52 protein-coding genes (2 of these 52 cut by a window edge) are annotated in these 57,671 nt (G+C 48.1%); 25 read left to right on the forward strand and 27 right to left on the reverse strand.

The genetic code is table 11. The features are described from left to right. From M3P05_RS00475 to M3P05_RS00490, 4 genes are all read right to left on the reverse strand, one after another. On the reverse strand, window positions 1-525 hold the 5' portion of the coding sequence (locus M3P05_RS00475) for an alpha/beta hydrolase (RefSeq protein ID WP_249697260.1). It extends 447 nt beyond the left edge of the window; the window shows 525 of its 972 coding nt (coding positions 1-525); it begins with the start codon at window positions 523-525; its stop codon lies off the left edge, out of view. A gap of 157 nt (window positions 526-682) precedes the next feature. Then, the gene (fbaA, locus tag M3P05_RS00480) at window positions 683-1,759 is read right to left on the reverse strand and encodes a class II fructose-bisphosphate aldolase (RefSeq protein WP_249697261.1); all 1,077 of its coding nucleotides are present in this window, start codon (window positions 1,757-1,759) and stop codon (window positions 683-685) included. A gap of 117 nt (window positions 1,760-1,876) precedes the next feature. Further along, the gene (locus tag M3P05_RS00485) at window positions 1,877-3,040 is read right to left on the reverse strand and encodes a phosphoglycerate kinase (protein WP_249697262.1); all 1,164 of its coding nucleotides are present in this window, start codon (window positions 3,038-3,040) and stop codon (window positions 1,877-1,879) included. 470 nt (window positions 3,041-3,510) lie between these two features. Next, on the reverse strand, window positions 3,511-3,900 hold the full coding sequence (locus tag M3P05_RS00490) for a RimK/LysX family protein (RefSeq protein ID WP_249697263.1): 390 nt from the start codon (window positions 3,898-3,900) through the stop codon (window positions 3,511-3,513). A 95-nt stretch (window positions 3,901-3,995) separates the two neighbouring features. Here M3P05_RS00490 and M3P05_RS00495 point away from each other — a divergent pair, with 95 nt between their 5' ends. After that, window positions 3,996-4,589, forward strand: coding sequence for a DUF938 domain-containing protein (locus M3P05_RS00495; protein ID WP_249697264.1), 594 nt, complete (start codon window positions 3,996-3,998; stop codon window positions 4,587-4,589). A 3-nt stretch (window positions 4,590-4,592) separates the two neighbouring features. Here M3P05_RS00495 and M3P05_RS00500 read toward each other — a convergent pair whose 3' ends face one another. From M3P05_RS00500 to M3P05_RS00525, 6 genes are all read right to left on the reverse strand, one after another. Continuing rightward, entirely contained in the window at window positions 4,593-4,826 is a 234-nt protein-coding gene (locus tag M3P05_RS00500) for a hypothetical protein (protein ID WP_249697265.1), read from the reverse strand. Between the two features lie 119 nt (window positions 4,827-4,945). Beyond that, complete coding sequence (locus M3P05_RS00505; RefSeq protein WP_249697266.1) at window positions 4,946-6,322, reverse strand: DEAD/DEAH box helicase; 1,377 nt, start codon at window positions 6,320-6,322, stop codon at window positions 4,946-4,948. A gap of 118 nt (window positions 6,323-6,440) precedes the next feature. Next, window positions 6,441-7,466 carry a type I glyceraldehyde-3-phosphate dehydrogenase gene (locus M3P05_RS00510; RefSeq protein ID WP_249697267.1) on the reverse strand — a complete coding sequence of 342 codons (1,026 nt, stop codon included), beginning with the start codon at window positions 7,464-7,466 and terminating at the stop codon, window positions 6,441-6,443. Between the two features lie 144 nt (window positions 7,467-7,610). Then, complete coding sequence (locus M3P05_RS00515; protein ID WP_249697268.1) at window positions 7,611-9,407, reverse strand: hypothetical protein; 1,797 nt, start codon at window positions 9,405-9,407, stop codon at window positions 7,611-7,613. A 307-nt stretch (window positions 9,408-9,714) separates the two neighbouring features. Beyond that, window positions 9,715-11,721 carry a transketolase gene (tkt, locus tag M3P05_RS00520; protein ID WP_249697269.1) on the reverse strand — a complete coding sequence of 669 codons (2,007 nt, stop codon included), beginning with the start codon at window positions 11,719-11,721 and terminating at the stop codon, window positions 9,715-9,717. 376 nt (window positions 11,722-12,097) lie between these two features. Next, window positions 12,098-12,250, reverse strand: a complete 153-nt coding sequence (locus M3P05_RS00525) for a hypothetical protein (RefSeq protein WP_249697270.1) — start codon at window positions 12,248-12,250, stop codon at window positions 12,098-12,100. A 31-nt stretch (window positions 12,251-12,281) separates the two neighbouring features. On the opposite strand from M3P05_RS00525, the gene M3P05_RS00530 reads away from it, so the two are divergent. Beyond that, window positions 12,282-13,778, forward strand: a complete 1,497-nt coding sequence (locus tag M3P05_RS00530) for a hypothetical protein (protein WP_249697271.1) — start codon at window positions 12,282-12,284, stop codon at window positions 13,776-13,778. A gap of 194 nt (window positions 13,779-13,972) precedes the next feature. Here M3P05_RS00530 and pepT read toward each other — a convergent pair whose 3' ends face one another. Continuing rightward, window positions 13,973-15,205: a peptidase T gene (pepT, locus tag M3P05_RS00535; RefSeq protein ID WP_249697272.1), complete on the reverse strand. Its 1,233-nt coding sequence runs from the start codon at window positions 15,203-15,205 to the stop codon at window positions 13,973-13,975. A 459-nt stretch (window positions 15,206-15,664) separates the two neighbouring features. Here pepT and putP point away from each other — a divergent pair, with 459 nt between their 5' ends. The 3 genes from putP to metK all read left to right on the forward strand — a co-directional run bounded on the left by putP (window position 15,665) and on the right by metK (window position 19,576). Further along, window positions 15,665-17,155: a sodium/proline symporter PutP gene (putP, locus tag M3P05_RS00540; RefSeq protein WP_249697273.1), complete on the forward strand. Its 1,491-nt coding sequence runs from the start codon at window positions 15,665-15,667 to the stop codon at window positions 17,153-17,155. 230 nt (window positions 17,156-17,385) lie between these two features. After that, window positions 17,386-18,405 (forward strand): ArsR/SmtB family transcription factor, encoded by a 1,020-nt coding sequence (locus M3P05_RS00545; RefSeq protein ID WP_249697274.1) that lies wholly within the window; start codon window positions 17,386-17,388, stop codon window positions 18,403-18,405. Between the two features lie 7 nt (window positions 18,406-18,412). Further along, a complete protein-coding gene (gene metK / locus M3P05_RS00550) occupies window positions 18,413-19,576 on the forward strand; it encodes a methionine adenosyltransferase (protein ID WP_249697275.1) in 1,164 nt (387 codons plus the stop codon). 64 nt (window positions 19,577-19,640) lie between these two features. On the opposite strand, the gene M3P05_RS00555 is transcribed toward metK, so the two are convergent. Continuing rightward, on the reverse strand, window positions 19,641-20,981 hold the full coding sequence (locus tag M3P05_RS00555; RefSeq protein ID WP_249697276.1) for a GAS domain-containing protein: 1,341 nt from the start codon (window positions 20,979-20,981) through the stop codon (window positions 19,641-19,643). Window positions 20,982-21,290: 309 nt separating this feature from the next. Here M3P05_RS00555 and ahcY point away from each other — a divergent pair, with 309 nt between their 5' ends. From ahcY to M3P05_RS00575, 4 genes are all read left to right on the forward strand, one after another. Continuing rightward, window positions 21,291-22,679 carry an adenosylhomocysteinase gene (ahcY, locus tag M3P05_RS00560; protein ID WP_249697277.1) on the forward strand — a complete coding sequence of 463 codons (1,389 nt, stop codon included), beginning with the start codon at window positions 21,291-21,293 and terminating at the stop codon, window positions 22,677-22,679. Between the two features lie 109 nt (window positions 22,680-22,788). Beyond that, entirely contained in the window at window positions 22,789-23,625 is an 837-nt protein-coding gene (gene metF / locus M3P05_RS00565; protein WP_249697278.1) for a methylenetetrahydrofolate reductase [NAD(P)H], read from the forward strand. 151 nt (window positions 23,626-23,776) lie between these two features. Further along, a complete protein-coding gene (locus tag M3P05_RS00570; RefSeq protein WP_249697279.1) occupies window positions 23,777-24,505 on the forward strand; it encodes a 16S rRNA (uracil(1498)-N(3))-methyltransferase in 729 nt (242 codons plus the stop codon). 13 nt (window positions 24,506-24,518) lie between these two features. Continuing rightward, complete coding sequence (locus tag M3P05_RS00575; protein WP_249697280.1) at window positions 24,519-25,340, forward strand: hypothetical protein; 822 nt, start codon at window positions 24,519-24,521, stop codon at window positions 25,338-25,340. Here M3P05_RS00575 and M3P05_RS00580 read toward each other — a convergent pair. The 6 genes from M3P05_RS00580 to pilG all read right to left on the reverse strand — a co-directional run bounded on the left by M3P05_RS00580 (window position 25,312) and on the right by pilG (window position 34,547). After that, window positions 25,312-25,800: a chemotaxis protein CheW gene (locus M3P05_RS00580; protein WP_249697281.1), complete on the reverse strand. Its 489-nt coding sequence runs from the start codon at window positions 25,798-25,800 to the stop codon at window positions 25,312-25,314. The two genes, M3P05_RS00575 and M3P05_RS00580, sit on opposite strands and share 29 nt — an antisense overlap. Then, window positions 25,793-30,910, reverse strand: coding sequence for a hybrid sensor histidine kinase/response regulator (locus tag M3P05_RS00585; RefSeq protein WP_249697282.1), 5,118 nt, complete (start codon window positions 30,908-30,910; stop codon window positions 25,793-25,795). Before M3P05_RS00585 ends, M3P05_RS00580 begins: the two co-directional genes overlap by 8 nt. 45 nt (window positions 30,911-30,955) lie before the next feature. Then, complete coding sequence (locus tag M3P05_RS00590; protein WP_249697283.1) at window positions 30,956-33,004, reverse strand: methyl-accepting chemotaxis protein; 2,049 nt, start codon at window positions 33,002-33,004, stop codon at window positions 30,956-30,958. A 184-nt stretch (window positions 33,005-33,188) separates the two neighbouring features. Beyond that, window positions 33,189-33,746, reverse strand: a complete 558-nt coding sequence (locus tag M3P05_RS00595) for a chemotaxis protein CheW (protein WP_249697284.1) — start codon at window positions 33,744-33,746, stop codon at window positions 33,189-33,191. Further along, window positions 33,746-34,111: a twitching motility response regulator PilH gene (gene pilH, locus M3P05_RS00600; protein ID WP_249697285.1), complete on the reverse strand. Its 366-nt coding sequence runs from the start codon at window positions 34,109-34,111 to the stop codon at window positions 33,746-33,748. The genes M3P05_RS00595 and pilH overlap by 1 nt, the downstream gene beginning before the upstream one ends. Window positions 34,112-34,157: 46 nt before the next feature. After that, window positions 34,158-34,547, reverse strand: a complete 390-nt coding sequence (gene pilG / locus M3P05_RS00605) for a twitching motility response regulator PilG (RefSeq protein WP_249697286.1) — start codon at window positions 34,545-34,547, stop codon at window positions 34,158-34,160. A gap of 230 nt (window positions 34,548-34,777) precedes the next feature. On the opposite strand from pilG, the gene gshB reads away from it, so the two are divergent. The 4 genes from gshB (at window position 34,778) to ruvX (ending at window position 37,770) form a co-directional block, all read left to right on the forward strand. Further along, the gene (gene gshB / locus M3P05_RS00610) at window positions 34,778-35,728 is read left to right on the forward strand and encodes a glutathione synthase (protein ID WP_249697287.1); all 951 of its coding nucleotides are present in this window, start codon (window positions 34,778-34,780) and stop codon (window positions 35,726-35,728) included. 69 nt (window positions 35,729-35,797) lie between these two features. After that, a complete protein-coding gene (locus M3P05_RS00615) occupies window positions 35,798-36,703 on the forward strand; it encodes an energy transducer TonB (protein ID WP_249697288.1) in 906 nt (301 codons plus the stop codon). 14 nt (window positions 36,704-36,717) lie between these two features. Continuing rightward, window positions 36,718-37,299, forward strand: a complete 582-nt coding sequence (locus tag M3P05_RS00620; RefSeq protein ID WP_249697289.1) for a YqgE/AlgH family protein — start codon at window positions 36,718-36,720, stop codon at window positions 37,297-37,299. A gap of 18 nt (window positions 37,300-37,317) precedes the next feature. Next, the gene (ruvX, locus tag M3P05_RS00625) at window positions 37,318-37,770 is read left to right on the forward strand and encodes a Holliday junction resolvase RuvX (RefSeq protein WP_249697290.1); all 453 of its coding nucleotides are present in this window, start codon (window positions 37,318-37,320) and stop codon (window positions 37,768-37,770) included. Here ruvX and M3P05_RS00630 read toward each other — a convergent pair. Together M3P05_RS00630 and M3P05_RS00635 are read right to left on the reverse strand one after the other, a co-directional pair. Beyond that, window positions 37,767-38,888: a PilT/PilU family type 4a pilus ATPase gene (locus tag M3P05_RS00630; protein WP_249697291.1), complete on the reverse strand. Its 1,122-nt coding sequence runs from the start codon at window positions 38,886-38,888 to the stop codon at window positions 37,767-37,769. The genes ruvX and M3P05_RS00630 overlap by 4 nt on opposite strands. Window positions 38,889-38,910: 22 nt before the next feature. Continuing rightward, window positions 38,911-39,945 carry a type IV pilus twitching motility protein PilT gene (locus M3P05_RS00635; RefSeq protein ID WP_249697292.1) on the reverse strand — a complete coding sequence of 345 codons (1,035 nt, stop codon included), beginning with the start codon at window positions 39,943-39,945 and terminating at the stop codon, window positions 38,911-38,913. A 230-nt stretch (window positions 39,946-40,175) separates the two neighbouring features. Between M3P05_RS00635 and M3P05_RS00640 the strand changes: the two genes are divergently transcribed. The 3 genes from M3P05_RS00640 (at window position 40,176) to M3P05_RS00650 (ending at window position 42,385) form a co-directional block, all read left to right on the forward strand. Beyond that, window positions 40,176-40,883: a YggS family pyridoxal phosphate-dependent enzyme gene (locus tag M3P05_RS00640; protein ID WP_249697293.1), complete on the forward strand. Its 708-nt coding sequence runs from the start codon at window positions 40,176-40,178 to the stop codon at window positions 40,881-40,883. A gap of 62 nt (window positions 40,884-40,945) precedes the next feature. After that, window positions 40,946-41,776, forward strand: a complete 831-nt coding sequence (gene proC, locus M3P05_RS00645) for a pyrroline-5-carboxylate reductase (RefSeq protein ID WP_249697294.1) — start codon at window positions 40,946-40,948, stop codon at window positions 41,774-41,776. Window positions 41,777-41,839: 63 nt separating this feature from the next. Then, entirely contained in the window at window positions 41,840-42,385 is a 546-nt protein-coding gene (locus tag M3P05_RS00650) for a YggT family protein (protein ID WP_249697295.1), read from the forward strand. A gap of 91 nt (window positions 42,386-42,476) precedes the next feature. Here M3P05_RS00650 and M3P05_RS00655 read toward each other — a convergent pair whose 3' ends face one another. Next, window positions 42,477-43,004 (reverse strand): hypothetical protein, encoded by a 528-nt coding sequence (locus M3P05_RS00655; protein WP_249697296.1) that lies wholly within the window; start codon window positions 43,002-43,004, stop codon window positions 42,477-42,479. Between the two features lie 237 nt (window positions 43,005-43,241). Between M3P05_RS00655 and metX the strand changes: the two genes are divergently transcribed. From metX to hemW, 5 genes are all read left to right on the forward strand, one after another. Next, the gene (gene metX / locus M3P05_RS00660) at window positions 43,242-44,414 is read left to right on the forward strand and encodes a homoserine O-succinyltransferase MetX (protein ID WP_249697297.1); all 1,173 of its coding nucleotides are present in this window, start codon (window positions 43,242-43,244) and stop codon (window positions 44,412-44,414) included. Beyond that, a complete protein-coding gene (metW, locus tag M3P05_RS00665) occupies window positions 44,411-45,022 on the forward strand; it encodes a methionine biosynthesis protein MetW (RefSeq protein ID WP_249697298.1) in 612 nt (203 codons plus the stop codon). Before metX ends, metW begins: the two co-directional genes overlap by 4 nt. A gap of 5 nt (window positions 45,023-45,027) precedes the next feature. Then, window positions 45,028-45,492, forward strand: a complete 465-nt coding sequence (locus M3P05_RS00670) for a DUF4426 domain-containing protein (protein ID WP_249697299.1) — start codon at window positions 45,028-45,030, stop codon at window positions 45,490-45,492. Window positions 45,493-45,581: 89 nt separating this feature from the next. Next, complete coding sequence (locus M3P05_RS00675) at window positions 45,582-46,175, forward strand: XTP/dITP diphosphatase (RefSeq protein WP_249697460.1); 594 nt, start codon at window positions 45,582-45,584, stop codon at window positions 46,173-46,175. Further along, window positions 46,172-47,347, forward strand: a complete 1,176-nt coding sequence (gene hemW, locus M3P05_RS00680; protein ID WP_332841983.1) for a radical SAM family heme chaperone HemW — start codon at window positions 46,172-46,174, stop codon at window positions 47,345-47,347. Before M3P05_RS00675 ends, hemW begins: the two co-directional genes overlap by 4 nt. Here hemW and M3P05_RS00685 read toward each other — a convergent pair. From M3P05_RS00685 to M3P05_RS00700, 4 genes are all read right to left on the reverse strand, one after another. Beyond that, window positions 47,319-48,203: an endonuclease/exonuclease/phosphatase family protein gene (locus tag M3P05_RS00685; RefSeq protein WP_249697300.1), complete on the reverse strand. Its 885-nt coding sequence runs from the start codon at window positions 48,201-48,203 to the stop codon at window positions 47,319-47,321. The genes hemW and M3P05_RS00685 overlap by 29 nt on opposite strands. A 26-nt stretch (window positions 48,204-48,229) precedes the next feature. Beyond that, window positions 48,230-48,901: a thiol:disulfide interchange protein DsbA/DsbL gene (locus M3P05_RS00690; protein ID WP_249697301.1), complete on the reverse strand. Its 672-nt coding sequence runs from the start codon at window positions 48,899-48,901 to the stop codon at window positions 48,230-48,232. Window positions 48,902-49,006: 105 nt separating this feature from the next. Beyond that, window positions 49,007-49,612, reverse strand: coding sequence for a c-type cytochrome (locus M3P05_RS00695; RefSeq protein ID WP_249697302.1), 606 nt, complete (start codon window positions 49,610-49,612; stop codon window positions 49,007-49,009). A gap of 96 nt (window positions 49,613-49,708) precedes the next feature. Further along, complete coding sequence (locus M3P05_RS00700) at window positions 49,709-50,032, reverse strand: c-type cytochrome (protein WP_249697303.1); 324 nt, start codon at window positions 50,030-50,032, stop codon at window positions 49,709-49,711. A 390-nt stretch (window positions 50,033-50,422) separates the two neighbouring features. Here M3P05_RS00700 and yihA point away from each other — a divergent pair, with 390 nt between their 5' ends. Beyond that, window positions 50,423-51,088: a ribosome biogenesis GTP-binding protein YihA/YsxC gene (yihA, locus tag M3P05_RS00705; RefSeq protein ID WP_249697304.1), complete on the forward strand. Its 666-nt coding sequence runs from the start codon at window positions 50,423-50,425 to the stop codon at window positions 51,086-51,088. A gap of 252 nt (window positions 51,089-51,340) precedes the next feature. On the opposite strand, the gene M3P05_RS00710 is transcribed toward yihA, so the two are convergent. Both M3P05_RS00710 and polA read right to left on the reverse strand, forming a co-directional pair. Then, complete coding sequence (locus M3P05_RS00710; RefSeq protein ID WP_249697305.1) at window positions 51,341-53,053, reverse strand: hypothetical protein; 1,713 nt, start codon at window positions 53,051-53,053, stop codon at window positions 51,341-51,343. A 124-nt stretch (window positions 53,054-53,177) separates the two neighbouring features. Then, a complete protein-coding gene (gene polA / locus M3P05_RS00715) occupies window positions 53,178-55,949 on the reverse strand; it encodes a DNA polymerase I (RefSeq protein WP_249697306.1) in 2,772 nt (923 codons plus the stop codon). 139 nt (window positions 55,950-56,088) lie between these two features. Between polA and M3P05_RS00720 the strand changes: the two genes are divergently transcribed. The 3 genes from M3P05_RS00720 to M3P05_RS00730 form a co-directional block, all read left to right on the forward strand. Next, on the forward strand, window positions 56,089-56,487 hold the full coding sequence (locus tag M3P05_RS00720; RefSeq protein ID WP_249697307.1) for a DUF2782 domain-containing protein: 399 nt from the start codon (window positions 56,089-56,091) through the stop codon (window positions 56,485-56,487). Between the two features lie 53 nt (window positions 56,488-56,540). Then, entirely contained in the window at window positions 56,541-57,542 is a 1,002-nt protein-coding gene (locus tag M3P05_RS00725; protein WP_249697308.1) for a homoserine kinase, read from the forward strand. Between the two features lie 89 nt (window positions 57,543-57,631). Beyond that, window positions 57,632-57,671, forward strand: partial view of a hypothetical protein gene (locus M3P05_RS00730; protein WP_249697309.1) — the 5' end (the start) only. The gene runs 1,181 nt beyond the window's last position; 40 of the gene's 1,221 nt are visible here — the first part of the coding sequence; it begins with the start codon at window positions 57,632-57,634; its stop codon lies beyond the right edge, outside the window.

Here is a 57,671-nt window from a genome sequence, read left to right on the forward strand (position 1 = left end):
CCGCGTGCACCCTTCTCGCGCCAGCAGATCGGTGATAATTGCTCCACCAGTGCTCTGCCCGGAAAGGTGCCACGGCTCAGGCAGTCCATTCTCTTTTCCCCAATCGAAGCACTGTTTCAGCGAGTTGGTGTAAGAACTGAAGCAATCAATATTTGCCGGAGGCCCACTGGACAGACCATGCCCGGGAAGATCATAAGCAAAAACGCAGAAGCCCTGTTCCAGATAGAACTGAATCAAATGCCCAAACAGACCAACATGATCGAAATACCCATGCAACAGGAAGAAAGTGCCACGTGATTCATCCCTGCTCCAGTAATGACAGGAGAGTTGAATCCCACCGAAATCAAGATACCCCGCACTGTAACTCAATCCTGTGATATTTAACTGCCTAACAAAATCCAACTGATAGCCGGCCAGATAATATTTCCGTAAATCATCTGTTTCACCATTTTCGGAAATCGACAATGGTGGCATATGATTTTTCAGTTCCTGCAGACGTTCACCATCAGGGAGTGCACGAGTCACGTCAGTGATATCCAATTTATTGGGAAGAAGTTATAAAAATTATATCCCCAATATGACAGGGAACCTACAGGCAGGATTAGAAGAAATAAGAAGAGAAGGGATGGTGGCAGGGCTAAGCCCTGCCACCAAACAGCTATATGACTAGCGTGACACTGTCTTACAGTACGTCAATGCTGTTCAGGTCACGGTGAGCCTGTTCCAGACGCTCAACCATGGCGGTCTGTGCAGCACGCAGCCAGGAACGAGGATCGTAGAACTTCTTGTTAGGCTTGTCTGCACCTTCTGGGTTACCCAGCTGGCCCTGCAGGTAGCCTTCGTTCTTCTTGTAGTAACCCAGAACACCTTCCCAGTTTGCCCACTGAGTATCAGTGTCGATGTTCATCTTCACTACACCGTAGGAAACAGCTTCGCGGATCTCTTCCAGAGTGGAGCCGGAACCACCGTGGAATACAAAGCTCAGAGCTTTGGCAGGAATGCCGAACTTCTCGGAGCAGTACTTCTGGGAGTTATTCAGAATCTTAGGAGTCAGCTGAACATTACCGGGCTTGTAAACGCCGTGGACATTGCCGAAGGACGCCGCGATGGTAAAACGAGGGCTGATAGCGCTCAGCTTCTCGTAAGCGTAAGCAACATCTTCTGGCTGGGTGTACAGCATGGAGCTATCCATACCGGTGTTATCAACACCGTCTTCTTCACCACCGGTGCAACCCAGTTCGAATTCCAGAGTCATATCCATCTTGGCCATACGCTTCAGATACTCAGCGCAAGTCGCGATGTTGTCTTCCAGAGACTCTTCGGACAGATCGATCATGTGGGAGGAGAACAGAGGCTTGCCAGTCTTCTCGAAGTGCTCTTCACCAGCATCCAGCAGAGCGTCGATCCATGGCAGCAGCTTACGTGCGGCGTGGTCGGTATGCAGGATGACAGGAATACCATAGGCTTCAGCAACAGCGTGAACATACTTGGCACCAACGATAGCGCCAAGAGCGCCAGCAGGACCTTCAGTCTTCAGGCCTTTGCCGGTGAAGTAGGTAGCACCACCGTTGGAGAACTGAACGATAACTGGAGACTTAACCTTGGCGGCCGCTTCCAGAACACCATTGATGGAATCAGTACCAACAACGTTTACCGCAGGCAAGGCAAAGTTGTTCTCTTTGGCGATTTCAAAAATCTTCTGAACGTCGTCACCAGTGACAACGCCAGGCTTTACGACATCAAAAATTTTCTTGGACATGGGAGCAATAACCTCTTTTTACCGTAAGAAAACCATGCCCTTCAGGCATGATTTTCTAAGCTCACGGCTGTTATTAGCCATAAAAAAGGGACGCATAAAACGTCCCCTTAAAATAATTTACTTCGCACGCTCTTCCAGTATGGCAACTGCTGGCAGCTTCTTGCCTTCAACATATTCAAGGAAGGCACCGCCACCAGTGGAGATGTAGGAGACCTTCTCCTTGATGCCATACTTGTCGACGGCCGCAAGGGTATCACCACCGCCCGCAATAGAAAATGCTGGAGATTCAGCGATGGCCAGAGACATAGCCTTGGTACCTTCGCCGAACTGGTCGAATTCGAATACACCAACCGGGCCGTTCCAGACGATAGTACGGGCATCCTTCAGGACGTTGGCAAACAGTTCAGCCGTCTTGGGGCCAACGTCGAAGATCATTTCGTCGTCCTGAACATCTTCAGCCAATTTCACAACGGCAGGCTCGTTCTCGTCGAACTTCTTGCCAACTACCACATCGATAGGCAGAGGAATGTCGCACTTCTCCATCAGAGCCTTGGCCTGAGGAATCAGATCTGCTTCGTACAGGGACTTACCAACAGGCTTGCCCGCAGCAGCCAGGAAGGTGTTAGCGATACCGCCACCCACGATCAGCTGGTCGCAGACTTCAGACAGAGATTCCAGAACTGTCAGCTTGGTGGAAACCTTGGAGCCGCCAACGATAGCAGTCATGGGCTTCTCAGGAGCGTCCAGAGCCTTGGCCAGAGCATCCAGCTCTCCCTGCAGCAGAGGGCCAGCACAGGCAACAGGAGCAAACTGACAAACACCGTGAGTGGAAGCCTGGGCGCGGTGTGCAGTACCGAATGCGTCCATCACATAAACGTCGCACAGAGCAGCCATCTTCCTGGACAGCTCTTCATTGTTCTTCTTCTCACCAACGTTGAAACGAACGTTTTCCAGAATGACCAGCTCACCTTCAGCAACTTCAAAATCACCTTCCAGCCAGTCTTTGATCAGGCGAACGTTACGGCCCAGCTCTTTGGCGATGTAGTCAGCAACAGGCTTCAGGGAGAACTCTTCGTTGTACTCACCTTCTGTAGGACGGCCCAGGTGGGAAGTCGCCATCACCTTGGCACCAGCTTCCAGAGCCAGCTTGATGGTGGGCAGGGAAGCCTGGATACGGGCATCGCTGGTTACCTGTCCATTCTTCACGGGAACGTTCAGATCTTCACGGATAAGCACGCGCTTTCCGGACAGATCAAGATCAGTCATCTTCAACACGGACATGATGAAAATCCTTCTAGCTGTTTTGAATTCAGATGAAAACCGGTAGTTTCGGTAAGCGCCGGACATATGTAGCAGGGCAGGGGGTCAGTATGGCCCCTCTTAGACAGCCTTGAGCAAGAAATGTTTTTTTCATCGCGTCAAAGTGATGAAAAAAACATTTCCATGGCAAATAGTGTGTTTCTTTACAGAAGAAACGACCTGTCATTAATCAGTCCTGTCGACGCGCAGCGATGTGATGATGTGTACCGAAAGCGCAACATTACCACATCTGAAAACGGCTGAGTAAGGCATCAATTAAGGTTTTATGCGCCTCTGTAAGGTATTGTTCGTATGGCGTAAAAACAGCCTCAAAGATAAACACAGCCCAACACAAGCTCGCAGAAAACCAACACCGTCCTAAGCCCTTTTTACTTTTCTTTACAGATGAAATACTCATTTTTTCCGTCTTATGGGCACAGAACAGTGATTTGCTATTGCGGGCGATACTCTGGCAGGGAAACGTCCACAACAAAGTTACCATCTAACCAGTCCCGCCCCAGCAACATGGGGTAATCCATATGGCTGCGATCATTAAGGCTCACATTCACAACTTTTCTGTGCCTCTGGTAGACCAGTGCCAGCTGCTCGACCACCAGACCCCAGGCATTTAGAGAGACACTTTCTGAGCCTGTGTCAGTCCGGGCCAGATACATGGTTCCGGTTTCTTCCACTGTTACAAAGACAGTCGGCCCTACTACGGCCTTATCTCCGCAGGTTTGGGGAGTACCGTCAACTTTGAGCGAAGGTGCCTGGTGGAGTGGAGCATCAGCCCAGACAGATGCGACAAAAACAGCAATTACCAATCCAAGCCCAAAGCGCATAACATCAGCTCAGTTATGTTCAGATTGGGGCAAGTAAAGCACTTATTTGCCAAAACGCTGTTTCTTTGCTGTTTACCTGTTTTCTGGAGAACTTCATGTCATTGCCTTTTTCCCAGTCCTGCGAAAACAACAAGGACCCTATTCTGAATGTTCTCAAAAAGACCCTGGCTTCCAGCAGCAGGGTTCTGGAAATTGGCAGTGGCACTGGTCAGCATGCTGTTTACTTTGCCGAACACCTTCCACATTTGCACTGGCAGCCCTCGGATCAGGGAGAGTATCTATCAGATCTGAAGCAACGATTAGACCAATTCCCAGCCGACAATATTGGCAGCGTACTGAAGCTTGATGTTACCGGTAAGTGGCCACATCAAAAGTTTGATGCCGTTTTCACAGCAAATACCTGTCACATCATGTCATGGACGCAGGTTAAAAAAATGTTCCAAGGTCTGGTGAATACCCTGGATTCTGGAGGAACGCTTTGTATCTATGGCCCATTTAACAAAAACGGGCAATATATCAGTCAAAGCAATGCTGCCTTTGATCAGATGCTGAAGCAGCGTGACCCGCTAAGCGGAATCAGAAATCTGGAAGATATGGAAGCAGAGGGGAGAAAACAGGGTATGAAGCTGGTTCAAGTACACCAAATGCCAGCCAATAACCTTTTACTGGAATTTCACAAATTCCTGTAAGACCTAATCCAGAAGGTAATCGCTGGCTCCCTGAATAGGGCCAAGCGGATTCTTTTCGTTACTATATTCAAGAATATTGGGTGTTCCGCTCCAGATTTTAAAGACGACTCTGTTGTTTACTAAAACGACAATGGCTCGAAAATCCCAACCAGACACTTCCGTTTTCTTCTCAAAGTTCATCAGTACTGTTGCCAGTAAAGCTTGTATTAAAGGCCCGAAACGTCCGTGTTTAAGCATGACTTCCCCCTGTCACATGCCCAACCACTTCAGTCTAGACGGTTCCTGTTTTATATAACTTTCAGAAATAAAAAAGGGAGCGGTTAAACAACAGCTCCCTTTGCACTCATAACGATTGATTAGCTTTCTGCTGCCGGTGTTTTCTTACGACGAAGCGGCTCAAAACCAGTATCAACACCCACGCTTGGCTGACGGGTTGGAGCTTTACGCTTGCCAGTATTCTTGCTTGTTTTAGCCTTGGCTGCTGCCTTGTTCTTGGGACGTACACGACCAGTTGTCGCAGGTTTCTTTTTCTTCTTGCTGGAAGCTGCTTTACCTGAAGCCTTCACATTTTTAGGACCCTTGTAGCCACCTTCCAGTCCCTTAATAACCCGGCGTTCAAACTGAACCCGAAGGTAGCGCTGAATGCCTGCTGCCAGATTCCATTCGTTAGGGCCAATCAGACTGATAGCGACACCTTCCTGACCGGCACGTCCGGTGCGACCAATCCGGTGAATATAGTCATCACCATTACGAGCCATATCCAGGTTAATAACCAGATCAACACCCTGAATATCCAGGCCACGGGCTGCAACATCGGTAGCAACCAAAACGTTCACCTTGCCTTCACGAAGCAGCAGCATCACGCGGTTACGATCCGGCTGGATCATTTCACCGTGCAGGGCACTGACTCGCAGTTCCTGATCTTTACGCAGCGCAGCGTTCAGCTCATTGGTCTGTTCACGGGTATTGGTAAAGACAATCGCCTTCTGGAACTTCTCATTTTTCAGCAGCCACAGAATCTGCTTGTACTTGTGAGCAGGGTCATCAGAGAGGAACATCTGCTGCTTGATACTGGCATGCTGATCCTGTGCTGTACTCAGTCGCAACTCTTGGGGCTCATTAAGAACCTGCTTGATAACATGACGCATGCCTTTTTGCTTCAACGTGGCTGAGAACAAAAGGGTCTGACGTTCTTTCTTACACGCTTCTGCAATCTTCAGAACATCTTCGCTGAAACCCATATCCAGCATACGGTCAGCTTCATCAAGAACCAGAACTTCCAGATCAGAGAAATCCACTTCCCGCTTACCCATATGCTCAAGCAGACGACCAGGGGTCGCTATGATGATCTCAGGGTTCTTGCGCAGTAGTTTGATCTGGTACTTGTAGTCTTCACCACCAACGATCATGCCGGCGTTGATAAAGGTAAACTTGCCAAGCTGTTCACACTGTTGATGAACCTGACGCGCCAGTTCACGGGTAGGAACCAGAACCAGAGCACGGGTAGCTGAACGGGGAGCATTGACTGTCAGCATTCGCTCCAGAATCGGCAGCACAAAGGCAGCTGTTTTACCGCTGCCAGTTTCTGCACTTACCAGCAGGTCGGTACCGGCACAGGCCTGTGGAATTGTCTGAGCCTGTACTTCTGTGGGTTTCTCAAAACCCAGCTCATCAATACCTTTTTGCAGGCGCTCATGGAGTTCCAAATCGGAAAACTGGTTAATGCTAGTCAATGTCAATCTCTGAAAAAGCGTGAAATGGGGCGCACTGTAACAAACAGGCACCCGCGAAGAAATGCAGATTTCCTCTGCTATAACTCAAAAACGGCATTTTGACGGGCAAGCATAGCTGCTAAGGCAGTGCTTTGTTCAGCCAGACACGACTTACATCCAGCATCCGGTTGGCAAAACCCCACTCATTGTCAAACCAGCACATGATTTTCAGCATACTGCTCCCACTGACTCTGGTTTGAGTGCCGTCAACGACTCCGGAACGCCGGTCATGATTAAAGTCTACAGAAGCATGGGGCTCTTCCGTGTAACCGAGAATCCCCTTTAGGCGCCCCTCAGAAGCCGCCTGCTTCATCAGCTGGTTTACGGTTTCAACAGTCACTGAAGATTTGAGATTTACAGTCAAATCCATAGCTGAGACGTTAATGGTTGGCACACGCATGGCCAGAGCCTGAAAGCGCCCGGCAAGGTCAGGCAGCAACCGATCAATACCTTTTGAAAGGCCAGTATCAACAGGGATTATGGACTGCAGGGCACTGCGGGTCAGACGCAGGTCACTGTGATGATAGGCATCAATCACCGGCTGATCATTCATGGCTGAGTGAATTGTTGTAATTGTGCCCTCATCAATACCCCAGGCTTCGTGCAACAGTTTTAGAACAGGCACAATGCAGTTGGTGGTACAAGAAGCATTCGAAACTATTGTATGTTCTGCCTGAACCTGTTCTTCATTAACACCATACACAATTGTGGAATCAACTTCTGGCGTTACAGGCTGCGAAAACAGGAGACGTGGAGCCCCACCATTTAAGTGCTGCTGGGCAGTCTGCAGATCCTTGAAAGAGCCTGAGCACTCAAGTAACAGATTAATCTCCTGCCGATCCCAGGGCAAGCGTGCAGGATCACGCTGCGACAGAACTCTTATATGATCACCACCAACAATCAGATCATCACCGCTATGACTGACTTCAACAGGAAAGCGTCCATGCGTTGTGTCGTAGCGGGTCAGGTATGCAAGGGTGCGAATATCTGTCAGTTCATTTATCGCAACTACCTGAATATCGTCCCGGTAACCGTTTTCGTATAGGGCTCGCAAAACACATTGCCCAATTCGCCCATATCCGTTTATCGCAACCCTGTAAGCCATATTTCTTCGTTTCTGAGAGTCTACCCGTTCATATGGCTGGGCATGTTAGCCAAAAGACCCCTCCAGACTCAAACAGACGTACGACAACCGATGGATTTACAGAGATAAAAAGCTTGAAAAACGTGTCTGAGCCACCAGTTTTTTTTATTCAACGCTCAAATGGTTCCAGGCTGACTGCCAGAATTCAGGAAAGGGAGGAGGGTAGATGATATAACTCCTCTTATTTACCTTTTCGACTGTATATCCACGATCACGAAAAAAACCAATGGTTTCAGTTATAACCTCCTGATGAATGAGTGACGGGTCAAAATACCTTTCACTTCCATGATCTGCACCTGAAAGAGTGAGTTTTTTTTCATGCTTGAGAATACGTCGCCAGCTCATCAAATGTTCTGTCAGAATGGTATTCTCCAGCACTTCAATATCCTGTGCCACCTGCTTGAGATTATCTGAGGTTTTTAACCAGCTACTGCGAAAAAAACTCTGCTCTTCAAGGGAAGCCGTTTCTTCTATCGAGTATATTAGCCGTGAGAGTAGTTTGGTTGTCAGCATCCTGTGAAGGCTGGGCGGAACATTCATCCTTGGAAAATTATGGAACATATAGCACTTATCTTTTTGAGCCAGCGAATATTCGCCCCTTGTACCGACACAAACTCCAGAACCAAGAAACCAAGAGTCCATTGAAATATCGTCCAGCAACCGACTCCAGCAGATCTGATTGATGCTGTTCAGGTGTTCTTTTTCCATCCCCATTTCTTTGAATCGCAATATCTGAAGCATATGTACAACCGTTCCATGAGTAACATGCCCTCCAAGCAGGGCCAAATCATAAAACCCACTCTTTTGGGCAACACCTAAAGCCCTACTTTCAGGTACAAAGCCAAGAAAATAAGGTGCGGTTTCACTAACGACAGGCTCCAGCATTTTATGAATAATAAATGTGAGCAATTCAAATGCGGTTGTCCACTGTTCATTTTTTGCTACGAAATCGCTGAGTGGTTTTCCCTGTTCAATAACCGTCTTTGTATCTGAAGGATAAAGAACCCTCATTTCATCTGGTACAACCACAGATGTTGGAATGTAAATCACTTCATAAAACTGTTTGGGCAACTGTTTATCAGCTGGATGAACAAAAAAATGTAAAGGGTTATTGTCTCCCATTGTTTTTATGGTTTCCCTTTGGCTCTGGCTATCTGTTACATAAATGATCTTTCCTTTATTTGCATCGGTAGTGCTGACAAGATCCCACTCAGAATAGAGGCTCGCAGACAGCATGCGTAGCGCGCGCCCTAGTTTCACCAACAACGGAAATATTGATACAGCGTCGATAAAATCTCTCTTATCTTCAGCCTTTGACAGGAAGTCAGTGAAAGCAAGGTTATCATTACATCCACCTTCCACTGTGGAAATTTCTAACGGGTGCACATTTTGCTGTGATGTATCATATCCTTGGTGTTCAAGGGGCAGGCGGAACATTTGAAGGTAAGATTGGTAGCGCTCCATACCCATCAAGCTGACGGATAGTTCCAGATCATTGTCATCATCTGGTGTATAGCAGACGATATAGTTTTCATGAGGAAAAACCTTTGTTTTTTTCTTCTGGAAATATTTGCCATATTGTGCCGCAGGACGAAAATTGCGGCACTCATTTTTATTTAACTCATTAAAGTACACAGAAATGCGCGATATCAACTGCTGGTCATAAACATCTTCCTTTGCGCACATACGGCTTCCACATATAACACCATATCTCAATCTGATATTGGTATTGCCATTACTATCTTCTACAGCTGTTTGACTCTTCTCTGCATAACCGAAGTAAGAATATAATGTGCCAATAATCCCCTGACCTTCATCACCAATCGTCAGCCCTGTTATTGCCCATAAGAAAAGAATTGCTGACAAATAACGGCTGCCTGAATTAAACCAGCAGGTATTCATAATAAACCGAGCCTTTGTTACTTTACATTTTTATTACTGATAAAGAGTCGGACAACTCGTTAAATACAAAGATTCAGAAAAACTCAGAGAAAAACGGTTTTGTTAGAAATATTGACCAGAAAAACAAAAAGCCCACCTTTCAGGAGTAATACCGCTTGCTCAAGGTGTGGGTAGGATGAAATAACGTAAGACAATCGAATTTGAAGTATAGATTTCTTTCAGTTAAAAAAATGCCCGCACCTATATAAATATTTATATGCAGCGCGGGCATTTTCTATCTGGCAGGGCTTAGAAAAGCCTGTTCAGATCAGTCCAGATCGCTCAGCATATCTTCAGCAATAGTCACCACGTTTTCGTGAGTGAAGCCGAATTCACGGAACAGATCTGCAGCAGGAGCAGACTCACCAAAGGTAGTCATACCGATGATACGGCCGTCCAGACCAACATACTTGTACCAGAAGTCAGCGGCAGCAGCTTCAATAGCCAGACGAGCACCGACTTCTACTGGCAGAACGCTCTGACGGTATTCAGCATCCTGGGCATCAAATACTTCAGTAGAAGGCATGGAAACAACACGAACCTTGCGACCTTTCTCGGTCAGAGCTTCGAAAGCATTCACAGCCAGTTCTACTTCAGAACCGGTAGCAATCAGGATCAGCTCAGGCTCACCTTCACAGTCACGCAGGATGTAACCACCGCGCTCAACGTTAGCCAGCTGCTCGGCAGAACGAGCCATGCAAGGCAGACCCTGACGGGAGAATACCAGTGCAGAAGGACCATCCTTACGCTCAACGGAGTGCTTCCAGGACACTGCAGATTCTACAGTGTCACATGGGCGCCAGGTGTTCAGGTTAGGAGTGGCACGCATGCTGGCCAGCTGTTCGATAGGCTGGTGAGTTGGGCCGTCTTCACCCAGACCGATGGAGTCGTGGGTGTAAACCTGGATCTGACGAATCTTCATCAGAGCCGCCATACGCAGAGCGTTACAGGCGTACTCCATGAATACCAGGAAGGTGGCACCGTAAGGAATAAAGCCACCGTGCAGAGCCATACCATTCATCATGGCGGTCATACCGAACTCACGTACACCGTAGTGCATGTAGTTGCCGGAAGCGTCTTCACGGGTAACGGACTTGCAGCCTTTCCAGAAGGTCAGATTGGAACCGGCCAGGTCAGCAGAACCACCCAGGAACTCAGGCAGAGCTGGGCCGAAAGCGTTCAGAGTATTCTGGGAAGCTTTACGGCTGGCAACCTTCTCGCCCTGCTCCTGACATTCACGGATATATTGGGCAGCTTTATCAGAGAAGTCTGCTGGCAGTTCTCCTGCCATGCGGCGCTCGAACTCGGCAGCCAGTTCAGGATGCTCGGCCTTGTAGGCAGAGAACAGTGCATCCCATTCAGATTCGGCAGCGGCACCTTTTTCACGGCAGTCCCACTCCTTGTAAATCTCTTCAGGTACTTCGAACGGACCGTGGTTCCAGCCCAGTTCTTTGCGGGTCAGGGCGATTTCGTCATCACCCAGAGGGGCACCGTGGCACTCCTCCTTACCCTGCTTGTTAGGGGAACCAAAACCGATAACGGTCTTGCAGCAGATCAGGGTTGGCTTGTCGGTGTTGCTCTTGGCCTGCTTGATAGCAGCCAGCAGAGCTTCAGGATCGTGACCGTCAACAGCAGGAATCACTTCCCAGCCGTAGGATTCAAAGCGCTTGGGAGTGTCGTCAGTGAACCAGCCTTCAACTTCACCGTCGATGGAGATGCCATTGTCATCGTAGAAAGCAACCAGTTTGCCCAGACCCAGAGTACCCGCCAGAGCGCATACTTCGTGGGAGATACCTTCCATCATGCAGCCATCGCCCATGAATACGAAAGTGTTGTGATCAACGATTTCGTGGCCAGGCTTGTTGAACTGGGCAGCCAAAACCTTTTCGGAGACAGCCATACCAACCGCGTTGGCAATACCCTGACCCAGAGGACCGGTGGTGGTCTCAATACCTGGCGCATAGCCATATTCAGGGTGGCCGGCAGTTTTGGCGTGCAGCTGACGGAAATTCTTGATGTCATCGATAGACAGATCATAACCGGTCAGGTGCAGCAGGGAGTACAGCAGCATGGAACCATGGCCATTGGACAGTACGAAACGGTCACGGTTATGCCATTCAGGGTTCTGGGGGTTGTGCTTCAGTGTGTCGCGCCACAGCACTTCAGCAATGTCAGCCATACCCATAGGGGCACCGGGGTGACCGGATTTGGCTTTCTGGACAGCGTCCATGCTCAGGGCACGGATAGCGTTGGCGCATTCTCGGCGGGTAGTCATCGAACCACAGGCTCCAAGTTTATTGCGAGATTAAGGCAGAAAACTCGAGTATTCTAATAGCTGGCGAGGTAAACGTGAATAAGAACCCCTACGCCTGGCCGACATATTTTTATTCGCTCCCCTGTTCTATAGGTCACAGGTTTGTCCAGTAAATCCGATAACCTATATTTCCTTGCCATACAGTCAACATACTAATGAGTACTTCACATTAGGATTTCGATGCTTTATCCCAAATGAACATGACAATGTTCCATTTTAGAGTCTGTTCATGATCTTTCGCAGATAGCGAAAATGACGAGAAAAGCGCCTGTTTCTTTGGTTTTGTGAGGCGCATATTGGTTCTATGTAACGAGCCAAAGCGGATAAACAGGTGCTTTTACTCGGCATTGACAGCCTGCGACAAGATTATGAACAGGCCCTTAGTAACTTCAGCATCGTTTTCTTTTCTATCAGTAATGCCAACCGACTTGTCGGTATACACGGCAACAGCGTTTTTCATACGGAACCATGCAGTAAAAATACTGCCCATAAATACTCCCACGGTAAAGTTGAAACATGAAATGAAAAAAACAATCAGAACGGTGTTATACAACCTTCTCTGTTTAAGCTTTTTCAATACAGCTACAGCTCAAGACCCAGCAACTCTTTCTGAACTGAAGCTTCAGAATGATATGGATCTTGCAGTCTACTATGGCAAGCTGGTTCCCCAACTTGGCTATGATGTGGCAGGAGATTACTTCGACGAGAAGTATACCAAGGTAATCAGGACCTTTTCTAACGATCAGCAAAAAGCGATTCGGTCGCCGTTATCATACCTCAAAACACTGAATAAAGTGGGGGCTATAGTCAGGCAAAAAATTCTGGAAACTCATGGCATTGATTTAGCAAATCTGAACAAAGGGAAAATTTTTGTCATCCCCAACAAGGATAAAATCAACATAACAATTCCTTTTGCTGACTTAACTCTGCTTGAAGAGAGCTCTATTACCGACATGGTAAGGATCTATATTGACACGCTTTATTCAGAGTTACTTAAGCCAGCAAGTTTTGAAAAGCCGGTATTCTTCGCAGGCTTTGTTCCTAACCAAATTGCTAACCATTTCGCGGGAAATCATCTTTTTGTTGATGACGCTTTTTATAGTGGCTCTATTTATCACGGCAAATTTCCTCACCTCATTCAAGGAGCACTGTTAGTTGATCAATTTGGTTTTACTAAAAGCAATATGATTAAAATGATTGCTAATGGTGATTGGGAACCAATGTTCGACTCTGCCCATTACTACCCTGTAAAAATAATGGCATATGATTGTCTGGATAAAAATGCAGGTTTAACTGCAACTTGCTCTATTACTCCTAATGAAATCATTAACGGACATTCTGCCGCCATAGTTTCACAATGGTTTATGAAAAATTTATTTTCTGAAATCATCTCTATAGCTAGTCAAAGTGAAGCAGGAGCGAGCAGGTTTATTGATTTCAATCATCTGCACGATGTGAATGAATATACAGGAACAACACTACTGCTGAGCATGTACGACAACATTCGTGCACTGGAAAATCTGCATATAATCGATTTAAATAATGACATTCGATCACTTCAGGGCAGCCTTAATAATGAATCTAAGACTGACGCATCGTTTATGGGCAAAATTTATAACCTGCCAAACTGTTTTTGCCAAGTATCAGGAATATGCAAGCCATCTAACAGGTTCATTCTATTAAATACACCCCTGATTAGGGAGTTAATGGAGGTTGTCGCCAAAACCAGTAACATACTCCCTGAGAACTATCCTGTATTTTCAAAACAAACTCATAGGGTTTGTATGGCAAAAAGTACTCACCATCCATTACAGTCCTTAGCCACCAAAACCAAAGATTATTACTACAATGAATTCTTTCTAGAAAAAGTGATTTCACAGATAGACACTATCAGATTTTTTGAAAACCGTTTAAGGAATAGTTACATTCCTTTCAGAAAAAACTGGCTCAAAAGACAGGATGAAATAAAAGTTATAACGGAGTCAGATATATTTGTTATCTACCAGTTTTTGGATTGACCAAGATCTAGAAACCCCAGACTACCTGATTAAGACACACTTACTACTTAGTCTAAACCTGAATCGCCCGATAGCGCTTGAGTGATAGCTCTACATTTCTTTCATAAAAATCAATTAAAGATACTTAATATTAAAGCCAATCCAGAAATCACTTCCCTGTGCTTCCTGGATTGATTATTTATATTCTTTAATCACTATGCTTTTTTTGCAGTAAGAGCCGCTACTTCAACTATCACCTCAACGCTCTTCAGTGCTGATTCAACAACCAGGTACTCATGAATACCGTGGAAGTTATGGCCACCGGTAAAGATGTTTGGTGTGGGCAACCCCATAAATGACAGGCGTGAGCCATCGGTACCACCACGGATGGGCTTTTCGATAGGTTTTACATCGCAGTTATTCAGGGCTTCACGGGCGATATCCATCACGTGAGGCACTTTCACAACTTCTTCGTGCATATTTGCGTACTGATCCTTGATCTCCACAACCACACGCTCTTCACCGAACATCTTGTTCATGCTGTCAGCAACATTGGTCATCAGGACTTTGCGACTTTCAAAAGTTTCTCTGTCGAAATCGCGAATCAGGTATTCCAGCGTGGCAACTGTTTCGTCACCAGCCATGTTGTAGAGATGGAAGAAACCTTCGTAGCCTTCGGTTTTCTCTGGCACTTCGTCAGAGGGCATCTCGTTGGCAAACTGACGGGCAACATGGGCAGCGTTAATCATCACACCCTTGGCAGTACCAGGGTGAACATTACGACCACGAACGGTTACGGTTGCCTTGGCAGCATTAAAGCTTTCACATTCCAGTTCACCTTCCTCACCACCATCAACGGTGTAGGCCCATTTGGCACCGAAGTTAAGTACGTCAAAGTGATCTGCACCACGGCCGATCTCTTCGTCCGGAGTGAAACCGATACAGATATCGCCGTGAACAATGTCAGGGTTCTGCTGCAGGTGTTCAACTGCTGTCATGATGGCAGCAATACCGGCTTTATTATCCGCACCCAACAGAGTGGTGCCATCAGTAGTGATCAGAGTCTTGCCGACATAGTTCTTCAACTGTGAGAACTCAGCAGGAGACAGATGAATATCCAGCTCCTGGTTCAGAGTGATGCTTTCACCGTTGTAGTTTTCAACAATCTGCGGCTTCACATTCGCGCCGGACGCGTCAGGAGCAGTGTCCATGTGAGCGATAAAACCAATCGCCGGAACGTCTGCTTCAGTATTGGCAGGCAGGCGGGCAGAAATATAACCGTTATCATCCAGCAGGACTTTATCCAGTCCCATACTTTCCAGCTCTTTGCGAATTTCTTCAGCCAGAACTTTCTGGCCGACAGTGCTTGGCACTGTTTCACTGGACCCATCAGAACGGGTATCAAAAGAGATATAACGGAAGAAACGATTCAGGTAAGCCTGTTTCATAACTGTAAGCATTCCAGCAGGTAGGAAAATCGGCCGGTAAATTAACAGTGACTTACAAAGCCTGTATTGATTTAAATTAACTCCTCCACTGACAGTAAAAAAACATCATTTTTTCTTACTACAATCATGTATTGCAAAGGAAACATCTTTAATAAGACGACAACAAGCTTTTTTCTTTTGCTGATAACTTGTTTTAAAAACCGCTTGTTTCTGCACAGCAAGAAGGAAAAACAGAAATAGACAAAATGCTTTGTACGTACTTAAGGCGAAACAGCACCTATTTCGACAAATAACAACAAAAATGTAGCATTGCTTAGTGAAATGAGAACGTTAAAATCCCACCCGCGCAAATATTTGCTGCAAAGGGAATTTTTTCAGCACAGCTCTCTCTTATTGAGTTCTGGTTTACCTGAAGAGCAAGCATCGTTCCCAACAAAATATTTATAACAGGGATATCCTATGACAGAAAACAGTGGCGCCATTATTGGCACCTTTATCGTTTATCTCGCCATGATGTTATTCATTGGCTATTGGGCCTGGAAACGGACAGGCAACTCTGAAGATTATTTCCTGGGAGGCCGTTCTCTTGGCCCCTGGCCGGCTGCATTAAGTGCAGGAGCTTCTGATATGAGTGGCTGGCTGCTTCTTGGCCTTCCCGGCTATGCTTTTGCCGCTGGTTTCGAAGCATTCTGGCTTGCCGCTGGCCTGCTTATTGGAACATGGATGAACTGGCTTCTGATGGCTAAACGACTGCGGGTGTATTCAGAAGTGGCTGGAAACTCACTGACACTTCCTGAGTTTTTCACCAACAGATTCCGTGACAGCTCCAAGCTTCTGCAGATTGTGTCTGCATTCTTTATCCTGCTGTTTTTCCTGTTCTACACCAGCTCAGGTCTGGTTGCAGGCGGAAAGCTCTTTGAAACAGTCTTCGGTCTGGATTACAGCCTTGCTGTAACCATCGGTACTGTCTGCATTATCTCTTACACTCTTTTTGGTGGTTTCCTGGCCGTATCCTGGACAGACCTGGTTCTGGGTCTCCTTATGGCTGCTGCCCTGATATTTGTTCCCGTTATTGCCATGCAATCAAGTACCTCCGACCTGTCTCTGGTGCAAAGACTTGCAGAGATCAACCCTGAGTTTCTGAACATCTGGACAAACTCAGATGGTGAAGCCCTGTCCTGGATTACCATTGCCTCCCTGGCGGCATGGGGACTGGGTTATTTTGGTCAGCCTCATATCCTTGCCCGTTTCGCTGGTATCCGCTCCTTCAGGGACGTACCAACAGCCCGGCGTATCGCTGTTGCATGGACAGGCTTATCGATGTTCGGCGCTGTCCTGGTGGGCCTTGTTGGCTTGGTTTATCTCACTGATCAGGGTTCTTCCATTGCCGATGGAGAAACCATCTTTATGGTGCTGGTTAACGCTATGTTCCATCCGGTCGTAGCCGGTGTTCTGCTGGCAGCCATACTTGCGGCCATTATGAGCACAGCGGATTCTCAGCTGCTTGTTTCCTCTTCGGCTCTGGCAGAGGACTTCTATAAAGATATTCTTCGACCGGATGCTTCATCCAAAGAAGTTATGATGGTTGGGCGTCTGTCAGTCGTTGCCATTGCTGTTGTTGCCCTGTTGCTGGCAATGAATCCGGACAGTTCGGTACTTGGACTTGTTTCTTACGCATGGGCCGGCTTCGGTGCCGCATTTGGCCCTGCGCTTCTGATCAGCATGTTCTGGAAACGAATGAACCGTAACGGTGCACTGGCAGGAATTATCGTAGGTGGAATCACCGTCGTTCTCTGGAAGCAATTCAGCGGTGGAATCTTTGATCTCTACGAAATTGTTCCCGGCACAATTCTGGCTGCAATATCCATTGTTATCATCAGCCTTATTACTGAAGAGCCCTCAGAAGAAGTGACTTCTGAATTTGATAAGTTCGAGCTTACATTCAAATAACCCATGATTAAAACAGCGCTGAAAAATATGTTTGTTAATATATTTCTTCAGCGCTGTTATTCCTTCCTCCTTCCAGCATCCATTTCATTTTTCTTCTGAAATCAAATAACTGATCCTGCAGGGACTCTTTTTCCATTCAGTTGTAACTAGTGCTGTAACTTTAAACACCAACCTAAAGCTATATCAAAAATTTTTGATGCTCAGTTTTTAAACTGATAAACTTTCGCACTATGACCATCGCAATTGTCGAATCTCCTTCAACGGAGACCCACCACGAACTCACTCAGCTCGCAACCCTCGGTAAAGCCGCGGGGGATTCGTTGCGCCTGGAAGTTCTGAGACTGTTGCGCACGGAATCTCTCGGGGTACTGGAACTTACAAAAATTCTGGATACCCGTCAGTCCGGCATGAGCCACCATTTGAAGGTATTGGCCAAATCCGGGCTGGTAACGACCCGACGTGAAGGTAATGCCATTTTCTATCGCAGAGCTTTACCTCCGACGGATTCAGCCCAGAGCGCTCTTATTCACGCCTTGTTTGACGCTATTGACGAAGTTCCACTGAGCCCTGAGCGCAGAATGCGACTTCAGGAGATACGCTCAACACGTGCAGAACAGTCAAGGGTTTTCTTTTCACGCCATGCGGAAGCTTTTCGTGAACATCAGGAACTGATAGCTGACCATGATCTCTATGCTCGCTGTCTGTTGGAAATACTGAATCGTTCCGAGCTGCCATCCAGGCAGCTGGTTGTAGAGCTTGGCCCGGGGGAAGGTGCATTTCTGCCTGATCTGGCCAAGACATTTGAGCGGGTTATTGCCCTGGATAACTCCAGAGACATGCTGGAGCAGGCCCGCAGTTATGCACACAATACCGGTGTGCATAATATCGAGTACCGTCTCGGGGAATTGTCACTTCTGGCAGACGAAGGTCTGTCCGTCGACTGCATTATCGCCAACATGGTACTACACCATGTTCCGGCTCCTGCTGCTATCTTCCGGGAAGCAGCAACGCTGCTACGCCCTGGTGCAAGCTTGTTTATCAGTGAACTGAGCCGCCACGACCAAGAGTGGGTTCGCGAATCATGCGGAGATCTCTGGCTCGGTTTCAGCACTGAAGAGTTAACGGGCTGGGCTCGTGAAGCCGGCCTTATTGCCGGTGAAGCTCAATACCTGGGTTTACGCAACGGCTTTCAGATACAGGTAAGGCGGTTCTTCCGTCAGCATCGCCGCCAAGGATTTTTAGAGGAATAAAACCACAATGGCTGAATACACACTGTTTACTTCAGAATCTGTTTCTGAAGGCCACCCTGACAAGGTCGCTGACCAGATTTCCGACGCAATTCTGGATGCCATTCTCAAGGATGACCCCGAAGCCCGTGTTGCGGTAGAAACCATGGTCAAAACTGGCATGGTTATCGTCGCGGGTGAAGTCCGCACAGAAACCTACGTGGATATTGAGGAGCTGGTTCGTAGCGTTGTTACCAGCATCGGTTACAACCACGGTGACCTGGGCTTCGATGGTGAAAGCGTCGCTGTTCTGAATGCTATCGGTAAGCAATCTCCCGATATCGCCATGGGTGTTGATGAAACAGAAGAACACGAACAGGGTGCTGGTGACCAGGGCCTGATGTTTGGTTACGCAGCCAACGAAACCGACTCCCTGATGCCTGCTCCAATTTACTACTCTCACAAGCTGGTTCAGCGTCAGGCTGAACTGCGCAAGAACAAGACTCTGCCATGGCTGCGCCCTGATGCTAAAAGTCAGGTCACTATGCGTTATGGTGAAGATGGCAAGCCTGTTGCTATTGATGCAGTTGTACTTTCCACCCAGCACGATCCCAACATCAGTCTGGAGCAGCTGCGCAAGGAAGTTCTGGAAGAAGTTATCAAGCCAGTCCTGCCTGCTGAATGGCTACACGAAGGAACTCAGTTTCACATTAACCCAACCGGAAACTTTGTTATCGGTGGCCCCGTTGGTGACTGCGGCCTGACAGGTCGTAAGATTATCGTTGATACCTACGGCGGCATGGCTCGTCACGGTGGTGGTGCCTTCTCCGGCAAGGATCCTTCCAAGGTTGACCGCTCCGCAGCTTATGCTGGCCGTTACGTAGCCAAAAACGTTGTTGCAGCAGGTCTGGCTGATCGTTGCGAAATCCAGGTGTCCTACGCCATTGGTGTTGCTGAACCCACATCCATCAGCATTAACACTTTTGGTACTGGCAAGATCAGCGATGAGAAGATTGCCGAGCTGGTTCGTGAGCACTTTGACCTGCGTCCGAGAGGTCTGATTGCCATGCTGGACCTGAAGCGTCCAATCTACCAAGCAACAGCTGCTTACGGTCACTTTGGCCGCGACGAAGCAGAATTCACCTGGGAGCGTACTGATAAAGCCCAGGTGCTGCGTGAGCAGGCTGGCCTCTAATCTGTATTCCAGCACATAAAAAAACGGAGCACTAAGTGCTCCGTTTTTTTATGTGCTGGAATAATTATTTAAAGTCTTCAGCAGTTACAACTTTTCCACCATTCTTCAGAACTGTTGGCCCCTCAGGCTTAGCGGCCTTAAGAGAGTCCAGCAGGGCTTGTCGAGCTTGCTCACTGCCCGCAAGAACCAGCTTATAAGAATCTTCTTCTGGTCTCATAACTGTTACTTCGCCATGTCTGACAAGAAGAAGGATCGTTTCCATCTGCTGAATCGTCAGATTGCTTTCCAGATCCTCTTTTCTGGAAATACCCTTAACAAAAACGCTGTCGCTGGAGAACACAGTGTTAAATCCATACTCACCAACAATCGGCAGCATTTTCCACCAGGTTTCGTTAGAAGGGATTTTCTTCAAGCACACATCAACTAACTCCCGATTATCTTGGCTCAATACGTCTTTCAAGCTCAAGGTCGTTTTCCAGCGATTTGACTTTGTACTGTCTGAAACAGCCACATGGAAGTAACCATCAAAGTCATTCTCAGCACCACAAGTTACGGGATGACCCTCATCGTTGTAAGTTTCAACTTTGAAGCGAATACCCATAACTGGTGTTCTGTTTGGCTGCTGATCCAGCACACCAGCAAAAACAGGTGTGGAAGCAAACACTTCCTTTGTTAAGCGAGGCACTGCCAAATCACCACTATCTTCCTCACGGGACAAAGGAGCCGAGCGATAAGGAAGACGGTTATATAAATTTGCATATGCCTTCCTGACCTTCTCTTTGTAAAAATCGAACTGTACAAGCGCTTCGTTTTCATAGCCGTATTTAGTGGCATAATTGAGCACGCTATCCATCAGACTGTCATCAAAAATTGTGTCTCTTTCATTTAAAGAATCAGATTTCTGCTTAGCACGACGCATCTGATCCTCTTCGTCTTCTATCTCTTTATTGATAGCGTTTAACTCAGCAAGGATACTTTGATCTTCTGGGGCGGCATCCAGCTTGGTTTGAGCTTCAGCTTTCTGCTTTTTGAGGTCACTGAGTTTCTCTGATGACGAAGTAAGCTGTTGCTCGACTTCATTTAACTGTTTATCAACCTCACTCTGCTCTGCTGGATTTCGCTGATACGAAGGCCGGTGTTCTGAAGTTGAAGTATGAGTATTAGTGTTGGAGCTACGAGTAGTTACAGTCTGAGACGATGTCCCTCCTCCCTCTGTATTATCACGCCCGTGCAGGGTTCTGGCACCTTTATCCCTAACAGATAAATGGCTACTTCCATACCAAGCATCTTTGATAGTACTGGAAACTGCGGCATAACTTGCTTCACTGACTGTCATCGTTGCAGATATGGCAACCAGCATACCGATGACTTTCAGAGGCTGGTTCATAATATTGTTGCGTTTCATCCCGTTCCTCCTGTCAACACTAGCTTGGGACTAAGTTGCTTGCCTTAAGACCCGATGACACCCGTCATAACAACATGCCTCAAAATGGACCTGCTATTTGGTCTACCAACTATGACAGGGCTAAGAAGCGATCATTCCCAAAACCTACAAACAAACCTGTTAGCAGAGCTGACAGCCTCCGGAGGTACCATGAGTAATTCTTCGGTTTAACCAGTACGCAAAGCTATATCAAAATAAATTGATATACTTTTTTCCTATTGCTAGACTGCTTCCACTACTCCAATAAAAACTCATAAAAGAGATCACAGTATGAACGCAGCCAACCTTCCGGAACTCTGTGACTACAAAGTTGCCGATATCACTCAGGCCGACTGGGGTCGCAGAGAGATTGACATCGCCGAGTCAGAAATGCCGGCACTGATGGCTATTCAAAGTCAGTACCAGGTAGAACAGCCTCTGCAGGGTGCCCGGATTATGGGCTGCATTCATATGACTATTCAGACAGCTGTTCTTATCGAAACCCTGTGTGCCTTGGGAGCAGAAGTCCGGTGGTCATCCTGTAATATCTTTTCCACTCAGGATCATGCCGCTGCCGCCATCGCAGCCAAAGGCATCCCGGTCTTTGCCTGGAAAGGTGAAACAGAAGAGGAGTATGAGTGGTGTCTTGAGCAGACTGTTGGAGCAGATGTACCGGGCTGGCAGCCCAACCTTATCCTTGATGATGGTGGAGACCTGACTGCACTTCTTCACAAGAAGTATCCCCAGCTGCTGGAAAACTGCCATGGAATTTCTGAAGAAACCACAACAGGCGTCCACAGGCTTCTGGAAATGCTGGAAGAGGGTAGCCTGAAAGTCCCTGCCATTAATGTGAACGATGCCATCACCAAGAGTAAGAATGATAATAAATATGGCTGCCGTCACTCTCTGAATGATGCTATCAAACGGGCTACTGATCACCTGCTGGCTGGAAAGAAAGCTCTGGTGGTTGGTTATGGAGATGTAGGCAAGGGTTCTGCCGCCTCTCTGCGCCAGGAAGGGATGATCGTTAAAGTTACCGAGATTGATCCAATCTGTGCCATGCAGGCCTGTATGGATGGTTTTGAAGTTGTTTCGCCCTATGAGGAGGGTGTTAATACAGGTAGTGCTGACTGTGTTAACCAGGAGCTTCTGCAAAACACTGATCTACTGGTGACTACAACCGGCAATGTTCACGTCTGTGACAAGCTTATGCTGCAAAACCTGAAAACTGGCTGTGTGGTCTGCAACATCGGTCACTTTGATACAGAAATCGATACATCCTTTACCCGGGATAACTGGCGCTGGGAAGAGATCAAACCGCAGGTACATAAATTATTTCGGAGTTCAGACAGCAGTGATTACCTTCTTCTGCTTTCTGAAGGGCGGCTGGTCAATTTAGGAAATGCAACCGGCCATCCATCCCGGATTATGGATGGATCATTTGCCAACCAGGTTTTGGCCCAGATACACCTTTATAAAAATAACTTCGCCAATCTGCCCGCCGATCAAAAGTCAGTCGCAGTGACCGTAGATGTTTTACCCAAGCACCTTGATGAAGAAGTCGCACGTTATATGGTGCAAGGCTTTGGTGGAGTCATAACCAGGCTGACCAAGGAACAGGCGAAATATATCAATGTTCCAATGGATGGCCCTTATAAAACAGACGATTACAAATATTAGTTTTTGAGAATAATTCAGGGATATACAAAACAAAGCCCCTGACCAAAAACAACGAAAAATAGAATGAGGAGGAGGCCCGGTTATCAAGCTGTAAACCGGGTCACACAATATGACTGCACTGAGCTTTGAATTTTTCCCCACCAAGACAGATGAAGGGGCGCGTAAACTGCAGGTTCAGGCACGTCAGCTGGCGGACTGCAACCCTGAATTTTTATCTGTTACTTATGGTGCCGGTGGTTCTACCCGTAACAGAACCCGTGAAACACTGGTATCTGCCAGAGATGCCACAGGCATTCCCGTTATGCCTCACCTGGCCTGTATTGGTCATAGCAAAGACCAGATTCAGAGTATTCTGAAAGACTATAAAGACCTTGGCATTTCTCGAATTATTGCTTTGCGAGGTGACCGGCCGTCCGGTATCGGCACCGTCGAGTATGATGATTTCCAGTATGCATCCCAGCTGGTTGCCTTTATCCGTGAAGAAACGGGTGATCATTTCCATATAGAGATTGCGGCTTATCCGGAAGTTCATCCTCAGGCCAGATCCATGGAATCAGACCTGGACAACTTCAGAAGAAAAATTGAAGCGGGCGCCAGCTCGGCTATTACGCAATATTTCTTTAACCCGGATGGTTACTACTACTTTATGGATCGCATCGCATCCATGGGGATCAATGTACCCGTCGTTCCCGGGGTTATGCCAATTACCAATTACATGAAGCTGGCACGCTTCTCTGATGCGTGTGGTGCTGAAATGCCCCGTTGGTTACGTAAACAGCTGGAAGCTTATGGTGATGACAGTGCCAGCATCAGGCAGTTTGGTGAAGAAGTGATGACAGGTCTTTGTGAAAAGCTGGTGAGCTATGGAGTTCCTGCTCTGCATTTTTACACGCTGAACCAGGCAGGGCCTTCAATGGCAATTGTTAAGAATCTGAACCTGGCTTAGTCCAACAGGACATACTCAATAGTCGAAATCACTCCAGCATTCTATATATGGGGTGTTTCGACATCTATCTGTGTGCAGACCGAGTTTAGTCACTGCCCTCTATTCGCTACAATAACAGCCAGTCTATTCCTCTTACCTACCTGAATTACAAATGCGCAATCCTCGAATTTATGCCCCCGTTCAGCTGCAGGAGTATCAGCCAGTTGATCTGCCAGAAAGTGCCGCAAACCATGTTGGCAGAGTATTACGCATGAAACCCAGTGATCCTCTGATCCTATTCAATGGCGAAGGTGGATGCTGGCAAGCCAGGATAAATGCGGTCTCCAAAAAGCAGGTGCAGGTTGTCCCCCTTGAGTTTATGCCTATAGACAAGGAGTCTCCCCTCACAATATCCCTTGGTCAGACATTAAGCAGAGGCGAACGGATGGACTATGCCATCCAGAAAGCCGTTGAGGCAGGAGTGACAGAAATCACACCACTGTTCACAGAGCGATGCGAGGTTAAGTTAAATAGTGAGCGGGCAGATAAAAGACTACGTCACTGGCAGCAGATTATTATCAGTGCCTGTGAACAGTGCGGACGGAATATTGTTCCTGTAATTCACTCACCCGTGCCTGTTTCTGAGTGGGTTGCTAACCGAAATACTGATTTGAAATTTGTTCTGCACCACAGAACCAAACAGGCATTAACCGGCTATGATTCTCCCAAGACTGTGTCACTGTTAATTGGGCCAGAAGGTGGGCTGACAGCTGATGAGATTTCTACTGCAGAAGGGCAGGGGTTTAACCCTTTGGTTCTTGGTCCAAGAGTTTTACGAACCGAGACTGCACCTGTAGCGGCTATCAGTTTGATGCAGTACCTGTGGGGGGACTGGTCTTAGGATCTGTTAGCCTATGAAGCTCCTGACTGCCATAACTACCATTTTCCTGTGCTTGCCGGCTCTGGCTGCTGCTGTGGATATTCATCCTCTTTGTATTGAGGAAATGATCCCACTTCACTCACCAGCATCTGAAAAGTCAGCATCAGTTGACCTGAAAGCCTGCTCGGAAAAGTACAAGAGTTACCCTTTTTCAAAAGAAGGTCACTGGCAGGCAGTCTGGAGCAAAAGCCAGATGAAAGAGGAACCGGAAGATGAGTCCATTCCGGTTTATTCTTCATACAGTCTTATCGGTGGGATGGAGAACAATCAGGTTCTTTTGCAGCAGGTTGTTAATTATGGAGGGTCAGGAACCTTCACTTTTGCAATGCTTGTTGAGGGGATTTCTCTGAGTCAAAACCAGCAACATGCCAAAACCCTCAAAATGAGAAATAGTTTTCCTGGCGGGGACCGATGCCTTGGTGGCATTCATGATCTGACAATCACCAGTCCTAACTCGGTTACGGTCAGTCGGAATATCACAACAGCTGAGCTAATGCGTTACGGACAAAGCAAAAAGGCTGCACAATCTATATCCGCAGGATTACCGGACTGCGCAATCTGCTGCATTGGTACAGCACAGGAAAACTGGACACTGGATGGCAAAACCAAACTCGTGTCTGTCTCACTTGCTCCCAGAGAAAGAAGTAATGGTGAAAGTCGTAAGACCAAATGCCTCTATGATCTGTTAAGAGGTGAAGATGATGTACGCCTTGAGCTAACCAAAGAAGATCTGGCATCTCTGCAACAGGAGTATATTAACCAATGCCTTAAGCAGGGGAGCGCATATATTCAGTAAGCATGGACTCAAGTCCAATCAGGTTGGGAATTAATGCTTCCTGACCGTCAACTGTTACGACAGCTTCCCTTAGCGGCTGACCTTCCTTTACATTCTGATCCTTCTTCCAGTTCAGGTCATCTGCCACCAAACGAAGGTTACGGGGGACGCTTTTTACCGGTATTGCATAGAACGGGTAGGGATCACTTTCTGTCAAACGGTTAATTACCAGATACAGTGTTCCGGGAGCAGCGGCGCTCACGCCTTTACCCGACATCCCTTCAAAAGAAATCAGCGGAATTACATTATCCCGCCAGTTAATCTCCCCAAGAAACCAGTCGGGTGTATTTTCAACACCTACAGGCTCCTGAAAAGCTATTAACTCAGCAATAGCTGAACAGGGAACCAGTAAATGACTCCAGCCTAACGGCACAAACATAACTGACAGTTGTTTATTGTCCTGATCCACTTTTCTAGTCATGCCTCTTGACAAAACAGCCAATGGTTTCCAGCAGCATGGCTTCCTGGAAGGGTTTACCCAGATAATTATTCACACCAATTTCCTGGGCACGTTGACGATGTTTCTCGCCAGTACGGGAAGTCACCATAATGATGGGGATATCTTTCAGTTCCGGATCATTACGAACCGCCATGGCAACTTCGTAGCCATCCATCCGGGGCATCTCAATATCCAGCAAAATGGCTGCTGGACGAAAATCCTGCAGGAGTGCCATAGCTTCTACTCCATCACGGGCTGAAGCGGTTCGATAGCCATTTCGTTTCAATAACCGGGTTGTGACTTTTCGTACGGTGACAGAGTCATCAACAACCATAATCAGGTTATTTTCCTCTTCTTGTGCAGAGGTATTGGCAACACTGGCTCCGGTATGCTCTTTGGTGGCATAGTCAGAAATTAGCGCAGCCATATCCAGGATAACAACAACCCTGCCATCACCGAGAATCGTAGCACCACTCACTCCACGCAAACCGGAGAACTGTGGTCCCAGGCTCTTCACGACAATCTCCCGGCTGCCTTCCAGGCTATCAACCTGTATTGCCAGATTCTTTTCCCCAAAACGCATCAGAAGAACCGGCAGTTCATGGATAAGACTGTCAAGACGAGGTTTGTGTTCGTGAAGAAGTTCCCCCAGATACTGCAGGCGATACTTCCTACCGGCATACTCAATGCCTTCATCACCATCCTGGTAATGACCTTCAAGTTCAAACGGGCTTAGACGAACAACTCCATCAAGAGCATTAAGCGGGATGGCATAACGCTCGTCTGCCAGGTTCACCATCAGCGCCCGATTCACTGCCAAAGTGAATGGCAGCCGTATCTCAAATTCCGTTCCTTCGCCCAGGGTTGAGTGGATATCAATTCTTCCGCCCAGCTGTTTTAGTTCATTCTGAACAACATCCATTCCGACACCACGGCCGGAAATCTGGGTCACACTGCTGGCAGTGGTAAAGCCGGACTGCAGGATCATTCTTGAAATATCATGATCAGAAACCTTGCTCGTCTCAGCCAGCAGCCCTCGCTCAACAGCACGGCTGCGCACAGCATCAAGATCCAGTCCTTTGCCATCATCGGCAAGGCTGAGAACAATCTCACCACCATCCCGGGCAAGATTCAGACTGATTTCAGCAACTTCCTTTTTACCATGGGCAAGACGTTCCTCCGCAGAAGCTTCAATACCATGGTCGATAGCGTTGCGAAGCATATGCTCAAGGGGAGCAATCATCCGCTCCATCACCGAACGGTCCATCTCACCTTCAGCATTAACAACCTTTAACTCCACCTTCTTTCCAAGCTCATCCGAGACTTGCCGTACAACCCGGTGCAACCGTGGAACCATACGTTCAAATGGCAGCATTCGGGTACGAAGCAGACCCTCCTGAAGATCCGAGTTAATACGGGACTGCTGTAGAAGCAACGTTTCCGAATCACGGCTCTTCTCTTCCAGAACCTGCTTCAAATCCTGAAGGTCTGTGGCAGATTCCACCAGAGAGCGGGACAACTGAGTCAACTCGGAGTAGCGATCCATTTCCAGCGGATCAAAATTTCTTATAGTGAAACCATCACCTTCATGGCGGGAGATAATCTGGGCATGGGTTTCGGTATCAAGTCGGCGTAATTGCTCCTGCAAGCGGTCAATCGTCGTATGCATCTCTTTCAGCGTGTAGCTGAAATCATTGATCTGCTGTTCTATGCGTGAGCGGGAGATACTGGTTTCAGCAGATAAATTCACCAGATTGTCCAGCAGTTCAGCGGAAACACGAACCTGCTCATCACTGACACTATCATTGGCCGCTTCGATATCTTTTCGGAGGTAAACTTTGGCTGGAGCTGGTATCCGGCTTTCGCCATCAGCCCCAAAAACCTCAGGCTTTGAAATGAAGTCAGGCTGATCCTTCTCAACCTTAACAGTTTCTACCTTAAACTCTTCCGCCAGCTCTTCTGGTATCGCTTCAGAAGCAGCATGCGGCTCCTCAATATTCTTCATCACCTTGCGGATGGACTTACACAGCTTCTTGGCTGGTTTGCATTCATTATTCGAGCGAATGGTGCTGAGCATGCCTTCCAGAGTGTCATGACTGCTCATCAGAAGGTTGATCAGATCCTGAGTGACCTTTAGCCGCCTGAGTTTCAGCGCTTCATACACACCTTCCAGCTCATGCCCCAAATCACCGATAGCCTTGATGCCAGCCATTCTGGCACCACCTTTAATGGTATGCAGATAGCGCTGAAGCTCAGAAAGGGCTGTTGCATCAGAACTGTCTTCCAGCCAGCGGTAAAGGGCGGCAGAGGCAGCATCCAGATTATCCATAGCCTCATCAAGGAAAACGGCCAAAAGCTCTGATGAGTTTTCATCATCCAGCCCGGCCATCTGGACGTTCTGGTCCGGCTCAAAGTCAACATTCTCAATCAGGCTTTGCAGATTCATCAAAATATCTTCACTGGCAGCAGGTGTTTCCTGACCTGCTAGCTGATCCAGCATATTTATCACCCAGTCATGGGCTTCCAGCAAAATATTAAGATCGCCGTCTGTTGCTTTGTAACTTCTTGTCTGGATGACCTGGTAAACAACCGCCAGTTCTTCAGCCAGCTCAGCAATAGCATCCTGCTCAAACTGTCTGGCATTACCTGCCAGAGTCAGCAATCCATCACAAAGATGTGTCAGGTGCTTATCAGATGGATCACGCTTCCACCGTGAAAGCATATTGATGGCATCCAGAATCGTGTTCAGGTTCTCGCCCCTGAACAGGTTTTCAGAGCCATAACCATCACCGAATTCTTCATAATCACCGGTTCTTAATTCTGAAAGCTTACGAATTTCTGCCAGTAGTTCGTCTGTCCCCTCAATTCGCTGAAATGGTGAGCTATCAAGCTGCTCAAGGCTGAGCTGGATTAAGGAGGAGCCCTGCATTATCAAGCCAATGATCTCTTCATCAACCTCAATATTGCGGGCGCGCAACTCACGGGTCATAAACTCCAGTCCTGTGGATATATCCATGACTGGAGTGATGCCAGCCATGCTGGCGCTTCCCTTCAGAGTGTGCAGAGAGCGCAACAGATCATCACTGACTGGAAGAGAAGATTCCGAAAGGCTGAAATCAGAAGCAAAGTCATCTATTACCTGTAGATGAGTAAAGGCTTCGATTCGGAAAATTTCTGCAAGCTCAGGATCAAGAGAAGGCTCTGACTGTTCTTCTTCCTTCTCCAATTCCTTCACTGGTTGCAGTGTAGGAATATTTCCCTGGCTGAGAGCCTCAGCAGCCCCAATACACGCCCGGGTTACATCAGAAACCCTCTGATTATGACTGGTATATTCCACCAGCAGCTCCGGCAATAGCGCGACAGCACTATCAACCACTTTGAGCATCGCTGAGTGAGGCTTAATTCGATCCTCAACAACCTGATTAAGCATATTCTCAACAGACCAGGACAGATCTCCGATAACACCGGCACCAGCCATACGACCACTGCCTTTCAGTGTATGAAATCCTCGCCGCAGCACTTTTAATGAACCGGCGTCGTTTAAGTCATTGCGCCAGATAGAGAGATTTTCCTGAAGCTGCTCCCGAACCTCTTCAGCTTCTTCACTGAAGATCTCAATAAACTCCTGATCTATTTCGTCATAACTCTGGCCAGGTGCAGCCAGCTCAACTTCCTGTCCTTTGGTCAGCTCATGAATAACCTGTTCATCAAGAGAGGGAACATTCTGTATCTCTCGCTCAAAAGCCCCCAGGCGCTTAAGACTCTCTTCGGCCCTCTGAAGCGTTTCATCCTCCAGATCAAGCCGGTCTTCTTTCAGGCACTCAACAATATATTCCGCGCCAGCCAGCACCTCGGCAAAGCTGTTCATATCACCCCTGCCGGGGGGCTGATGTGAATGTAATAGCTCCACTTCAATAAAGTGCCTTGCCGCTTTGACCAGCTCGGCAATACGCTCCTGACCAATAATGTCCAGACTTCCATGAACCGGCAAAAGGATTTCCGGCACCTGGAAAATGCACTCGCGGTTAAAGTCAGAAGAGATAAAGTCAGCGATAGCCTCCCTGGCATGCTTAAGACCCGAATAAGCCTCAGCCAGAACAGCCTGTTCTGCGGACTGAAGGTTTTCTACTGCAACGGGATTCCCTGATGACTCCTCAGAACTCTCTTTTCTCTCTGGGAAAGCATCTGCCAGCTTATATTTTTCCTGAACAGTACGAGTCAGCTGATCATCACTCTGGCAGCAGGCTGCATAGTAAAGGCAGTTCTGCAATAACTCGGCAGGAGCAGGCCAATTAAAAGACTGTGAAAGGTTATCAGCCTGTTCAGCTAGAACTTTATCAACTCTACGTAGAAGATTTCGAACAGCGGGACCACTTCGAACATCTCCTGCCTGTACAGCTTTGACTAATACCTCCGCAACAGGCCATAAATCGGCTGCAGGCATGCCATTACACAGGGATGCCATGCGTTCAAAAACCCGCAGAAGGTAATTCTGATGGGTTTTATCTCCGGGATGATTGAAAAAACCAACCAGAGCAAACTGGTACATTTGACGCAGCTTTTTCAGAAGGAGAACCAGCGACTTTCCCTGAAGACGGGCAAGCTCCTGGTCTGAAACCACAGGAGTCAGAGCATCAAGACTGGGATTAAATACGGATGTTTCAGAATACAGTGGCTCACCACGGGCACTGCGCAGATCATTGAGTATTGGAAGTATGCCAACAAGGGAGTCATCATGCCTGGCCTGCATCTGCTCCAACCAGTTCGGCAGTTCCAGCAGGCTTCTGACCAGTGCTTCAAAGGCATCACTGCGAGCAGGTACACGTCCTGTGACCAGATCCTCAACCAGAAGCTCCATTTCTTCGGCCAGAACAACAGGGCTGCAGAACTCTACCATCTCCAATACAGCCCGAACCTGATGAACATAGGTCTGGCAGAATTTCAGATGAGAAGAATCCTCCCCATTACTGGCACGAGCGCCGGCATAAGCCTCAAGGCATTGGCGTGCCTGAAGCAAGGTGTTGCTGATTTCAGTTCGAACCCACCCCAGAGCCACCCAGTGGTGGCTGCTGATACTGCGACGATCCTCCATAAACACTCCTGTCCATCAAGGCCTGAACCTTGACGATGCTCCTGTTCAGACCATTTTTTCGGGCAGTTTGAAACCTGATACCGATTCACGCATATCACTGGCCATATCTGCCAGATGCCCAACCGAGTGCGCCGTTGCGTTGGTTCCGGCTGATGTCTGGGTGGTGATTTCCTGAATCACGTTCATAGTGCTAGAAATATGTCCGGCAGATGACGCCTGCTGGCTGGCTGCACGGGAGATATTGGCAATCAAGTCAGAAAGGTTGTGGGATACAGTTTCAATCTCTTCCAGTGAGACACCTGCGTCCTGAGCCAGAGATGCACCACGAACGACTTCTGTCGTGGTCTGTTCCATAGAGATAACCGCTTCATTGGTATCCGTCTGGATGGTTTTCACCAACCCTTCAATCTGACGTGTAGCAGCCGAAGCTCGCTCGGCTAACCGCTGAACCTCGTCGGCAACAACCGCAAATCCTCGCCCGGCACTTCCCGCCATAGATGCCTGAATCGCTGCATTCAGTGCCAGAATATTGGTCTGATCTGCTATTTCGTTGATAAGGGAAACAATATCCCCAATCTCCTGGGAAGATTCACCCAGTCGTTTTATACGCTTGGATGTATCCTGAATCTGCTCGCGGATTGTGTTCATCCCGGAGATAGTGTTCTGAACACCAGTATTACCTTTTTTGGCCAGCCCCACAGAACGTTCAGCAACAGAAGAGGATTCCTGGGCATTCGCTGAAACCTGATCAATAGACACTGCCATCTCATTTATTGCCGTTGAAGCATCAGAGATTTCCCGCGCCTGATTTTCAGCAGCTTCCGCAAGGTGCCGTGCAGTATTCTGAGTTTCATCTGCTGCTCCAGCTACAGAAACGGCTGTCTGGTTAATCGTGTCTACCAGCGTTCGCAGCTGCTCGATGGAGAAATTAATGGAGTCAGCGATAGCACCGGTAAAATCTTCAGTCACTGTTGCGCTGACGGTTAAGTCGCCATCAGCAAGGTCAGACAATTCTGTCAGCAGCCGAAGAATAGCGGTCTCATTCTTCTTATTACTCTTTACTGTTTCCTGATAACGTCGGCGTGTATCACGCACCATAATCCAGCCAATCAGCAGAATAGAGAGCAGGGCAACGGCTCCCGGAGCAATAACGGTATATTGATTTCCCTGCAGAATATCCCGCTCAACGGGCAACGTCTCAAAGGCATTTGTCAGGTTGGACGAATTACGGAGTAACGCACGTGACTCCTGAAAGATCACATCAGATGCTGCAGTAGCTATAGCCAGCTCTGATGAGCGGTTTAGAATGTCTTCCGCAGAACCGGAGACAAACTCAAAAAGCTCAGAGATTTCCGTAAGCAGAGAACGAACCTCCGGATCAATAACCTGGAATATTCCCAGTTCTGCATTGCCCTTAAGCATTCCACCAAGCACGGTTCCAAAATGGCTGACATCCCTGCTGAAATCTTCTGCTGCCAGAGATGCGTTCTCACTACCTTCCTGGAGCCGGGCAACATTATTTATTATTCGTTCAGCCCGCAGTGCCTGTTCCTGAGCGATAACAACCTGTCTGGCATCGACCTGCTTCTCCAGCATGATCTGAACAATTTCATCGTACTGCAGCTGAAGCTGAGGAATCATCCGAGCCAATGTTGCAGCCACTTCATGCAGAGACAAAATGGCTTGTTGATTGCTAAGGATACTGTCGGTATTGATCTGAACTCTTCCCCAGCTCTCAGAGAGGTCAACCATACGGCTTCCAACGGCTCCCGGCTGGGCACTGGCAGGAGGCAGTCCTATGGAGACATCGCCATTATTCAAAGTGTCATAGCGACCCTGGAATTCATTGCGTATATCCTGCAACACACCGAATGCTTCTTCCCTACCACTGACAGCTTCCGCTGCATTTGTTGCTATCTGCTGTGACAGTACCCGGAGCTCTCCAGCATTGGCGAGATATTCACGGTCAACTTCTGTTGCTCTATTAAGCTGCCAGAACCCTGCAACAACTGCAGCAATTGATGCGGTGAGAAGGATAAAAAGCAGCGTGATGCTTTTTCCAGATCCCGTCCATGAACTCTCATTGGCTTTCATTGGTTACAATTCCCCTGGCTGTAATTATCCCTGCCAATCCCCGTTGTCATGGTTGATGACTGGTCTCAGCGCCTGTCTCGACATGACTTGAATATTAAAATTGTGTTGCAGGTATCTAGGAGCCTGTCGGACTTTTTCTCGCTACGGTCGGTTAAGTCCGACAGGCTCCTAGCGGCTTAATTAATCAAGCCGTAGCAACTTCATGCCCCATTGATACCTGTAGAAAATCTGCACTTTCAACCAGAGCCTTCAGACTGAATAAAAGATATTCATCGCTATCATTCAGCCAATAGCTTCCAGCGAGAAATGGTTTAACTTTGTCTGATACCTGTACAGGTACGCTGCCCTGATAGCTCTCTTCCCTGAAGTGCTGCATTCCAGTGACTTCATCTACCAGCAAACCACAGAACATATCTCCGTGCTCAATAACCAAAACCTGCTGTCGAATGCTTTGTGCCACCCCAAAACCAAGGAAGCACCCAAGATCGATGACAGGCAGCAGTCGTCCCCGCACATTGGCGACCCCTAACACCCAGGGCACAACACCCGGGATAGGAGTCAGGCTTTCCGGAGGGCGCAGAACTTCCTGAATATCTTCCAAAGGGGAAACATAGCGCTCTCCCTTAAGAACAAATCCGACTCCACGCCAGAGCCTTTTAACCTCTTCGGAAGAAGGCACCTCTTCAGCAAAACACCGGGCACGACGATCCAGGTCCAGCAATAGCTCAAAAGGTGTATCCATCAGGCAGCCACCACCCGATTCAGGGTATCTATCAACGTACCTTCATCAACCGGCTTTGTGAGGTAACCTCTCGCTCCCTGACGCTCACCCCAGATCCTGTCGGTTTCCTGATCTTTTGTTGTGACAATGATGACCGGAATACCCATGGTTTTCGGGCTGCGGGTTAACTGCCTGGTTGCCTGAAAACCATTGAGTCCGGGCATAACAATATCCATCAGCACTGCATCTGGCTTTTCTACACGGCATAAAGCGACACCATCAGCACCATTATCTGCCTTCAAAACCTCGTAGCCGTGGTTGGTCAGCATTTTTTCAAGAATGGCGGTTTCTGTCGGAGAGTCATCAACGATTAGAACTCTGGCCATTTAACCCCCCTCATTTATGTTCTATTGTTCAAAAATCAAGCGACTTCTATGCAACCTGGGGAATATATTCCCGAATCGCCTCCAGCAACTCATCTCTGCCAAAAGGTTTGGTCAGGTATTTATCAGAACCGACAATTCGCCCCTTGGCTTTATCAAACAATCCGCTTTTACTGGTCAGCATAATGACCGGTGTATCTTTGTATCGGGAATTGTTCTTTATTAATGCGCAGGTCTGGTACCCATCCAGACGGGGCATCATGATATCGACAAAAATCACATCTGGATCGGTATCAACGATTTTGACCAGCGCATCAAAACCATCAATCGCAGTCACAACATCACATCCGGCATTTCTTAGCAGAGCCTCAGCCGTTCGCCGAATGGTTTTACTGTCATCGATAACCATGACCCGGAGGCTGGAAAAGTCATCACCCATGCTTTTATGGCCTGTTATGTGCCGGGTTAATCTTTTATGACTTCTGGTACTGTAAATTGGTTACAGCTATTAACCGGGCACTCTGTTCATTTTTCCTGGAAAGACATTTTGTTAATCGAGAATATTTGTAACACACTAGCCCTGAGACCACCATCACTCGCGAAGGTATTTAACCAGTGATGATTTAGGTAAAATACAGAATCTCTGCAGCATTTATACGAGCTATTTACATGACGATTCGTCTGGGCATTGTGATGGACCCCATCCAGAGCATCAATTACAAGAAAGACTCCTCCCTGGCCATGCTCCTGGCCGCCCAGAAGCGGGACTGGAAGCTCTATTACATGGAGCAGAAAGACCTTTTTCAGGAAGATGGCGTTGCCATGGGCAATATGGCACCTCTGGAAGTTCGAGCAAACCCTGAAGACTGGTTTAGTCTGAGCGACAGAGAAACCGAGAAGTTATCCTCATTGAACGTGATCCTGATGCGCAAGGATCCTCCGTTTGATAATGAATTTATCTACAGCACTTATTTACTCGAACAGGCTGAGCGCGAAGGTACTCTGATCGTTAACAAACCTTCCAGCCTGCGGGACTTTAATGAAAAGTACTTTGCAACACTGTTCCCTCAGTGCTGTACCAGCAGCATGGTCAGCCGCGATATGGGGCTGTTGCGCGAATTCGCAGAAAAACATGAAGATGTCATTTTTAAACCACTGGACGGCATGGGTGGCACGGCCATTTTCCGGGTAAAAAAAGGTGATCCGAATGTCAGTGTGATTCTTGAAACCCTGACAAATTACGGTAACCAGCAGATAATGGCGCAGAAATTCATTCCTGAGATTACCAAGGGCGATAAGCGTATCCTGATAATTGATGGCGAACCTGTGCCGTTTGCCCTTGCACGTATTCCTCAGAAAGGTGAAACCCGTGGAAACCTTGCAGCCGGGGGTACAGGTGTGGCTCAACCTCTTTCTGATCGTGACCGCTGGATTGCGGAACATATCGGCCCCACCTTGAAAGAGAAAGGTCTGCTGTTTGTCGGTATTGATGTCATTGGCGACTACCTGACGGAAATTAACGTCACCAGCCCAACATGTATTTGTGAGCTGGAAGACCAGTGTGACGTTGTTATTGCTGATCACCTGATGAAAGTTATTGAAGATAAGCTGGCAGCCTGATTTGCCAGCTGAAACAGCCATAAGCAAAAAATGTCCACCCGAACCAATCAAAATGTGGATGGCATTTCCATGCTAAACAGGAGCGGAACGATAAACACGTTTCACAACAAACTGTTTGATCACAAGAGTGAGTCAAGGGCAACTATCGCCACCAGCCTTTTGCTGGCGCTGGCCGCTCATGGGTTGCTGATTTTTGCCTTGAGCTTCTCTCTGGAGGATCCGGCAACTCCCTCCAAGACAATGGAAATCACTCTGGCCAGCTTTCCCTCTGAGAAAGAACCGGAAAAAGCAGACTATCTGGCCCAGGCAAACCAGCAGGGTAGTGGCACCCTGGATGAAAAGGCCAGACCCTCCAGTGATCTTCCCGCGCCGATTCAGGATACCATTCCAAAACCGGTTCAACTGCAGGAACAAGCGGCACAACTTCCCAAAAGTACTCCAAAGAAAGCCAAACAGGTAACAACGGTCGCCAAATCGGAGACAATAGCTCCTGCAACCAGCAGAGTGAGTAAGCTCAGCCCTTCACCGGAAGATATGCCGCCAAAGCCACGGATTGATCTCTCCGCTGAAATCGCCAGCCTTGAAGCAGAGTTCTTCCAGAAACGGCAGGCTTATGCCAAGAGACCGGTAGTCCACCGGATAAATGCTGCATCCACAAGAAAGGCCGATGTTTACTACCAGGAAGCCTGGCGCCGAAAAGTCATGCGCATTGGTACAATCAACTATCCTGCACAGGCACGGCAGCAGAAAATTTATGGTGAACTACGTGTTGCCGTTCAGATTCGCCGTGATGGAAGCCTCAAGAGCATAGAAATTGTTGATTCATCCGGCAGCAATGTTCTGGATAATGCCGCACGCAATATTGTGAGAATGTCTGCACCATTCAGCCCTTTCCCCCCCGAACTTCAGGAGTATGATGTTATCGAGATTATCCGTACCTGGCGCTTCGAGCCAGGTGACATGTTCAGAGGATAAATCGGGAACCTGTAATGATTGAAACAGCCACCCATGACAGTCTGCGAGATACCTTGCTGATCGCTATGCCGCAAATGGACGATCCAAACTTTGCAGAGTCTGTGGTGTACCTGTGTGATCACAACAGCGAAGGTGCCATGGGTTTGGTGATTAACCGCCCTCTGAATGTCTGTGTTGGCGATCTGTTCAAACAGATTGGCCTCAACTTCCCGGATGAAGCACCTCACTATCAGGATCATGTCTTTCTTGGAGGGCCTGTGGATATGGAACACGGCTTTGTTCTCCATACCCATAAAGAAGACTCTCCTACAGCAAATGCACTGCATATCACTCCGGATCTGTCCCTGACCTCATCTCAGGCGATCTTTGACAGCATTGCTGCTGGAGAAGGCCCGAATAATACACTTGTCGCTCTGGGATATGCTGGATGGGGGCCAGGGCAGCTTGAAAACGAGCTGGCTCAGAATATCTGGCTAAACAGCCCTGCTGATAGATCTATTCTTTTCTCCACACCGATTGAGCACCGGCTTACAAGAGCTGCTGCAAGAATTGGTGTAGACCTGACACTACTCAGCCACGAAGCAGGCCACGCCTGATTCTGGTTAGAATGACGAATGACTAAACAGACATACAAAACTGTAATGGGTTTTGACTTTGGAACCCGCAATATTGGCATTGCTGTTGGCCAGGCTATTACCTGTACAGCTAATGCTATCCCTTCCATCAAGGCCAGAGATGGCATTCCTGACTGGGATCAACTGGGACGAATTATTGAAGAGTGGCAGCCGGATGCCTTTGTTGTGGGCATGCCTCTGAATATGGATGGAACTGAATCAGAGATGTCCCGCCGGGCAAAGAAGTTTGGTAACCGTCTCAAAGGACGCTTTAACAAACCCTGGCACCCGGTCGATGAGCGTCTGACGTCGTTTGAAGCCAAAGAGTGGGCGGGCAAGCTGGGCCACAAAGGTCACTACGGCAGTAACCCTATTGATGATCTGGCAGCACAGTTAATTCTGGAAAGCTGGATGAACGGTGAAGGTGCTGAACATCTGGGAGTAGGTGATTAATCCTCCTGAATTGTCAGCTCGCCACCATCGCTGCTGTCACCAGGCTTACCCGCTGAATCACCATCCAGTTTGATCATCAATCTCAGATCATTAGCGGAATCAGCATGAGCGAGAGCATTGTCATAAGTGATCTCGCCATTCTTGTACAGCTCAAACAAAGCCTGGTCGAAGGTCTTCATACCATGCTCATTAGAACGGGCCATTAAAGCCTTTAGCTCGTGGATATCCCCTTTACGAATAAAGTCCGATACCAATGGTGTATTGATCAGAACCTCAACAGCCGGGTGCCGCCCTTTGCCATCAGGTGTTGGTACTAACTGCTGCGCCACAATGCCTTTCAGATTCAAAGACAGATCCATCCACAGCTGCCCCTGACGGTTTGTCGGAAAGAAATGCATAATCCTGTCCAGAGCCTGGTTGGCATTGTTGGCATGGAGTGTTGCCAGACAGAGGTGTCCGGTTTCAGCAAAGGCCATGGCATAGTCCATGGTTTCCTGTGACCGGATTTCACCGATCATAATCACATCCGGAGCCTGACGGAGAGTATTCTTCAAAGCGATATCGTAGCTGTCGGTATCAATCCCAACTTCGCGCTGGGTCACAATACAGTTCTTGTGCTCATGTATAAATTCGATGGGATCTTCGATAGAGATAATATGGCCGAAGCTGTTCTGGTTACGATGGCCAATCATGGCAGCAAGGGAGCTGGACTTACCGGCCCCGGTTCCTCCTACAAAAATTATCAGCCCCCGCTTTGTCATTGAAAGATCTTTGAGAATTTCAGGAAGGCCCAGGTCATCAAGCTCCGGAATTGTTGTTTCGATCCTTCTCAGCACCATTCCGGCCATATTGCGCTGATGAAAGGCACTGACACGAAAACGCCCTACGCCTTTAGAGTGAATAGCAAAGTTACACTCATGTTTTTCTTCAAACTCAGCGCACTGCTTTTCATCCATGACACCGTAAACAGTTGCACGGGCCTGGTCAGGGGTCAGGATCATTTTTACAGCTGGAATAATCTTCCCATTCACCTTCATGCTAGGAGCCATTTCAGCGGTAATAAAAAGATCGGAAGCCTTTTTATCGACCATCGCTTTTAACAGCGGAGTGATATCCATAATCAGAAATCCTTGGCAGCTGTTAGAACTTATCCGGCGTTTTGGCTTTTTCCCTGGCTGTTGCCGCCGTAATTACTCCTTTATCCACCAGTTCTTTCAAGTGGCCATCAAGAGTCTGCATTCCCAGGCTTCCGCTGGTCTGAATGGCTGAATACATCTGGGCAACCTTATCTTCTCGAATCAGGTTTCTGATAGCGGAAGTTCCCAACATGATCTCATGCGCTGCAACCCGGCCACCCCCAACCTTTTTCAGTAGGGTCTGGGCAACAACAGCCTGGAGGGATTCTGACAACATGGAGCGAACCATCCCTTTCTCAGCCGCTGGAAACACATCAATAATACGGTCGATGGTTTTTGCAGCTGAGGATGTATGGAGTGTTCCAAAAACCATATGCCCGGTTTCAGCTGCCGATAGTGCAAGTCGGATTGTCTCCAGATCCCGCATTTCACCAACCAGGATAATATCCGGGTCTTCACGCAGGGCTGAGCGCAGTGCGTTATCGAAGCTTTCAGTGTCCCGGTGAACTTCCCGTTGGTTAACCAGACTTTTCTTGGACTCGTGAACAAATTCGATAGGGTCTTCGATTGTCAGAATATGATCTGCTTTGTTTTCATTTATGTAGTCGATCATGGCTGCAAGGGTTGTGGATTTACCTGAGCCGGTTGGCCCGGTCACCACACATAAGCCTCGGGGTTTGTTAGCGATATCCTTGAAAACCTGCCCCATTCCAAGGTCATCCATCGACAGGATTTTCGAAGGAATTGTTCTGAAAACCGCACCAGCTCCCCGGTTCTGGTTAAATGCGTTTACACGAAAGCGGGCAACTCCGGGGACCTCAAAGGAGAAGTCAGCCTCCAGATGTTCTTCAAAATTTTTCCGCTGTTTATCGTTCATAATGTCGTAAATCAGGGCATGAACCTGCTTATGGTCCATGGCCGGCACATTAATACGTCGAATGTCACCATCAATACGAATCATGGGAGGCAAGCCAGCTGAAAGGTGTAAGTCTGACGATCCCTGTTTAACGCCAAAGGCGAGAAGCTCAGTAATTTCCATTTATCCCCCGGGACAGTCTGAGTGAAAAATCAGACTGAGACTGTTATTCCCTTTATAATCATTCCGGTGACTATTTATCATGTGAATGCATTTTCCATAGGCCAAATGGCGACAATAGTGCATTCCCAGCTCATGGCTGTTTCGGTACTTGAGTAACCCCGATTCAAAAGATCAAAGTCATAGGATCAAAGAATCAAAAAAAGTACCTATCTATCAAAATATACACGGCAATGACTTCAATACAAAAACGATTCCAAGACACCCTCAACAGTATTCACACCGCCGCAGAAAACTGTGGTCGTCACGGTGAAGTAAAACTGCTGGCTGTCAGCAAAACCAAACCCTCGGAAATGATCCGCGAAGCATGGCAGTGTGGGCAGCGGGACTTTGGTGAAAACTATGTGCAGGAAGGCGTTAACAAGGTTAACGAACTCAAAGATCTAGAAGGCATAGTCTGGCACTTCATTGGCCCACTGCAATCCAACAAGACTCGCCTGGTGACTGAACACTTTGACTGGATGCACAGTGTTGACCGGGTCAAAATCGCTCACCGCCTGAGCGACCAACGCCCCGCAGACATGGCTCCTCTGCAAATTTGCCTGCAGGTCAATATTGATAGCCAGCCAACCAAATCCGGCTTTAAGCCAGAAGAAGTGTCCAAGGCTGTTGAAGAAATCATCAAGATACCGGGTGTTGAGGTTCGTGGTTTGATGGCTATTCCGGCTCCCAGCGAAGACCTTGAAGAACAGCGTAAACCTTTTAAAGCCATGAAAGCGCTGCTGACACAACTTCAAACTGAGAACCCCCAGCTAAAACTGGACACACTCTCCATGGGCATGACTGGTGATATGATTGCTGCCATCGAAGAAGGTGCCACAATTGTCCGCATTGGTACTGCACTGTTTGGTGCCAGAGACTATTCGCAACCCCGGAAGTAAACAGCCGTGAGCTGAAAATGCGGAAGCATTTTTCGTAATAAAAGCAAAGAGAACAAGCTTATATGACCACTTCAGCACCTACTCTGGCCTTTATTGGGGCCGGAAATATGGCAAGCAGTATCTTTGGCGGGTTGGTCAGTAACGGCTGGCCTGCAGATAAAATCATTGCAGCAGAACCTGCCCGTGAAAAACTGGACGAAGCTGAGCAGAAGTTTGGCATTCGCACCACAACAGATAACGCTGAAGCTATTTCTGAAGCGGACTTCGTCGTTATTGCTGTTAAACCACAGATCATGCAGCAGGTATTGAAACCCTTAGCTCCCGCGTTACAGGAAAGAAAACCGGTCTTGATCTCTGTCGCTGCCGGCATTTCTGAGCAGAGCCTGAGTGAATGGAGTGGAGGAAATCTTCCTATTGTGCGCTGCATGCCTAACACGCCGGCATTAATGCAGCAGGGTGCATCCGGCCTGTATGCCAACGCACATGTTTCTGAAGAACAGAAGAAACTCACCACTGACATCATGAACGCTGTCGGTATCAGCCTCTGGGTTGAACGCGAAGAAGATATCGACAACGTGATCGCACTCTCCGGCAGCGGCCCCGCTTATTTCTTTCTGATGATGGAAGCAATGATTGATGCCGGTGAGAAGATGGGCGTTCCAAGGGAAACAGCTTCCCAGCTGGTCGCTCAAACTGCTCTAGGAGCGGCAATGATGGTTAAGGAAACCGGTGTTGATGCCGGTGAATTGAAGCGCCGCGTAATGTCTCCCAAAGGGACAACGGAGCAAGCGATTTTCACTTTTGAGGATGGTGGCCTTCGCGAGTTGGTTGAAAAAGCCATGGCCAACTGCCACAAGCGCGCCCAGGAAATGACCAAAGAATTTACCTCCTAGGGATTGAATCAGGGGCACTCGCCCCTATAGTCTGTTGATAACCGGACACAAACGAGACAAAGAATGTCCATATTGATATTACTGATTGATACTGTGGGTGGCCTTTTTGTAATGGCTATCCTTTTGCGATTCCTGCTGCAGCTTGTGAAAGCTGATTTTTACAACCCTATTTCACAGGCCATTGTGAAAATCACCAGCCCTTTGCTGAACCCTTTGCGCAGAATCATTCCTGGCGTAGGCGGCTATGATATTGCCTCACTGGTTCTGGCATTTATTGTTCAGGCCATTTTTGTGTTGCTCAAGCTGAAGGCTCTGGGATACATGGCTTTCCCTCCTGGAACCGTTATCAGCCTCTCGCTGTACTTTCTGGTGAAAGCGCTGCTGGATCTTTATACCTTTGCCCTGATCATCATGGTTATTGCCAGCTGGGTGGCTCCTAATAGCTACAACCCCGGCCTGATGCTTCTGCACCAGCTGACCGAGCCTCTGTGCAGCCGGGTGCGCCGAGTTGTGCCACCTATTGGCGGTCTGGATTTCTCAGTGATGGTGGTCATGCTGGCCATTGTGATTATCAAGGGGGCACTGCCATCTTTGATTCCTGGGATGTGATACCAGCCACATCATAAGCAAATAAAAAAGTGCCAATAAATGGCACTTTTTTATTTCAGTCCCTGAAATTTTTTGAAAGCAATTTCTGCGATTATTTTTTCAGATTAAGGCTGTTCTTTATCCTTTCCCGAACGGCATAAGGGTTATTCAGAACCTTCCACCCAACCCTGGCGGTCTTTTCCAGAGGAGTAATCAACTTACCTGCTTCTTTGGCAGAAATACTTGTCATAATGGCAAATGGCAGGCGCGCAACCCCTACAAACAAACCAGTTACGGCCCCAGAAACGCCACCAAGACTGCTACCCAGAGTTCCTCCGATCAGAGCCCCCAGCGATATAGAGGCTGCCCGAAACTTCTTGTTTCGGGAGATAATCATTGAAGTGACACCCATAATGGCCGCTCCAGCTCCAGCCCCTGCAACTGTGCCGCCAAATCCACCTAAAGCCTGCCCCGCAATAGCATCAGAAGTCAGCCTTCTCAGGGGATAACTGATTCGCAGAGCTGTATGGGCTGCTGAACGGTGAAGCTTCCGGTTTTCAGCACCATATTCGACTAAAGCATGACCATTGGAATTATCCGGCTCATCACTGCCAGTCTGACATCCTTGTCGTTCCAACATATTACAAACTCCCTGTCAGCCCTTAATATGACCGCCAAGGTATGTGTTTTTCTCCCGGGTCTCTATTATCCATTGGTGGCAGCTGGGCTGATCCAGACAGCCCAGCATCAACAGGATCAGACCAAAGGTCAGAGGTAATACGAGTGAAAGATTCTCCATGTCTGTTGCACGCCCGCCACCAGCTCTTTAGACTGTCCGCGCCCCTCAATAAAAAAGCAGTTAGATGATAAAAGTAAAATGCCGGAGATCATTCCAGAAGATTCAGTGGGCCTGGTTTCACCTCAAACCATCCCATTTTCTGACCCGCTGACATTAAGCTGTGGCAGAACACTTGATAAATATGACTTAAGAGTCGAAACCTACGGGCAACTTAACGAAAGCTTCAGCAATGCTGTTCTTATCTGCCATGCGCTCAGTGGCGACCACCATGCTGCTGGCTACCACTCAATGGACGACCGCAAGCCCGGGTGGTGGGATTCCAGCATAGGTCCGGGTAAACCTATCGATACTAACCATTTTTTCGTTGTTTGCCTGAATAACCTTGGTGGCTGTCATGGCAGCTCTGGACCTGTCGAGGCAAACCCTGAAACAGGAAAACCCTGGGGGCCGGATTTTCCTGTCGTTACGGTGGATGACTGGGTCGAAAGCCAGGTAAGACTGGCTGATCACCTGGGTATTCAGCAATGGGCAGCGATTGTGGGAGGCAGTCTGGGAGGCATGCAAGTACTGGAGTGGACGATTCGTTACCCTGACAGAGTTCGCCATGCTGCAGTCATTGCGTCAGCTCCAAAGCTATCTGCCCAAAATATCGCCTTCAATGAAGTTGCCCGTCAGGCCATTATGTCTGACTCAGAGTTCCATGGTGGCCGGTATCAGGAAAAAGGCACAATCCCCAGCAAAGGTATCGGCCTGGCCCGGATGGTAGGACATATCACCTACCTGTCTGACGAAGCGATGAAAGCCAAATTTGGGCGGGAACTCAAGAAAGAGTACCTCAGCTTTGACTATGACGCAGAGTTTCAGGTCGAGAGTTATCTGCGTTACCAGGCACAGGAGTTCAGTAAGCGGTTCGATGCCAACTCTTATCTACTGATGACACGGGCGCTGGACTATTACGACCCTGCCAGCCGCTATAACCACAATCTTGTTGAAGCACTTTCTGAAGCCAAAGCACGCTTCCTGGTAATTTCTTTCACTACAGACTGGCGCTTCAGTCCCGAACGTTCTGAAGAGATCGTCGATGCACTTCATGCAGCACGCAAAGAAGTCACGTACCTGAAAGTCGACGCTCCCCAGGGACATGATGCATTCCTTATGGATATCCCCCGTTACACCTCTGCCCTCAAGGCATGGATGAAACATGTTGCTCACGAGAGTCAGCAGATCAATGAGGCAGGAGTGCAGTCATGAGAAGAGATTTTGCTCTGATAAAACCCTGGGTGAGGCCAAGCAGTCGTATTCTTGATCTGGCCTGTGGTGACGGAACTCTGCTTTCTGAGCTTAAGAAAGAGAAGGATGTTCGTGGTTATGGTCTGGAAATTAACCCGGATAAAATCCATAAATGCATTGAACAGGGTGTCAATGTAATAGAGCAGGATATTGACCAGGGGCTGCAGAACTTTGATACCAACAGTTTTGATACCGTAATCATGACATCGGCACTCCAGGCTCTGCATAACCCAGACAAGGTTCTGGATGAAATGTTACGGGTAGGGAAGGAGTGTATCGTCACTTTTCCAAACTTCGGCCACTGGCGTTGTCGGCTCCACCTTTCCACAAGAGGTAGAATGCCGGTTTCAGAATTCATGCCTTACAGCTGGTTTGATACACCGAACATCCACTTTTGTACGTTCAAGGACTTTGAAGATTTGTGTCACACCAAGAACCTTCTCGTACTCAAACGTCTGGTGACTGACCACAGTCATCAGAACAGCGCACTGACAAAGCTGGCCCCGAATCTTCTTGGTGAAATCGCAATTTACCACCTTTGCCGCAAAACCAGCGGAATCAGGAGCTGATAATAATGAACAAAATTTCCAGCTATTTCGCACCAACAGGGTTTCAGCGCCTTATTGCATTTACCGGCGTTGTTTTGCTGTTATCACTAGCACGTGTTTCAACGGCAGATCAGGAGAACTTTGGAGACTATGAATTGCACTACATTGCATTCAACAGTCAATTCCTGCAACCGGATGTGGCAAAATCCTACGGTATCGAACGCTCTCCAAGAGTGGGGCTGGTAAATATTTCTGTTCTCGAAAACGGGAAGCCGGTTAAAGCTGATGTTGAGATTGAATCAGCCAACCTTCTCTCCCAGAAAACCATGCTGAAACCGTGGCTGGTAGATGAAGGCATTGCCATGTATTACCTGGCAACCTTCGAACATACAAATGGCGAATTGCTACACTTCACCGTCCGGGTAACCCCCGAGAACAGCCAGATCAGCAAATCCGTCAGGTTCAGTAAAAAGTTTTACGAGAAACTTTGATCAAGCTAAATAGCTTTTTATGACAAGTTTGGTCATATGTAAATGTAAGAGGAAAATCCGTGTCTCAAGACACTCAAAACACTGCTGTTATGCAGGATGTTGTACTTGCAACAGGCAATATGGGTAAGCTGGCCGAATTTCGCCAGCTGCTCGCACCGCTGAATATGAACATTCGCCCTCAAAGCGAGTTCAATACCGGCAGTGTTGAAGAAACCGGTCTGACTTTTGTTGAAAATGCCATTCTTAAAGCCCGCCATGCGGCCCGAATCTCCGGGCTTCCAGCTCTGGCTGATGACTCTGGCCTTGAAGTTGATGCACTGAATGGTGCTCCCGGCATCTATTCAAGCCGCTTTTCCGGTGAAAATGCATCCGATGCGGATAACATCGAAAAGCTTCTGAAAGATCTTGATGGTCTGCCAACAGAAAAGCGTACCGCCCGCTTCCAGTGTTTGCTTGTTTACCTTCGTCATGCTGATGATCCAACCCCAATTATCTGCCAGGGCACCTGGGAAGGTTATATTCTGGAAGAAACCATTGGCAACAATGGTTTCGGTTATGATCCGGTATTCTTTGTGCCGGAGATGCATTGTGCTTCTGCGGAACTGGAGCCTGTTGAAAAGAACAAGCGCAGCCACCGTGCCAAAGCAATGAAGCAACTTATGGAAAAACTGAAAACCGCGTGATTTCTGCAACATTTTCCGATCAAGAGGTAGCTGAATTACAGCTGCCTCCTCTTAGTCTTTACATTCACGTCCCCTGGTGCATTCGCAAGTGCCCATACTGTGATTTCAATTCACATGCCTTGAAAAACGAACTGCCCGAAAAGCAGTATGTTCAGGCCTTACTTAAAGACCTCACTAACGAACTTCAGTTCGTACAGGGAAGGGAACTTCACACCATTTTTATCGGTGGTGGCACTCCAAGCCTGATGAGTGCACAGGCTTATGACTCCCTTTTTGAAGGTTTGCAAAAGCTACTAACGTTCAGCCACGACATTGAGATAACCATGGAAGCCAATCCTGGCACTTTTGAACAGGAGCGTTTTAATGGTTTTCGAGCGACAGGTATCAACCGGTTATCGATCGGTGTACAGACATTTGACGACGCCTGTCTGGAAAGGCTGGGACGTATTCATTCAGGCAGTGAAGCCCAACAGGCCGTTTCCATGGCCAGAAGAGCAGGCTTCGATAATCTCAATCTTGACTTGATGCACGGCCTGCCAGGGCAATCAGAAGTTATGGCCATGCAGGATCTTGATCAGGCTATTCAGCTGGCACCTGAACACTTGTCTTGGTATCAGCTTACTATTGAGCCAAACACCATGTTCTGGACCAAGCCTCCCAAGTTACCTGAGGATGAATCCCTCTGGTCAATTCAGGAGAAAGGCCAACAGAAGCTGGCCAGCCATGGCTTTACTCAATATGAGATTTCAGCTTACAGCCAAGAGGGCCGACGCGCCCGCCATAATCTTAACTACTGGCAATTTGGTGATTTTATTGGCATTGGCGCAGGAGCCCATGGAAAGCTAACGGATCTCGCAACAGACACTATAAAACGCAACTGGAAAACACGTACACCGTCTGATTATCTCAGTAGCGAAAAATCGTTTCAGACAGGTGAGAGACTGCTAGATAAAGACGACCTCCCGGTTGAATTTATGATGAATGCCCTGAGGTTAAGAGAAGGGGTGGATTCCAAACTGTTTTCTCAAAGAACTGGGCTGTCTCTTAATACAATCCAGCCATCTCTGGAAAAGGCGAGAAGCATGGAACTACTCATAAAGGATACGTCCCGGCTACAACCTTCTGAGCGAGGCAGTCTATTCCTTAATGAGTTGTTGGAGCTCTTCTGTTGATATCCACACCTTGCGGCAGTTCAATCTGGACTGCCACAGGGAGATGATCCGATTGAGGAAAATCGACGACGGAGAAAGACTGAGCATGTAGATCTGAACTCAAAAGAATATGGTCCAGAGATTTGCTTGGTTTCCAGCTTGGAAAGGTGTTTACATCTTTGGATGCACTGTGAAGACCCATACTGGCAAGAGGAGAGTCAGTCAGCAGCTGATCCGCATGAGCATTCATATCCCCCATAAGAACCACATGCTCATAGTTCTCAGATAGTTTACGCACATACTCCAACTGCATATTTCGTCCTCTTCGGCTTAGAGCAAGATGCATAACCACTAACAGTATCGGATTGCCTGTCCCAAGTTCTACAACTATTGCCCCTCGTCCAGGTATCAAGCCAGGTAGCTTGTGATCTTCGAGATTTTCAGGATGAAAACGGGTTAGCAGGCCGTTACTGTGCTGAGCCAACCTGCCAAGGTTGCGGTTAAGCTGCTGATACCACCAGGGAAATCCTGCCCGATGAGCCAGATATTCAATCTGGTTCACAAAGCCGGTACGCAGGCTGCCTCCATCTGCTTCCTGAATGGCGACAATATCGTAATTGTGGATAAGTCGGGCAATGCGATCGAGGTTTCTCTGGCGCTCAAGGGATGGAAGAAAGTGCTGCCAGCCACGAGTCACATAGTGCCCGTACTGCTGGGTGGTGATACCAACCTGAATATTGAAACTCAACAACCGCAGTTGGCGCAAGGAGGCATCATCTCGCTCTCCATACAAAGCTGTTGATGCCATTCGCTGCCGGGTAAAACCTTTTTCAAGGAGTCTACGGTTGATCACTCTTTGTACCGCTTTCAACGGCATAGAAATCTCCAAACCAGATACACTGGTTATCCTGCTTTCTTGTCCGCACTTTTACCCCCTGAACCCTTCTCTTTGCGGATTTTTTCAATCAGAAAGTCAGTAATATTCAACATATTCTCCAAGCCTCCCGCCATCTGTGGATCAATCAGATAGCGACCGGAAACAATAATTGCTGGAACCCCCATCAGCTGGGCACCACGGGTAGCAGCCGATGCTTTCTGCACCTGGTTCCTTACCCCAAACGAGTCAAAAACTTTATCAAACTCCTCAGGTTTAACATCAAAATGCTCTTTTAGAAACACCTGCATATCTTTTTCATTGTCCAACCTCTTGCCCTGATTCTGAACAGCATCAAATAATTTAAAGAGCGTCCTTTCCTGCAACCCCATCTCTTCCAGGGCATAAAATAGCTGGGCATGCGCCTGCCATGGGCGCCCAAATATCACTGGAGTTTCAACGGTCAACACATCACTCGGTTGTCTCTTTTTCCAGTTCACCTGCATTTTTGCGAGATCAAAACAGTGGGGGCAGCCGTACCAGAAAATGGTATTCACTTCGATTTTATCGGTTTGAGAGAGGGGAAGAGGCTGTTTCAAAAGTTTGTAGTCAACACCTTCCTTGAAGGAAGCCGCAGTTGCTATCCCGGAGAGTGCCCAGAGAGCTAGAAATATAAAGAAGATGTGCCACAGTTTATGCATTATTGTCTCCCCACCAGTTCGATATATATCGACAGATAGTTTTAAACTAGCAGGGAGAAAGGGCAGGGGGGGCAGAAATATTGCTGCCCCATACAGAAATGGAACCTAGCGAAGACCACTGATATAACTAGCCAAGGCATCAATCTGCTTGTTGCTCAGTTTTTCAGCAGTATCTCTCATGATACGGCTATCACCATCATTCACCCGATCCCCCTCACGGAAGTCTCGCAACTGCTTGGCGAGGTACTCTGGACTCTGCCCGGCAAGCATTGGGAACTTGGCCAAATCGTTACCTTTGCCGGTAGGTGAATGACAGGCGGTACAGGCTGCGATGCCTTTGTCGATATCACCTCCTCGATAGAGCTTCTGGCCAATCTCGATAGATGATTCTGTCGCCTGCCCGGTTGGAGCAGTCTGACTGGCATAGAATGCAGCAATATCTTCAATGTCCTGCTCAGACAGATTATCAGTCATACCAATCATTTCAGGCACTGGTCGTGCTCCCGATTTGATATCAGTAATCTGTTTGGTCAGATAGCGTTCTCCCTGCCCTGCAAGGTGGGGAAAGTTTGGAGCAATACTGACACCGGTCGGGCCATGGCAGGCAGTACAGAGAGCGACCTTTCCTTTCCCCGCAGCGGCATCTCCCTCCGCAGCTGCAAAACCGGCCCATCCCAGACCTACCAGCAAACACACAATAATTCTTTTCATTAGCACAACCCGGCTCCGGTTATCTTTTATGCTTATTTCCTGTTTACCATGGAAATGCCCTCTGAATTTTCATGTTTCGGGATGGGCATTTCCCGCTCATGGCTGTTTAGGGCTGGACATGAAGGTAATAACTGCCTTGTAGTCCTCATCCGTGCAGTCCATGCACATACCTTTTGGCGGCATGGCTCCCTTACCCTTCTTCACGGTTTCAACGAGCGCATCCATTCCCAGTTTCAGGCGGGACTCCCATTCTGCAACAGCATGTTTCTTGGGAGCACCAGCAATACCTGCGTCATGGCAGATTTTGCATGACTTGTCATAAACAGCCTCAGGTTTCTGCGCAACTGGGGCAGCCCATGCCGTAGAGAGTGTGAAAAAGGAAGCAGCAAAAAGAACGCTTAACTTTGTTGATTGACTCATATCGGCCTCACAAGGCCTCCGGGTATCCACAGCCAGTCTGCTGAACCAGAACTGTTGGTATCACTCCCGAGCAGGCTCTTTGTATTTTTCTAGCTCACAGCTTTTGTTTAGCTCACGGCTGTTCATTCAGCTCATGGCTTTCGATCCAGCTCAAGGCTGTTTGTCTTCTATTCCGGTCTGATATACCGACCAGCCTACTAAGGCGGGTTCATTATATACTAGGTTTTGGTGATATTTATACGTGCTTATCATGCAGAAATGACACAATTTTACCGACTGCTACAGGTAGCCGATTCCTCTTTTCCTTCTGCAAGTTATACTTGGCTTCTGAAAACCAATTGATTTCAACCTTGAAGGCTGGACGTTGAGTCCCCCTGGAAGAGTTTTTCCATGTCTGAACCCATTACTTCCCTGAATTATCGTACGACCCGGTTTATGGTCAGTGCTGCACGTGTTGACCAGTGTCCCCCGGAATATGGCAGGGAAGTGGCCTTTGCCGGCCGTTCCAATGCAGGAAAATCCAGTGCTCTGAATGCACTGACAGGTTCATCCAAACTGGCTCGCACCAGTAAAACCCCTGGGCGAACCCAGCTGATTAACTTCTTTGAGATTGACGAAGAGCACAGGCTGGTTGACCTGCCCGGTTATGGATATGCCAAAGTCCCGGAGAAAATGAAGCATGAGTGGCAAAGACACCTGGGAGCCTATCTGGAGCAACGCGAATGCCTCGTGGGTGTTGTTCTGCTTATGGATATTCGCCACCCCATGAAAGAGTTTGACCAGATCATGATTGACTGGGCTCGCCAAAGCCAGCTGCCCCTTCATATCCTGCTGACAAAGAGCGACAAACTGAAGTTTGGTGCAGCGAAAGGCATCATGATCAAGCTGCGCAGTCAACTGAAAGATATGGAAGGGCTGGTCACTATTCAGCTGTTTTCCTCTCTGAAGAAGACAGGCGTTGATGAGCTGAGAGGCACTCTGGACAGCTGGCTGTGTCAGCCGATCGAAGACTGGGAACTGGAAACCGAAGAAGCTCCTGCAGAAGCTCTGGAATAGACACATAAAAAAACTCCGGTCGCCTGGGGGAGACGACCGGAGTAAGCTCTCTCTGACTTCAAAGCACACACTTCTCTGAAGCCAAAACACCAAACACACAAGGAGTCTTACAGAACGTTTTCTCAACGCTCATATACTCTGACTCCATTGTTAGGAAAAAGTTCAAAATTTCTGAAACTTTTTTTATTAAAATGTACCAATGGCTGTTTTTCACCTCACGAAAAACCATAAGCTATTGAAATAGCATGTTTTTCAATTCCCTGTAACTATTGGCATTTCTTCAACGAATGGCCGTAGAACAGCATAAGCTCCGCTCGGATTGGACTCCAATATACTCACCAAAAATCTAGCCTGATTTCTGTTTATAGGTCGGTTCAGAGCCCAGTCATCAATACGACCTCCACTTGTACGCAATCTTGCAATTGTCGAATCTTGTAACCAATCCTGAACGATCCTGTATTCACCGTTTTCACCGAGAGGAGTTGAACCTGTTGTTCCTCCTGGTGCAGGAGTGGGTGCAGATGCGAGCTGCGCACCACCAGTTTCTTCAGGGGAGGGTGTAGCAGGAGAGTTGCCATCAAGGGTTCCTGCTGCTGGCGGATTACCCGCAGGAACAGGGCTACCATCTGTCTGCCAAAGTCGCATTCCCGCATGCAGAACCGCTCTGGAAATTATGCTTCTAAGAACATCTGCCCCAAGGTTATATATACCCCTAGGCTTACCGGCCATTTGCTGCTGTTCGAGAGTGGCCAGGGCCCGAGCCATTCCATCACTAAATGACTGTTTGGTGTTCAGCCAGAGCTCTGGCAGTTCAACATCTGCAGAATGGTTACGATCAACAAACCAAAAACCATAATCTCCCGTTGGGTAGGCTGTAATTATCCCTTTGGGTGACATTGCTCTCAATTGATGACCACTCACATCAATACTGACTTTTTCCTCGCCACCACTGGCCACCAGCTGGCCTAGTGCCTCCAGAACATTCACTGATAATGGATTGACCAGCTGCACAGTATCAAACAGTGCCGCATTGGGCTTTGTTTTCTGTGCTATCCAGTCTGTGACCCACATTTTTCTGGCCATATTATCGGATTCAAGAGTAATCAAAGTATCGGTCAGTCTTCGCTCTCCCCTCCAGAGCTGCACAGCCATAAGCCTTTCCTCTTCCGGGGCCGGGAGAACTTTGATCGATGTAACTTCATTTTCACGACAGGCTTTAGCAAGAGACACCCATGCTGTTTCCAGGTTGTTCGACATAGCCTCCGGCATCATGTTCCCTAAACCATCAAAGTACATGACTAATTCAACCGGTTCTTTTGGTGAGGCAGGAGCAACCAGTTCAAGCTCGGCAACGCCATTCATCTCCATGGACATAAACTGGATCCGCCTCGATCCAATATGCCTGCAAAAAAACAACTGCCTATTAATCTCGGGGCCGTACAGATAGAAAAGGTTTAAATGGCCAACGGTGAAAGCAAGAGCCTGCCGCCACCAACGAAAGGTGTCCCCCCATTGAATGGCATGATTTATGGCGTTTGCACCAGCGCGAAAATAAAAATCGGTGTTGTTATAGGCAGAGAAATAATCCATCAGGCTTTGGAACCCGAGAAGTATCAATATCTGAGCATATTTATTCCCCATCCAGGCCGGGGCATACCGAACAGCCGTTCGTCCTGCTGCGGTAAATCCGATCAGAGAAACCGTTCGAATAGCTTCCTGCTTTCCCAGTTCGATAGCTGAGTCATACCACTCCCAAGTACGACCAATAAACTCACGCCTTTTACTCTCAGGGAACCCCGCCAGCAGCCTTTTTACCGTTGAGTCATCAAAATGCTGAGGTTCGTCAGGGATAAGTTGAATATTAAAGGGTTGGGAGCTGTTGCTAACCTGATCATCCTGGGCATCACAGTGAAACCCAGGCAGCGCTATCAGGCACAAAGCCAAGCAAAAGAGAGGTAACCTCATCCTCCAAACCCTGACTCATTTGATGAGGGCAGAGAGTATAGGCAGTAGGCTAAAGGAATATTGAAGAGGGTTAGCTGGCAACTTTATTGCTGCCAGCTTTTCAGGGGCTTTTTTAGTTTAACTATCAGTGAGCTTCATCCCAGTTATCGCCCACACCGGTATCAACAACCAGTGGAACATCCAGTGTCATGGCTGCATCCATACGAGTTTCCAGACCTTTGATAACGTCTTCGACATAATCTTCGTGAACCTCAAGAACCAGTTCATCGTGTACCTGCATGATCATGCGGGCATCCAGTTCACTGTTTTCCAGCCAGCTGTCCACTTCAATCATTGCGGTCTTGATAATATCTGCAGCAGTTCCTTGCATTGGTGCATTGATTGCGGTTCGCTCTGCAGCCTGCTGGCGCATCTTGTTACGGGCATTGATTTCTGGAAGATGGAGACGACGACCGCTCAATGTCTCAACATAGCCCTGCTCATGAGCCTGAGCACGGGTACGATCCATATAAGCCTTTACGCCTGGGTATCGGGCAAAATAGAGGTCAACATATTGCTGCGCATCCTGGCGGGAAATATTCAGCTGTTTGGCCAGGCCAAAGGCAGACATTCCGTAAATCAGTCCGAAGTTAATGGCCTTGGCACTACGGCGCTGGTCAGAAGTTACTTCATCCAGAGTGACACCAAAGACTTCTGCAGCTGTTGCCTTATGTACGTCCAGCCCTTTGGAAAAGGCCTCCAGAAGACCTTTGTCTCCAGAAAGATGAGCCATGATGCGCAGTTCAACCTGGGAATAGTCAGCTGCCACCAGCTTGTAGCCAGGTGAAGCAACAAATGCCTGACGAATACGGCGACCCTCTTCACTTCGGATGGGAATATTCTGCAGGTTCGGGTCAGAAGACGACAAACGTCCGGTAGCAGTCACTGCCTGATGATAAGAGGTATGAACCCGACCTGTTGCAGGGTTCACCATTTTTGGCAGCTTATCCGTGTAGGTTGATTTCAGCTTGCTCAGGCTGCGATGTTCAAGAATCAAGCGAGGAAGTTCATAACTCTCCGCCAGCTCTACCAGAACTTCTTCTGCTGTTGAGGGCTGGCCTTTTGGAGTCTTTTTGATAACTGGCAGACCCAGCTTGCCAAACAGCAGCTCCTGTAATTGTTTGGGGGAAGCAAGGTTGAACTCTCCACCGGCAACAGCCCAGGCCTGTTCCTGCAGCTCACTTAAACGCTGGCCTAGCTTTTGGCTCTGCTCATGCAGACGCTTGGTATCAACAAGTGCGCCATTGCGTTCCATTCTGGACAGTACTTTTACCAGCGGCAGCTCCAGCTTGTTGAAAACCTGATTGAGTTTTTCGTCCTTTTCCAGAGCTTTCCACAGAGTCTGGTGCAGACGCAGAGTGATATCGGCATCTTCTGCGGCATAAGGCCCGGCCTGCTCCAGGGCAATCTGGTTGAACGTCAGCTGCTTTGCACCTTTACCGGCAATATATTCAAAGTGAGTGGTTTTCACCATCAGATATTTCTCGGCCAGAGTATCCATATCGTGGCGGGAGCCAGTGGAGTCCAGCACATACGACTCCAGCATGGTATCGAAAGCAATACCCTTTAGATCGATATCGTATCGGGCAAGAACACTGCGATCATACTTCAGGTTCTGGCCAACCTTTCGGCATGATTCATCTTCCAACAATGGCTTTAGAGCCCGCAGAACACTATCCCGGTCCAGCTGCTCTGGTGCATCAAGATAATCATGTGCCAAGGGAACATAAGCGGCTTTACCAACCTCTACAGCAAACGAGACACCAACAATCTCTGCTTCCATGTAGTTCAGGCTGGTTGTTTCCGTATCAAAGGCAAACAGATCGGCAGACTTCAGCTTTTCCAGCCAGCTATCAAACTCGCCCTGATCCAGAACAGTCTCATAATGAGTTTGAACAGGAGGAGGAATTTCAGGAGCGGCAGGTTTTGAGGCGGTAGAGGCAGTCTCCTGCTTGGCACCGGAAACATCACTACCTCCACGCATTTCCTTAACCCAGCCACGGAACTCCAGTTCTTCATAGAGAGAGAGCAGCTTTTCCTGGTCAGCCTCTTTGGGTACCAGATCTTTCAGTTCGCAGCCCAGATCAAGATCTGTACGAATAGTGGCCAGATCATAGGAGAGATAAGCTTTTTCTTTGTTATCTTCCAGTTTCTTGGCCATGGTTTTGGAACCACGGAAACCAAGGCCCGCCACTTCATCGAGCCGGGAGTAGATGGAATCCAACCCACCCAGCCCCTGCAGCAGAGCCAGTGCAGTCTTCTCACCAACACCCGGTACGCCTGGAATGTTATCAACCTTGTCTCCCATCAGAGCGAGAAAGTCGATAACCAGATCAGGGCCAATACCAAACTTTTCTGTCACACCAGGAATATCCATCACCGTATTGGTCATGGTGTTCACCAGAGTCACATGCTCATTAACAAGCTGGGCCAGATCTTTATCACCAGTGGATATCACTGTACGACGAAAGACTTCTGTCGCACGGGCTGCCAAAGTTCCAATAACATCATCAGCCTCAACCCCTTCTATCACCAAAAGAGGCATACCGCTTGCGCGAATAATGTCATGCAATGGCTGAACCTGACAGCGCAGATCATCCGGCATGGGTGGGCGCTGAGCTTTGTACTCGGAATAAATTTCGTCCCGGAATGTTTTGCCCTTGGCATCAAAAACCACAACCACCGTGCTGCCAGAGTAATCAGCCTGCAGCCGGCGAAGCATGTTCATAACCCCCTTCACGGCACCAGTGGGCATACTTTTGGAGTTGGTTAACGGTGGCAGAGCGTGAAATGCCCGATACAGGTACGAGGAGCCATCGACAAGAACCAGGGGCTCTTTCTGCTGGAGGTCTGTCATTCTCTTCCTTGTTTTGCAGCTTGTTTGCAGTCGCTATTCACCAGATATTGGCGGTAAAATAACTTTAGAAATAATCAGGCTATTCTAGAGCCAGTTCGGGAAGTATTCATCAATCAGGTGAAAGTTGTCAGGAGGTAATATGAAACGATATCCACCGTGGCTGACTGGCGCTGCTTTTTCTTTGATTGTATCAGGTTGTGTAACAGCACCATCACAACAGCAGGCAGAGAACTCTGACAACCCGGATTTGCCTCCGGTTGTTGCAGCTCAAAAGGCCAAAGAGCAGGGTAAACCTGTTCCTGTTTATGAACAGGATGCTGTCGGGGGAATTCCAGAGGGGACAGACATCGTTATCCGCTCAGGAACAGACAGAACCATTCACGAATACCGGATCAACGGCTTTCTGTATTCAATCAAGGTAATTCCCAAAATTGGGAAACCCTATTACCTTGTGGCGGTCGATAATATAGGTAACTTTGCCCGTTCCAACGGCCCGCAGATGTTGATTCCCAGCTGGAAAATCATGGAATGGCAATAATATTAGGCTCTGTTACCAGAACCTAAAGTCCGCAGGAGTCAGGATTCACAAGTATGTCGGTGTACACCCAACTATCAGAGCAGGATTTTCGCAGTTTTCTTGCCCTCTATGATGAGGGGAATCTGGTCAGCTGGAAAGGTATTGAAGCGGGTGTCGAGAACACCAATTACTTTGTTCACACACTTCATCCAGAGAAAGGTGAGCAGAACTTTGTTCTGACCATATTTGAATACCAGCCCAAAGAATTACTGCCATTCTTTATAAATTTCATGGAGATACTGGCCGATTCAGGGTTGCCGGTTCCTTCCCCTATTCACGGTCTTGACGACAAGCCCCTACGCATTTTCAAGAATAAGCCCTGTCTTCTTCAGGCTCGCCTGTCTGGTCATCATATTGATAAGCCAGATCTGACGGCTGCTCACTGTGCCGAAATTGGTAAAAACCTCGCCAGGGCACATGCCGTAGGCCTCAAAGCCTCTTTCAGTCAGGATAATATGCGGGGCATACAGTGGATTGACCAGCAGGTCACGCGCATGACTGATCTCCTCAGCGAGGAAGACAGTCTTCTGCAGACCCAGCAGTGGAAAGAAATCAAGAATGGTCTAGCCAAATATCCTGACCTTCCCAAAGGCCTGATTCATGCCGACCTGTTTGTGGATAACGTACTGTTCGAAGACGATAAAGTCACCGGCATGATTGATTTCTTCCAGTCCTGCCGTGACTGTCTGCTTTATGATGTTGCAGTGACTGTCAATGACTGGTGTCTGACTTCAGATTCGCTGGAGCTTGATCCGGATAAAACCAAAGCCTTGCTGGAAGCTTATAACCAGGTTCGACCCTTTACTGATGAGGAGCGCCGGGCCTGGCATCTTATGCACAGGCTCTCCTGCCTGCGCTTCTGGATATCCCGGCTTGTGACATTTGTTTATCCGGAAGAAGGATCCGAGCATTTGAATGACCAGGGAGCAATCCGGAAGTTCAAAGATCCTGATGAATTTCGCGATATGCTGGAGTTAAGAACAGCCAAATCCTTCTCTTTGATTTTACCTTCATAGGTCCATTTTTACCACTACAGAACACCTCCAGATGCCTGATTTGCCGCCGATAACCCATTGAACTCTCGAGTTTTGGCAAGTCAGGCAATATGCAGCAGCCACCATCATCAGATCAGTTTAATGGCATGA

The sequence above is a fragment of the Parendozoicomonas callyspongiae genome (assembly GCF_023502345.1).
Lineage (GTDB): Bacteria > Pseudomonadota > Gammaproteobacteria > Pseudomonadales > Endozoicomonadaceae > Sansalvadorimonas > Sansalvadorimonas callyspongiae.

Bases quoted from the DNA above. Each gene is read 5' to 3' on its own strand.
- M3P05_RS00685 (WP_249697300.1), bottom strand. From the start codon at position 48,203: ATGCCGTTGAAAGCGGTACAAAGAGTGATCAACCGTAGACTCCTTGAA.
- M3P05_RS00580 (WP_249697281.1), bottom strand. From the start codon at position 25,800: ATGACTAGAAAAGTGGATCAGGACAATAAACAACTGTCAGTTATGTTT.
- gshB (WP_249697287.1), top strand. From the start codon at position 34,778: ATGACGATTCGTCTGGGCATTGTGATGGACCCCATCCAGAGCATCAAT.
- M3P05_RS00570 (WP_249697279.1), top strand. From the start codon at position 23,777: ATGCGCAATCCTCGAATTTATGCCCCCGTTCAGCTGCAGGAGTATCAG.
- M3P05_RS00515 (WP_249697268.1), bottom strand. From the start codon at position 9,407: ATGAATACCTGCTGGTTTAATTCAGGCAGCCGTTATTTGTCAGCAATT.
- putP (WP_249697273.1), top strand. From the start codon at position 15,665: ATGACAGAAAACAGTGGCGCCATTATTGGCACCTTTATCGTTTATCTC.
- ruvX (WP_249697290.1), top strand. From the start codon at position 37,318: ATGACTAAACAGACATACAAAACTGTAATGGGTTTTGACTTTGGAACC.
- M3P05_RS00595 (WP_249697284.1), bottom strand. From the start codon at position 33,746: ATGGATACACCTTTTGAGCTATTGCTGGACCTGGATCGTCGTGCCCGG.
- M3P05_RS00495 (WP_249697264.1), top strand. From the start codon at position 3,996: ATGTCATTGCCTTTTTCCCAGTCCTGCGAAAACAACAAGGACCCTATT.
- M3P05_RS00485 (WP_249697262.1), bottom strand. From the start codon at position 3,040: ATGTCCGTGTTGAAGATGACTGATCTTGATCTGTCCGGAAAGCGCGTG.
- M3P05_RS00510 (WP_249697267.1), bottom strand. From the start codon at position 7,466: ATGGCTTACAGGGTTGCGATAAACGGATATGGGCGAATTGGGCAATGT.
- M3P05_RS00615 (WP_249697288.1), top strand. From the start codon at position 35,798: ATGCTAAACAGGAGCGGAACGATAAACACGTTTCACAACAAACTGTTT.
- M3P05_RS00725 (WP_249697308.1), top strand. From the start codon at position 56,541: ATGTCGGTGTACACCCAACTATCAGAGCAGGATTTTCGCAGTTTTCTT.
- M3P05_RS00655 (WP_249697296.1), bottom strand. From the start codon at position 43,004: ATGTTGGAACGACAAGGATGTCAGACTGGCAGTGATGAGCCGGATAAT.
- fbaA (WP_249697261.1), bottom strand. From the start codon at position 1,759: ATGTCCAAGAAAATTTTTGATGTCGTAAAGCCTGGCGTTGTCACTGGT.
- metK (WP_249697275.1), top strand. From the start codon at position 18,413: ATGGCTGAATACACACTGTTTACTTCAGAATCTGTTTCTGAAGGCCAC.
- M3P05_RS00710 (WP_249697305.1), bottom strand. From the start codon at position 53,053: ATGAGGTTACCTCTCTTTTGCTTGGCTTTGTGCCTGATAGCGCTGCCT.
- M3P05_RS00620 (WP_249697289.1), top strand. From the start codon at position 36,718: ATGATTGAAACAGCCACCCATGACAGTCTGCGAGATACCTTGCTGATC.
- yihA (WP_249697304.1), top strand. From the start codon at position 50,423: ATGTCTGAACCCATTACTTCCCTGAATTATCGTACGACCCGGTTTATG.
- M3P05_RS00575 (WP_249697280.1), top strand. From the start codon at position 24,519: ATGAAGCTCCTGACTGCCATAACTACCATTTTCCTGTGCTTGCCGGCT.
- M3P05_RS00690 (WP_249697301.1), bottom strand. From the start codon at position 48,901: ATGCATAAACTGTGGCACATCTTCTTTATATTTCTAGCTCTCTGGGCA.
- M3P05_RS00530 (WP_249697271.1), top strand. From the start codon at position 12,282: ATGAAAAAAACAATCAGAACGGTGTTATACAACCTTCTCTGTTTAAGC.
- M3P05_RS00695 (WP_249697302.1), bottom strand. From the start codon at position 49,612: ATGAAAAGAATTATTGTGTGTTTGCTGGTAGGTCTGGGATGGGCCGGT.
- M3P05_RS00555 (WP_249697276.1), bottom strand. From the start codon at position 20,981: ATGAAACGCAACAATATTATGAACCAGCCTCTGAAAGTCATCGGTATG.
- pepT (WP_249697272.1), bottom strand. From the start codon at position 15,205: ATGAAACAGGCTTACCTGAATCGTTTCTTCCGTTATATCTCTTTTGAT.
- M3P05_RS00635 (WP_249697292.1), bottom strand. From the start codon at position 39,945: ATGGAAATTACTGAGCTTCTCGCCTTTGGCGTTAAACAGGGATCGTCA.
- proC (WP_249697294.1), top strand. From the start codon at position 40,946: ATGACCACTTCAGCACCTACTCTGGCCTTTATTGGGGCCGGAAATATG.
- M3P05_RS00670 (WP_249697299.1), top strand. From the start codon at position 45,028: ATGAACAAAATTTCCAGCTATTTCGCACCAACAGGGTTTCAGCGCCTT.
- M3P05_RS00640 (WP_249697293.1), top strand. From the start codon at position 40,176: ATGACTTCAATACAAAAACGATTCCAAGACACCCTCAACAGTATTCAC.
- pilH (WP_249697285.1), bottom strand. From the start codon at position 34,111: ATGGCCAGAGTTCTAATCGTTGATGACTCTCCGACAGAAACCGCCATT.
- tkt (WP_249697269.1), bottom strand. From the start codon at position 11,721: ATGACTACCCGCCGAGAATGCGCCAACGCTATCCGTGCCCTGAGCATG.
- M3P05_RS00720 (WP_249697307.1), top strand. From the start codon at position 56,089: ATGAAACGATATCCACCGTGGCTGACTGGCGCTGCTTTTTCTTTGATT.
- M3P05_RS00630 (WP_249697291.1), bottom strand. From the start codon at position 38,888: ATGGATATCACTCCGCTGTTAAAAGCGATGGTCGATAAAAAGGCTTCC.
- metX (WP_249697297.1), top strand. From the start codon at position 43,242: ATGCCGGAGATCATTCCAGAAGATTCAGTGGGCCTGGTTTCACCTCAA.
- M3P05_RS00490 (WP_249697263.1), bottom strand. From the start codon at position 3,900: ATGCGCTTTGGGCTTGGATTGGTAATTGCTGTTTTTGTCGCATCTGTC.
- ahcY (WP_249697277.1), top strand. From the start codon at position 21,291: ATGAACGCAGCCAACCTTCCGGAACTCTGTGACTACAAAGTTGCCGAT.
- M3P05_RS00675 (WP_249697460.1), top strand. From the start codon at position 45,582: ATGCAGGATGTTGTACTTGCAACAGGCAATATGGGTAAGCTGGCCGAA.
- polA (WP_249697306.1), bottom strand. From the start codon at position 55,949: ATGACAGACCTCCAGCAGAAAGAGCCCCTGGTTCTTGTCGATGGCTCC.
- M3P05_RS00545 (WP_249697274.1), top strand. From the start codon at position 17,386: ATGACCATCGCAATTGTCGAATCTCCTTCAACGGAGACCCACCACGAA.
- M3P05_RS00525 (WP_249697270.1), bottom strand. From the start codon at position 12,250: ATGGGCAGTATTTTTACTGCATGGTTCCGTATGAAAAACGCTGTTGCC.
- M3P05_RS00590 (WP_249697283.1), bottom strand. From the start codon at position 33,004: ATGAAAGCCAATGAGAGTTCATGGACGGGATCTGGAAAAAGCATCACG.
- metF (WP_249697278.1), top strand. From the start codon at position 22,789: ATGACTGCACTGAGCTTTGAATTTTTCCCCACCAAGACAGATGAAGGG.
- M3P05_RS00650 (WP_249697295.1), top strand. From the start codon at position 41,840: ATGTCCATATTGATATTACTGATTGATACTGTGGGTGGCCTTTTTGTA.
- M3P05_RS00585 (WP_249697282.1), bottom strand. From the start codon at position 30,910: ATGGAGGATCGTCGCAGTATCAGCAGCCACCACTGGGTGGCTCTGGGG.
- metW (WP_249697298.1), top strand. From the start codon at position 44,411: ATGAGAAGAGATTTTGCTCTGATAAAACCCTGGGTGAGGCCAAGCAGT.
- M3P05_RS00700 (WP_249697303.1), bottom strand. From the start codon at position 50,032: ATGAGTCAATCAACAAAGTTAAGCGTTCTTTTTGCTGCTTCCTTTTTC.
- pilG (WP_249697286.1), bottom strand. From the start codon at position 34,547: ATGGGTGATGACTTTTCCAGCCTCCGGGTCATGGTTATCGATGACAGT.
- M3P05_RS00500 (WP_249697265.1), bottom strand. From the start codon at position 4,826: ATGCTTAAACACGGACGTTTCGGGCCTTTAATACAAGCTTTACTGGCA.